Origin of the sequence: Companilactobacillus sp. HBUAS59699 (assembly GCF_036913575.1) — a bacterium.
GTDB lineage: Bacteria > Bacillota > Bacilli > Lactobacillales > Lactobacillaceae > Companilactobacillus.
Genome location: NZ_JAYKTV010000003.1, coordinates 178,992 through 236,662, shown reverse-complemented (window position 1 = coordinate 236,662; position 57,671 = coordinate 178,992). Strand labels below are relative to the sequence as shown.

The window sequence follows — 57,671 nt, the reverse complement described above, 5'->3', positions numbered from 1 at the left end:
CAGTTGCTTCAGCAAATTGCTTAACTAAGCTATTTGCCAAGTGATCGGCATCATCCCCAACGACACCCTTCAATTCGATATTGGCATTCAACTTATGAATATTTAAGAAGTCGATCAATTGATCTAATGTAGGGATCTTCTCTCCACGGAACTTCTCAGCGAACCAAGAACCAGCATCAGCCTGTCCCACTAATGAGCTCTCCAAAGTTTCAATGGAGCCTTCTTCATTAGTAGTTCTGTCTAATTTGTCATCATGGATCACGAAGACTTTTTCGTCCTTAGTGATACTGAGATCAGTCTCGATCCAATCGATCCCACAATCAATAACTGTGTTAAAACCAGCCATAGTGTTTTCAGGCGCTAAAGTTGGTATTCCTCTATGAGCAAGTACTTTCTTTGACATTATATACAAATCCTCCAAGGGAAATTATACTACTCTGGTTTTGTTTAATTAAAACATGGTAACAAAAATCCTTCAATAGCTAAATTGAAGGATTCTGATTTTCATAAAATTAAGCTTGGTAACGTGATTCACCATCAAGGTATGTTTCTTCTAGACTCATGTCATCATTTAGGACGATAAAGTCAGCATCACGTCCTGGTAAAATAGCACCACATGCATCATCGATGTGTGTACTCTTGGCAGGTACGTAACTACCCATTGTGATAGCTTCTTCTTCAGTAGCAACTTCCCAATCAACAACGTTCTTAATAGCATCCTTCAATAGTAAGATACTACCAGCTAAACTATGTGGTTCTTGTTGTAGTCTAACTTGTCCGTCACCAACAGTAACAGGGAATTCACCCAATACGTAGTCACCATCTGGCATTAAGCCGGCACTCATACAGTCAGTGATAAGTGCAACGTGTTCTGGAGTCTTCTTGTCAACAAGGATTCTTGCTGCATATGGGCTAACGTGATGACCATCACAGATCAACTCATCATCAACAAGGTTCATTGACATTGCGGCACCAACCATACCAGGAGCACGGTGACTTAGACCACTCATACCGTTATATGTGTGTGTAAATCCTGTTGCACCAGCTTCAACACAAGCTTTAGCTTGTTCGAAGGTAGCGTCACTGTGGCCTAGAGCAACGGTAACACCAGTTGCCGCAACAGCCTTAGTGAATTCAACTGAACCCTTACGTTCTGGGGCGATAGAAATCTTCTTGATCATACCCTTAGCTGATTCTTGCCATTCTGTGAATTCTTCAACACTAGGATCTCTGAAGTACTTAGGATTTTGAGCACCCTTGTGCTTCTCTGTGTAGAAAGGTCCTTCAAAGTGGATACCTTGGATCTTAGCACCAGTACCTTCACCCTTGTGTTCACCAATTGTCTTACAGATCTCATTCAATTGGTCGTGTGAAGCCGTAAGTGTTGTTGGTAGCCATGAAGTAACACCGGCCTTTAGTAGGCCTTCTGACATTTCGTTGAATTCTTTCCAGCTGTTGTTCATAACATCATCGCCCACTAGACCGTGAATATGTGTATCAACTAGTCCAGGTGCGATGTACTTGTCAGAATAATCAACGATCTTGCCTTCTGGCTTCTCGTCTTCTGTAAAGAAGTCTCCAAACTTACCATCAGTAACTTCTAGATAACCACCGTTTTCAGTAGTGTTTTGTAAAAAGAATTTCTTAGCATGAATATAATATGTCATTTTCAATCCTCCAAAAGTATATCAAAACAAGTTCTGTTTGCATGATTTATTATAACAGTTATTAGTGGTCTATACCACAATTAATTACGATTCTTTTGTTCCTACAAAAAACATCTTCTCTCAATTAAAGAGAAGATGCAATGTTGACAATGCAATTATTCATAATCGTGAATAGTTACACCCTTTACGACACGGTTAACAGTACCGCTGGCTGAAGGTGTATCTGGTGTATTGCCAACCTTGATAGAACTTAGTAATGCAAAGGTTTGAGCAAACATAACGTCAGGTAGAGCTTGGTATAATTCAGGCAAGTCAGGGAGTCCGGCTTGAATTAAGAAGTTGTCACCCGAGAAGTTATTGTCTGCTGAAGTACCAACACCAACAACCTTCTTGCAAATTTGATCTCCTTTGATCTCTTCAAGAATATCAACGTCATATTGACGACTGTACTTATCATTACTTAAGAAATCAAAGACAAGTGTCTTGCCATTTACGTATGACTTAGGACCATGACGGAATCCCATTGAAGAATCAAAGATCGTTGTCAATTGTCCGGCAGTCAATTCGAGAACCTTCAATTGAGCTTCACGAGTCAAGCCAGATAATGAACCTGTTCCAAGATAGGCAATGCGATCGTAGTCAAGATCAGCGATAGCTTGAATCTCATCCTCGCGGTTAACGACTTCTTGTCCCATCTTGATAATGGCATCGATCCAAGGCTTCTTGTCAGTCTTGCTTTGGTCGAAGATCAAGGCAGCTGTCAAAGTCATACATGAGAAGCTACCTGTCATAGCGAATCCCTTATCATTTGAACCAGCTGGTTGCAGTAGCAACAAGTTGCCGTCTTCGTTCTCGGCCTTCTTAGCCAAGTGACCATCTGGTGCACAAGTGATAGTGATTTGGTATAGATTCTTAACAATCTTCTCAGCTAATTCAACGGTCGCAACACTCTCTGGAGAGTTACCACTTCTAGCGAATGAAACCAAGATCGTTGGATCATCAGCTCTAAGGTTGTCTAATGGTGCTGAAACAATATCAGTTGTTGGAATACTTTCAAAGTTATAGTGAGAAGTATCACCGGCCTTATTTAGATATGGTCTTAATGTATCTCCCACATAAGCTGATGTACCTGCACCTGTGAAGATCACACGGATTTTCTTGTCAGGGAAGTTTGAAATTATTTCATCCAAAAAGTTATTAACTTTGTCTTGATCAGCTGCGAAGTTATCGTAAGCCTCTTTCCACAAATCAGGTTGTTGTTGAATTTCACGGGTTGTAATTTGTGCACCCATTTCTTCTAGTTCTTTATCAGTTTTTCTAAACAATGGTATAAGTTCCCTTCTCTATCTATTTTCATTCCAAGCATTCAACATGCACCACGGCTAACCCTGGAACTGGGAAATTAGCGTGATAAATATCATCATGTTTTGTAACATCGACTATCTGATTCTTAACCTCACTACCTTCACGATAAGTGATCGATAGTTGTTTAATATCTCGGTCGAGTTTGAAATCAATTTTGTTTACGTCATCTAGTGACCAATTACTGATGATGATCTTTTGACCATCAAAGACAGCTTTGCAATTATACATATCAACTAAGTGAGCTACGTTGAGATATTTCTTCAAGTCACGTTCACGATAGTCGATATATTCAGCTTCCCAACCATACTTGGCATGTTCTGTCAGCGGCATGATATAGAAGTTATCATTGGCAACGGTAGCTGGACCAACTTTTTCGCCGTAGCGATTATAAGCGTTAGATTCAACATTCATCTCTGATAAGTAATGGATCTTCACGTAGGCACCAATATGTGTCTGCATGCTTATTCTGGACTTTGTCACACCAGCTAGCGTAGCATTATCGAATTGTTCATATACTTGATGACCAGTTCTCGGTTGAATGACCTCGATTTCGTCAGCGTTGATCAAATTCAATAATTTCCGTGAATCTAGTACGATCACAGCATCACCATCTAATAGGACGTAATTGTTCTGGATCAGGTCAGTGATCTGATCGTTATCCAAGGTATTCAAGAAGTTACCTGTCAAAGCAACAGTCTCATTTTGGATCACTTGACCAGTATAATTAACTGGCTTCGTTGCGAATCCAAAGACTGATAACAACTCCAACCATTGTGTCTGCGAGGCCATCAAACTATGCAAGGTCCCGTCAGCTACTTTGTACTTAGCAACTTCTTGTGTCATTGGCACAAGAATTCCGTCTCGGTCTTCAAGTGAAATACCATTCTCGTACAAGTAATCAGCGAACTTCTTGCTCTGATCTAGCATCTCATCGTATTGATAAGTCTTATCGATGCCGATTCCCATCATGCTGAACAAGTTCATCAACAATCCATCAGCGTGGATCAAACTCGTTGTCTCCAACTGAAATTGTGAGAAGCGATTTGACTTAGCGTATTGAGAATACAAGAAGTTCTCTAACTCTGGATAAGTCTTGTGCTTATCCCCAACCAAAGTCCTTACTGCAACCGTATATTTTTCAAAGTCACGTGCATACTTGAGTGGACTGACCTCGTTATAGGCAGGTAAATGTGGTCTCGAAACAGCAGGGGTAGTTTCGCCACTCAAAGTATTCAGTAACTTGTGCCAATCACGATTCTCCATCGCATGAATCTCAGGCCAGGAACTCATTAAGCCTAAGGTCGTATCTGGAGATACTTGATGGACTTTGGTTTCGATCATATGTGCAGCTTGTAAAATTTCTTTTCGTGCTACTTCTAAGTAAGCATCACGATATTTATTCTCGCCACCGTTTAACATTTGTCCCACGAACTCTTCACGTGATAAGTCAGTACCAGCAATGGCATTATACTTCTTCATGTGATCATCGCAGAAACATCCTAGTTCAAACGGCGCATTCTTATAGTGTCTGAAGTCATCTTCGATCCACAATTCATGCGGTTTGATGCTTGCATAAACGGCGTAGATGTCTGAGACATATTCCATCCAACCGTGATAACCAGGGCAGGCCATCGAAGTGCTCTTCACGCCTTGATAGCTGACCATTGGCTTAATATCTAATTCGGGACGAATCCCTAATCCACGGTCGGAATGGTTCATTGTTGTCCAAGGATTAAGACTGATCGTCACACCCATTTCTTTGAGTGGTTGTGAGATCTCGTCTATTTCTGTAACTAATTCTTTGGCTTTTCCTAGAGTAATGTGTGAATCTGACAATTCTTCCTGATTGATGAAAAAAGCAACGTCGCTGATATGGGCCTTTCTAATGAAATCGACCATATCTTTCTTTTTATCATCGTCATAAATACTCTTATCAATGGCTAATCGTAATGTATAGCGATAACTATTCATCTTCTTCATCGTCATCATCCGAAGTTTGGTTTAAGAAAGCATTAACGTCAACGATTCCGTCCTTACCTTCCTTCATCAAAGCACTGATATCGAGTTCTTTTGAAACAAACATTTGATTAGCGTAATTAATTACCATCGGTAGGTTCAAACCTGAAACAACATGCATATCTGGATATTTCTGTGTTAAATTGACTACAACATTTCCTGGAGTTCCGCCTAATAGATCAACGATCACATAGACAGGTTCCTTACCGTAATATTTTTTAATTTCTGTTTCTACTTTTTCCTTCAGAGTATCTGGGCCATCTGACTTTTGTAAGCCCAATGCTGCTGAATTAGGTAATTCCCCAATAATCAACTCTGCTGATTTCTTTGTTTCAATAGCCATATTTCCATGACTGATCAAGATTAATGCCATAATTTACATCCTCCTAGATTTTGCCTAGTAAGCCGACTGCTGATAGTAGAACGGCAAAAATAATAACAATGAAGATAACCTTTGTTGATGTCATACCCTTCTTACCAAGTAACCAGTAAACCAAACCTACGACACAGGCTGGTACAAGTTTTGGAAGGATCATATCAATATTAGTTTGAACAACTAGTGGAACCTTACCCATGTGAGCAACTAGTGGAACTTGGATATTAATCATAGTAGCGATCAAAGCACCAACGATGAAGACACCAAGCAATGTAGCGGCATCTGTCAAAGCATTCAATTGACCTTGCATCTCAGAAACAAGTTTTGTACCTGTCTTATAAGCAAAGCGTAATTGTTTCCAACGGAAGACCATGATAGCGATATTAACTGCTAACCATAGGAACAATCCAATAGGGTTACCTTGGGCTGCCATAGTAGCAGCAACGGCACCCATGATAGTAGGAACTAAGGCTGCGAATAATGAATCACCGATAGCAGCGAATGGTCCCATAAGACCTGTCTTAATACCAGCAACAGTATCTAGTGAATCAGCACCTTCCTTACCTTCAATGGCAAGATCGATACCTGTAACAATTGTGTTAAAGAAATTACTTGTGTTGAAGAACTGGTTATGAGTCTTCATAGCTTCTTTTAGTTCTGGAGTACCATCACCATAGATCTTTCTTAGTTGTGGCAAAATCGTATAAAGATAACCTGAAGCCTGCATTCTTTCATAGTTCCAACCCATTTGGAAACCAAACAAACTACGTTTGTTGATCTGGTTGAAATCTTTTTTCGTTAATTCGTATTCTTTATTCTTCTTCATCGCCGTCTACCTCCCCGTTAGCATCTTCGATTTCGTCTTCTTCATCTTCGTCTTCATCGCCTGCGCCAGATGTTGGACCGGCAACAGTAGCAGTGTTCATCTTAGCGATTGACTTCTTGTATTCAAGAATAGCTAGAGCACCACCGATCAAAGCGATAGCTAACATTGGAAGAGAATTGAATGTTGCTGTAAAGGCCTTGCTTGCACCAGCTAAACCAGTACCAAGTGTTTGGACACTTGTGAATAGTGTTGATAGCAAAGCAGTAATTGTGAAACCAAGGATCAAGTAAGCAATGTGTTTCTTAACTGGTAAGTAGCGTAGCAAGATAGCGAAACCAACGGCTGGAAGTGTAGCACCGGCTGTTTGTAGACCTGTGTTCAACCATTGTAGGTCACCGTTTAGATATGTAACCATTGTCTTAACAACACCTTGACCTAGAGCCAAAGCTAGGAATACAGGGATACCACGTGATAGACACCATGGAATTGCACCCATGATCGTATGTCTTTCGATACCTTTGTAGTTGAAGTTTTCGATATCTTTATCAACTTTGTGTTGGAAATAAGTATTTGTAAATCTAGCTAGAATATCAAATGATGTTAATAGTGCGGCAACTGGAACACCGATAGCAGCAATAGCAGTAGCAGCTTTCATACCTGTACCGATTGAAAAGGCTGTTGCCAAAACAGTACCTGAGTTAGCATCGATCTTAGAAGCACCACCGAAAGTACCAACACCAAGAACCGTTAGTTGAAGAGCAGCACCGATAATAAGTCCGGTCTTCATGTCACCCATGATCAAGCCAGAAACCATTCCGGCCCAAACTGGTTGACTCAATGATGAGTTCATTTGTAGTTCATCATAGATGTTATACATAGAATATGCCGTTAAAAGCAATATTTGAACAATTGTAAAGCTCATAGCTCATTCCCCCAAATTACTTATTATTTTTTGTAGTCTTTCAAGATACCTGCGAAGTCCTTGACAGGGTCACCAGGAACCATCTGTGCTGTAACTTTAACTCCAGCATCCATTAACTTGTGGAATGCATCATAATCTTCGTCAGTAACGTTGATCGATTGTGTCAAATGTTGTGTGTTGTCCTTTTGAGACATGTTACCAACATTGATAGTGTCAAACTTAACTCCCTCTTCAGTCATACTTACAAGTGTTGAAGGATTCTTAACAACAAGAAATACTTTTTGAGAATCGTATTTTCCGGCTAAGATGTTAGCTGAAGATTTCTTCGTTCCTAAAATACTTAGGTTTACCCCGGCTGGTTTGGCTAATTTAAGGGCAGTTTTTTGAATATCACTTTTTATAATTTCGTTATCAACAACCATAATTCTTGTAGCTTGTAATTTAGTTGTCCATAAATTAGCCACTTGACCATGAATTAATCTTTCATCTATTCTTACTGCAACAATTGACATAATTATTCCTCCAAATTCGGTGATAAAAATCACTCTTTAAGATTTTTTACTAATATCGTGACGAATGTGATAAGCAAATTGATCACTTCTCGCAACGCTCAGCGTATATTCGATTACCTGATTGTGAAGATTGTAGGTCGACCGCTTCAGATTCAAGCACGGTGTTCCTTCCTTAATATCCAGATAATGACTATCCCTCTTACTGGTAATTCCCGCTAGGAAATATTCGTCAGCGTAGTACACTTGCTCGTTAAATTCCGTCGCAAAGATCTCATACAATGATCTGCCTTCAAGCATATCTTCAGTCAGAAGATTGAAATGACTTGCTGGTAGATACGTTCTTTCTAACATCACTGGCAATCCATCGGCGAATCTCAGGCGCTTGATCTTTATGACCTGATCTCCGATTTCAACATCCAGTTTCCGTGAAAAGTATGAATTTGCCTCCTTCCTCTCAAAGCTAAGAATTTTTGTCTGTGGTTTCTTGCCAATGGACATCATTTGCTTATTAAAACTATAACTACTATTTAGATCACTATTCAGATCCACCCGATTCACAAAAGTTCCTTTTCCATGAACTCGACGGATAAGACCAGTTATCTCTAATTCATTCAAAGCCGCACGAACCGTCGTCCGGGATAATTGATATTTGTCCGATATCTGTCTCTCTGACGGCAACTTTGCGTTCGCCGGCATCGACTGAATGTAGTTGGTTAATAAGTTGATTAGCTGTTCTTGAAGAGTGATTTTCATATTACTCGGTCCCTTTCTGGTATCAACCACAAGTCCATTGTATACGCTTGCAGTATTTGTTTCAACAAATTGGTCATACCAATTTTTCGTTGGTATATCACAATTATAGCGGTATATAAGTATTAGTTTAAGGTATAAAAAAAGTGGTACTTTTTTATGAAAAAGATACCACTATCAAAATATTTAAAATAAATCTCTGAAATATGTCACTGGTTGATACCAGTTAGCTTATCGATACAAATGTTTGACTCGATAATTGAATTCATCTGCTCGAGCCCAACTGATCGTGTATTCAATTGCCCGTCCGATGTTGTCAGTTGTAACTCGTTCCAATCTCAGACAAGGTGCACCGGGCTTCTCAGACAGAAGATTCGAGATCTTGTCGTTCAAGATCGATGCCCGACAAGATTCATCAGCTTCTTTGATGTGAACATTGTAGAGTTTTTCAAACGTTCCATACATAGAGTTATCTTCTAATTGTTGACGAGTCAAGCCATCGAAAACACTAGCTGGCAAGAAACTCTTACCGAACATCATCGGCTTACTGTTGGCCATACGGATTCGATCGACTTCAAAGACATTCAGATCCCCCTTTAAATGCAAACGGTGGATCAGTTCTTCATCGGCAGAGATTTTTTTGAACTTGATGATTCGATCACTGGGAGTCCTGCCTTGGATCTCCATCGTCTTGGAAAAACTAAATAAGTCGGCCAAATTGGTTAAGCTCTCAGAACGGGCTGTCACAAAGGTCCCCTTACCGTGCATCCGTGTGATCAATCCCGATAATTCCAACTTATCCAAAGCATTCCTGACGGTCGTTCGACTGACATTGAATTGTAACATCAAATCACGTTCCGACGGTAAACGATCGTTAGGTCGCATTTCGGTAAGAATTTGATTAGATAAAAAATCGATTAGATGCTGTGAAAGAGATTCTTTTTTATCCATAATACCTTCTCCTATAAACTGGTTAGTACCACTTTATTTAGTTTACATTGAAAACGTTTACTAAGCAAACGAATTGATGGCTTTTCTGCACAAAAAAAACATCATGCCGAAGCATGATGCTTTAATATTGGAAATTCTCGTGGCATAAACAAGCTGCGAATCATTGGCACAAATCGTACTAGCCACGTCATGCCGATCGCAAAAACAATTCTATACAGAATCCCTACTAAAACAGGGATTCCGTGCGGTACCTTACCTGATAATCCAGAAATGATATTACTATAAAATCTCAGGCAATCTAAGTCTAATAAATGAAAACATAATACTGTCAATGACTGGGCACCAATGAACAGTAACCATCTTCTAATATTAATCAGATTGTGAGATCGTAAGTACCGATTGATTATTTTTGAGATCTTGATGATTTTTCTTTGTCATTCAAATCACCACTAATACTGAATATTTCCAGTCTTTTCAGTCTTCAATGCCAAACCGCCACGAATAAAGTCACTTACACGTTGTAGTTCGCTTTGACTAACAACTTCGAATGTTTGTCCGTCAATAACCTTAGTTGTTCCGGAAATATGAGTATCATCGATTTTTTCAGTGAAATGCTTGTAGTTCTTGATAATTGTAGTCAAATTATCAAAGGTCATATCAGTTTGAACTTGGCTACACAATGTCTTGATAAACTTCTGATTCATCAAAGCCTTGATAGATGTACACTTGTGCATAATGGCAGCCAACATAGCTCCTTGACGAGATTCATGTGCTAAATAACCTGAAGAACTAGAACTTGTTTCTTGAGAATATGCTAGAGCTTTAGCTCCATCCATATGTGTCTTGACACCTTGTTCGAAGGTGAATCCATCTTTACTGAAGGTGCTTGTTGGTGTGATGTCAACACCGCCTAATTCATTGATGACTTTTTCCATACCACTGATATTGATCAAGGCATAATAGTCAACTGGCACGTTCAAAAGTTTTTGAACGGTAGTAATGCTGGACTTTGCTTGGCCGTGTTCATAGGCTTCGCTGATCTCAGCTGGTGACTTGTCATAACCTGGAATCTTAACGGCCAAGTCATGAGGGATACTTGTGATCGTAGTCTTCTCAGACTTAGGATCGATAGTAACGACCATCATAGTATCAGTCTTACCTTCGTATGAACGATTAAAATCAGAAGCGTCCGTACCCATTAGCAAGATCGATATGGGCTTTTTAGCCTTCAACAATGCATTCGTATCACGGCTGCCGGCTACTTGAACAGGATCGAAGGAACTGTTGACCGCACTTTTGACATCACGGTAACGTGACAATCCCAATCCTAAGCCGCCGATTAACACGAAGGCTATCAACGATAATAGGATATTTCTCAAAATATGCTTCTTGTTATAACGTTTCATATCCATCTACTTCTTTCTATTGCGAATCAACGACTTTGCTTCATCGATGATCTTCGTTCTAAATAGGATCAACAATACTGTATAAAAAACCATCCCTACGAATACTTCAAATATCAGCATCTTCCAAGAGATCGGTAGAATGCGGTCGAGTTCAAAGACTACTTCAAACATCAAGACACCTGCAATCAAGTACTTGGACCAGTCCGAGAATAACTCGCGATAGTTCACCTGATGTCTGATCGAGAATAACTGATACAGAGTAATCGATAGTTCGGATAAGACAGTCGCAATCGTTGCCCCAATTGCTCCCCATTTGATTATCAGTGGGATATTAAAGATGATATTAACGATCGCACCGATAACAACAGAGATCGTGTAAGACTTCATCTGCTTAGTCGGGATCAAATACTGGATTCCGAGGACGTTGCTCCAGGCAATCAGGACAATTACGACTGACTCGATTATCATGATGGGAATGACCGCTAAGAAGCGCTTGGTGAAGAACAAAGTAACAAACTTAGCAGTCACCGCCATCAGTCCAAAGGCAATCGGAATTGCTATTGCACTTACGAATCTAAAACTTTGATACAAATAATGCCGCGTCTTCTTCACTTCTCCTTTGGCGAAGGCATTAGCGACGTGCGGCAACATGACCGTTCCTGTGGCCGTTACGATTGCCAGTGCCATCTTGACCATCTTGTCAGACTGATCGAAGTAACCAGTTGCTTTGACTGAAACCATTATTCCTAACATCGTCTTATTCAGAACACCGTAGATCTGCATGGCGACTTGCGGCAAGAACAAGACTAGTGACGGTTTCAAATGGCGCCAGATCGACAAGTGATGGAAGTCAGCTTTTACCAAATACTTTCGAAGACTCGGGAATAAGGTTAAATTGCCTAGTAACAGTGACATCGACAAGATGAAGATGTAGATTCCTAAGTCAGAGTATGACTTGACGAAGGTGAAGATACTGATCAAGGTCAAGATCTTGATGACGAAGTTTCTGATCACAGTTACGTAGAAGTTCTCCATCCCCATAAAGAACCAGGAGATGTCAAACGCTGCGGCGATCAAGGAGACTGACTGCGCTAAGTAGTAGATTCGATATTGACCACTTAACATTAGAAAGATTCCAAAGGCCGCATAGGCTAAGACGATCGTAATGATCCTCATGAAAAATATTTCATAGAAGGTTTGCGTCAACTGGCGCTTGTCACTTCTGACAAAGGCTATTTGACGATTACCGTACAGGTCGACACCGATACTGCCAAAGACGATAAAATACTGGATCACTGAATTGGTATAGGAATTGATCCCGACACCAGTTGGACCCAAGACTCTGGCAAGATACGGAGTTGTGACCAGGGGGACTAATAAGATAAAAACTTGGTAGAAGGCATTGTACAAGTAATTCTTAACGACTTTCATCGGCCGAATTCATGTGCAACCAACTCAAGTGCAGCCATTATCGTCTGATCCATATCGTAATAACGATACAATCCCAAACGGCCGCCAAACAAAACATCGGGACATGTCTTCCTAGCCAAATTTAAATAGCGTGCATACAACTGCTTGTTCACTGAATCGTTGATTGGATAGTAAGGCTCAGCGCCACGTTGCCAAGTCTTCGGATACTCACGAGTGATGACCGTCTTGTGTTTATTACCCGCTCCAAACTCAAAGTGCTTATGTTCGATGATCCGAGTATACGGCGTCTCTGCATCCGTGTAATTAACGACCGCATTACCTTGAAAGTTGTCGATCTTCTTGATCTCAGTTTCAAAGCGCAAACTGCGGTAGGACAATTCACCTAGTTCATAGTTGAAGAATTGATCGATCATACCAGTGAAGACGACGCGCGGATATTCTTTGAGATACAGCTTCTGATCATCGAAGAAGTCAGTCTCAGTCTTGACGTCGATCAGTTTGTTATCCAGCAATTGCTCAACTATCTGGGTATAACCACCAATTGGTATACCTTGGTAAGGATCGTTGAAATAATTATTGTCGTAGGTGAAACGAACCGGGATTCGGCGAATGATGAAGGCGGGCAATTCTGTTGCCTTAGCTCCCCACTGCTTCTCGGTGTATCCTTTGATGAGCTTCTTATAGACGTCCGTTCCCACCAGCGATTCAGCCTGTTCCTCCAAGTTCTTGGGAGGTTTTAAGAGATTTAGCTCTGAACGTTGTTTTTCGATTTTTGCTTGGGCTTGCGCCGGAGTTATCACCCCCCAAAGTTTGTTGAAAGTATTCATATTGAAGGGCAGATTGTAGATCTCGCCATGATAATTTGCAATCGGTGAATTAATGTAATTATTAAATTGCGCAAATTGATTGACGTAATCCCAGATCTTCTTGACCCGCGTATGAAAAATATGTGCGCCATACTCGTGTACTTGGATCCCTTCAATTGGCTTGGTGTAAATATTGCCACTGACGTGATCTCTCTTCTCAATGACCGTGACATGATTGCCACGTTTAGCTGCTTCACTGGCGAAGACAGCTCCGAATAACCCTGAACCAACAACTAAATATTCCATCAACTTCACCTTCATTATTCGTATAAATAGCTATAAAAAGTCCTAGATTTGTCAGCTGTTCGGCTACGATACTTAGTCTTGTTCGAAAGCTTGAAGATACTAGTATTTCTCGTGATCTTGTCGAGCAGTTGCTGATCAAACTTAGCGTTCATCAATGGTGCCAGTTCCTCGCAATTAACATTATTTGCGGGGACTTTTTTTAATTTGTCACGGAAATGGCCGATGTTGTTCTTATATGCAATATCGAACAGATAGTCGGTCAAGAAATAATCCGGAGTTGGGATGTCGTTTTCGATGTAATAATCTAAACAATCACTGACAAACTTAAATAACATCTGACCGGAACGACCACCCAAGCAATAGATGACCCAGCGACCCTTGGGAATGAACTTGCTGCCAAAGTCCGGAATGCCCTTGACGGTAATTAATGCATGCTGGGAGAAATCCAGCTGATTCAAGAAATTATCGTGTTCACCCACGTAGACCGTGCTGTCCAACCAAACGCCGCCGTATTCAAAGAGGATCTTCATACGCACATAGTCGGAAAAAGTTTGATAACTGATCTGATCGTCATTTAAGCGCTCTATGACGTCTTCTGGAATCTGCACGAAGTCACCGATATTCTCCTGATTCAAGACGATCACCCGCTTATTCAAACGTTCACGCATCAAAGTCAGATTACGTTGAACAAATCTCGGAACGTTGGTCACCTGCCACCACATGACCCAGACAATCTTGTTAGTTAAAACCGGATCGACTTTAACCAGTTCGTCGTGCCAAAAAGTCGTTGGAACATCTTGGATCGTCTGTTGAATTTTTTTCTCGATCAAATAATGATACGGATCGTACACGAAGCTCGGTAGGATCGACTTCTTGCCCTTAGTGACTTTTTTTAATGCTGATTCTGATTTGTAGATACTAGTTAAATATAAATTTAAAAATGAACGTGCCATTTGAATCATCCCTTAATTCCTGTGTATATATGTGATCTTTGGATTGAAGAAGCGACCAGAAACCATCCCGCGTGTGATGATCTTGATTTTTTTAGCACGCTTATGAACTCCAGGTCCACACGCCACTCGCAATAATTCCCAACTCATGCCGGCATACGACTTCAAGCGGAACTTGATGTGGCGCTTGCGAGCTAGAAACATGCGGTTTCTGAAAGAATAAAAATACCGATCCAGGCGATCACTGTTGTCACTGACAATGTCGACGCCAGTGTTTTGCTTCATCTTGTGAATAACGATGCTGTTAGGAACGAAGTAGGAAGTGTGCTCCTTACTGATTCGAGCAGTGTATTCCGCGTCATCACCCCAGATGAAGAACTCCTTGTACGGCAACCCTACTTGCTGGATCACTTCTCTAGGGATCATCAACGATACGAACGAAGCTGACTTAATGACTGGGTAGAAGCCCTTGCCATTAGCCGTCTGATTCCAATCCAACGGATCGACCACCGGGATATTCATTAAGGCTGGACTACCATCAGTCCAGCGAACGTTGCTTGCTAAAAAGCCAAATTCATAAATATTCTGACCAGCCTCTAATAGTTTTTGGAGAGTGTCTGTTTCAGGGATCGTGTCGTCGTCCATCAACCACAAGAGTTCATCCGAATTACTGTTGATGAATTCTTGCATCCCGCGGTAGAATCCCGCTGAACCGCCACGGTTCTGTGCCATATGGATCACCTTAAAATTAGGATTAGTGATCTGATCGAGAAACTCCTTCGTTCCATCAGTACTGTGATTATCGATCACAATAACGTGATCCACTGGTGTCGTTTGAAAATCGATCGCCGCTAAACATTCTTCTAATAGTTTCAATCGATTGAACGTAACTACTAATGCTGTTGTTTTCATGAACCCTCGCCTTCTTATTAATAGTGCACAAGCTGCATCTTGAGTATTGCTAAATAATGAATTACTGGAAATAAATTAAAACGTGATTTGATCAACCAACGCATCGGCAGATTGATATCCTTGGGTTCAAAGTAATACTTGTCTTTGACCTTCCGATAAAAACTACTCAACTCGTGCTTAGTTGCCATTTGGATCGGTGCTAAGTCGATTATCTTCAACTGTGTAGCGATCATCCGACTGAGACGGTTGACCATCAATTCTTGCTGATTAGGATTCAAGCCGTCAGCGTGTTCCTTGATATAGCTGTTGACGTGATCAACGACTAAACTGTGCTGCTGTTGATTCTTACGCATGTTTGTCATGCTGATCGACTGGTTGTCTTGATTGACGCGGTAGTTGTATAAGGGAATATTGACGAATTCGAACGTCTTCACATACGGGATCGGATAGAGGATGTATTCGATATCGACGTAGTAAGCATGTTCATCAAGTTGAATCTCATTCTCTTGCAGCAACTTAGTGCGCAAAGTGTAAGTGTGCATGCTCGGTACTGGGCAAATACCTTGTTCTTTCAGGTAGTACTTCTGACCCCAACTGATATCATCCGGCTTGATTTCAGGGATGTGTTTGTGATGATTCTTGTCATTGAAGGCCCAAAACGGTGTCAAGATCAAATCAGTCTCGGTACGCTTCAGTAAGCCCACGAATCGATCGAGATTTTTCGAATCGAGCCAGTCGTCAGCGTCAACGACTTTGAAATACCGACCGTTGGCCTGAGCAATACCAGTGTTGATCGTTGATCCGTAACCGCCATTTTCTTTCGAGATCAGGCGAACTGAACCTGGATAAGAATCCTGGTACTTCTGACCGATCTCAGCTGTCTGGTCAGTTGAACCGTCGTTGATGACCATAATATCTAAGCGATTCAAATTGTGACACTTAACTAACTCACCCAACACATTGTCCAAGAACTTCTCAGCATTGTAGCTGGGGATAACAATCGATAATAATTTATCCATCGGCTTACCCCTTTTCTAAGATCTTGCTTAAATTAGCAAAATAATTATTGGTATAAAACTTCTTGATCGAATCTTGAATCGCCATCGCATTGTAGTGGCTGCGGTTCTCGCTGATCTCAATACAGTCATTCTTAAACTCATTGATTCGGCCACTCTCGTACAACAAACCATTGGCATCATTGATCTCATCCTTTGGTCCAGTCGAAACATTGGCGGCTACGACTGGTACTCCATGAGACATTGCTTCAAGGATCGACATCGGCAATCCTTCATAAGTCGAGGTCAAGACAAAGGCAGTGGCTGAATCGATCAATTTCCAAGGTTCTCGTTGCCAGCCTTTGAAACTGACACAGTCATTCAACTGTAAGCCGTTGACCAGACGCTTGAGGCTGTCGACATCAGGACCATCGCCCCACAACTCCAACTTAGCTTGCGGTAACTCACGCTGGACCATCTCGAAGCCACGGATCATCTCTTGTAAGTTCTTCTGGTGCTGATACTCTAAGCGTCCGACATAGATGTACTTAGGATACTTAGCCACTGGGATTTGGCGCTTACTCGGTTCAATCGGATTGAAGACCGAGAAGACCTTCTCCGCAGGTATCTGCATCTTGAGCAATTGTTGCTTGATACCGGTAGAAATCGCCAAATGATAATCGGCTCGTTTGAAATACTTCCGGTCACTGACGAACATCTTCGCTAGTGAGAAATGAACCCAATCAACGATCTGATAGTGCTTGTGAAGGACTGTTCTGACCTTGTGGCTTAAATTGATATACCTCGGAGAAAGAACGATCACATCGTCTGCCTTTGTAAAGATCAAGTAGACCAAAAAATTCACAACACCGAACAATCGCATCGACTTGTTGCTACAAATTCTTAAACCATAATGACAGTTGCCTTGACGATCGAAGACATCCCCGTTGTGATAGGCAAACGGTAAGACGAATCTGACTTGCAAAGAGTCGCTGTGATGGCTTGAAAAATAACTATTCCATTTTCTAAGTACCGTCTCCGTACCGCCAATATAGGGCGGGTAAAAATACGGTACGATCACATCAATACGTTTCATGCGGCCACTCCGGAAAGATATATGTGTTCGATCGCATTGACCATGTTCATAACGTCATACTTCTTTGTAAATAATTGATAGCTGGCCTTGGCGTCTTCACCCTTGTGATCGATCACTTCTTTGAAGGCTGCGACTAGTTTTTGGTCGTCATTCAAGATCTCATCCGTTAACAAAATACCGTTATGATGGACTAACTCCTTGTGCCCGATCACATCAGTAATGATCAGAGGCATCTTCTCCGAAATTGCTTCTAGAACAGAGAACGGTTGACCTTCGTAACGAGAAGTGGAGATGAAAATATCGGATTTTTCTAAGTAGGTATAGGGATTGGCGTGGAAGCCGACGAACTTGATCTTATCGGCTAGACCTAAGCGGATAACTTCTGCTCGGCATTCGTTGAGCATCGGCCCGTCACCGACCCAGAAGAAGCGACTGTCGGGAATTGCTGCCGTGATCTTTTGGGCTATCTTGATGAACAATTGCGGATCTTTTTGAAAACCACAGCGAGCAACATTGATGAAGTCGATGTTGGGATGGGAGATCTTCTCATATTCATGGAACGGTACACCGTTATTGATCACGACTGACTGGGACTGCTTGACTAATTTGTTGTCCAATGCGTACTTCTCTTCACCGGAAGAAACATGGATCACCTTCGTAAAGAAGTGGCTCATGAATCTCTCAGCTGACTTCAAGATGTGATTCTTCAACCAGCCTCGGTCCACTTCGGAGAAGTAAGCGTGCGGTGTGAAGACAACCGGAATGTGGTCGTGATAGATCATCTTATAGAGCACCATGGTGATACCAGCGATCGTACTGTGTGCATGAACTAATTGAATCCTCTTAGTGACGATCAACTCATGCAACTTCTTCATCAGTGACAAATAGCGTATCGGATGCTTGGGAAAATCTGAGAGGCGGTCGTCAGTCAGATACTTAGCAGGCACTTCCGCTCCACGCTTAGAACTGACCATCGTCGTCATCTCAATATTCTTGTTATTAGCGAAACGGTTTAAATAATCGATCTGGCGCTTAACTCCACCACCATACGATTCACAAATCTCTAAGACTTTCATATCATCACCTCATTAGTCGTGCGTTCAGTACGCTCCATTGGGTTTAAAAAATAAAATTACGGTCCGAAATAAAATCTCTAGATCGAACCAAGCGTTACGTTCGTTGATATAATCCACATCCAGTTGGACCATCTTATCGAAGCTAACATTACTTCTGCCACTGACTTGCCATAGTCCGGTACATCCCGGCTTGACATCCAGTCTTTGAAAATCAAACTTAGTGTATTTTTTGACCTCATCAGGAAGCGGCGGACGTGGTCCGACCAAACTCATCTGACCCAGGACTACATTCAACAATTGCGGTAATTCATCCAGGCTGTACTTGCGAATAAACTTGCCAATGTGCGTTACCCGCGGATCATTCTTCATCTTGAACATGGCTCCAGCTATCTCATTCTTAGACGCTAGTTTTTGGCGTTGCTGGTCCGCATTGACACACATTGAACGAAATTTGAACATTTCAAACGGCTTGCGTTCTTTGCCGACTCTGATCTGTTCATAGAAGACTGGACCGTGGGGGTCGTCAAACTTGATAGCTAAGGCAATGACCAAAAAAACTGGCGATAAAATGATCAAACCTAACAAACAAGCTATGAGATCAAAGCACCTCTTGAAAGTTCGATATACATAACGGTGCTGTTGATAGGCAACATCAACTGCTTTTTTAAAATATTCCATATAAAACGCCCCTTTGAATTTCCCACTATTCAAACGAGCTGATACCCTTAACTCTTCTTGGTCCCATAATATTCGCCACCGTAGTAAACGGACTTTTGGACCGTGACTCGATTCATGATGGCACCAATAATATGGGCGTGAACTAATTCCAGTGATTCCTTAGCATGTCTGACACCGGCCTTGATGGCGATGCCTTGCGGTACGACCATCACTACTCCGTCAACGACTGACGCTAGAACTTGTGTATCGGTGACCGTATTGACTGGCGGTGCATCTAGGATCAGAATGTCGAATCTCTCTTCTAGTTCCTTGAGTAATTGCTTCAAACGATTACTGCCGAGTAATTCAGACGGATTGGGCGGGATCGGTCCGCTGGGGATGATAGAGAGATTTCTGACCAAAGCTGGTTGCAGGATCTCGTCCACCTTGGCCGTTCCCAATAAGTAATTTGAGAGCCCGATGCGATTGTCGATACCAAAGGTCTTGTGGATCGTTGGTCGACGCAAGTCAGAGTCGATCAGGACTACCTTTGAACCTTGATCTGCACAGGTCACGGCGAAGTTATTGCTGACGGTGGACTTGCCCTCAGAAGGTGCTGACGAGGTGAAGACGATCGACTTGATCTGTTTGTCCACTGCGGTGAATTGAATATTGGTCCTAACGGTACGAAATTGTTCTGCCACCGCGTCTTGGGGATGGTTGTAAGTGATCAGATTCACACCGTGCTTTTGGCTAGTGGAATCCAACTTATTCTTCTTTATTCCAAACATCGCTAGACCCTCCGATCTTTCAGATTAGTCACACGTACTGTGCGAACCGGCTTTGATTCTGAGACTTCTTCATAAGACTTCTTGCTGATCTCACTGATCTGTCCCAGATTGACCCAGCCCATGTCGTCAGTTAAGAAGCTCTCGTTGATGACTGTCTTGTCAGTCGCTTCACGGATCAATGCCAAGCCACAACCTAGGATCAAACCTACTAACAAACCAGCCGCTAAACTAAGCGCCTTTCTCGGACTGTACGGAGTGCTACTTGGTGATGCCGTTGAAACGATCGAAACATTATCAACACTCATGATCTTGCCGACCTTTTGCTTGAAGACCTTAGCTGTCAAGTTAGCGATTGCTGCGGCTGTATTCGCATCAGTCGACTTGGCAGTCACGGAAAAGACCTGCGAGTTCTGTTGATTACTGATTGAGATCGACTTCTGCAAGCCAGTCTCTGAACCCGGATAACCAGGATACTTCTCTACTTCTTGATTGACTTCATCCAGCACCGTGGGACTAGTAATAATGTCCTTGTAAGTACTGATCATCTGAACATCTGCTTGAACTTGCTGATACTGAGCCGCCTGCAATTGATCGGACATCTTCCGATTGACCAAGATCTCAGTGGTCGACTCATATTTCGGACTCAGGACAAAGAACGTAACGAATCCAGTCGCAAAGACAGTGATCAAAGTCGTATAAATAATCATTTTGATATGCTTACGAAGTATGCCGAAGATCTCGATCATACTAGTCGTATTAGCCATTTGTTCTGATTTCACAGTCTTCCTCCCATGGACGTTTTCACTACAAATCAAAAATTATATTTCTCCTGTAGCTACGACAAATGATAAAACATGTTTAAACATATGAGATAGTATTTAGAATCAATCTTACGATTTGTCTAGTTTGTGAAATCAGCCAAAAAAAATAGCACTTAGACCAAAGTCTAAATGCTGTTGAGGCTGTAAGGGATGATGTCTCCCAAGTTGTTGATCAGCTTGTAATAAAAGATTGCCAAACCGACCACGACCACTACTGTGACCAGTGTTAAATCGACTAACTTTCGATTCTTGAATCTTCGTGAAATAGCCAGGACCATCTGCGGGATCGAGATGATCGAATAGATGGCGAAGTAGTCGGCCATGCGAATGATCAATTGTGATTTCATCCCCACAATGTAGAGGATCGCCCCGATTGCTGTCATGAAAACCGTAAATCCTGCTGCCTGATCGTCTAAAATATCAGTAATAAAAATCGCTATAAGAACTAATGCTAGTAAGAATATCCCCAAAAGCAACGTGCCACCGCCAGAGACCAAGACCGCATCCGTGTACATCTGATAGTGATCGAAGAGCTGTGAAAAATTGTTGAGTAAATTAGCTAAGAACAAGTTGGACAATGCCGCCAGAACCGCCATCACACCAAAAGTAAACTTGGACTTCTTAATAAACCACACGATGTACCCGACAATGGCGAAGATCGCCGTACTGTGGATTCCAATCGCTAAGACAAACATGATGACTGATCCCAGCAAGTGGTGACGTGATAACAGTGCCATCGCCAACATGACCATCGAGACAGCTAACATCTGACGTTGAATGTTAAAACTCTCAAAGTAAAAGTAAAAAGTCAGATAGACATAAATACTCAAAAACATTAAGTCTTCATCACCAGAGAATAGCTCGACTGACTTCAAGATACAAAAGACCGTCGCTAATGACAGTATAAATAGGAAGACATGATAATTACCGTTAGTCAGATGATCGACTACACTACTCAATGCCGAATAGACCAGCGTCCCATTACCATTGAAGCCCGAGTTCTGCGCCAAGTAAAAACTGACATACTGGGGCGTATCAGTCCCAACAATGCTAGAACGCAAGCCCAACAGTAACGTCAAGTGCGTTAAGATCAACCAAAAGTAGGCACGTCGATCCTGATAATAAGTATTAGTAAATAAACTATAAATAATAAAAATCACTAAGTTGATCGAGTAAAAAATCATTGTTCTTACCCCACAAATATCTTTGTAAGTAAGAATATATCATTTGTTTAAACAATTCTATCTTTTAGTACTAAAAAAGTTCCGCAAAATTAATTGCCGAACTAATTTAAGGTACGACTTCTAAATAACCACCGCGTACCATCAGCTAGTTTGACCGCTAGCCAATTCATCAACTTCGCCAAGAATAGCTGCCGTACTAAGTCGATCACTGTACAGGTCAGATAGACTACTGTGGCAACCACGAAGCCCATACCAACAGAGCTCAACAAAGTCTTGTATTGCGCATTATTGACAAAAGTCCACAGTGCTACCCGGATCACCACATTATCGTGAATCAAGTACACTCCCAGCGTTGCCGATGAGATCGTATTGATAAAACGATTGCTGCCAAGACGCCAATCTTTGGCTAATAAGAACAGTGAAAATGAAGTCAAAACTATTGGTAACTTGTTCTGAAAAATAAAGAAAATAGCATAGTCCATAAAGAATTGATTAGACTTACCCAAGATATTCAGATCCGCTACCAAGAGCAAAGTTATCAACACCGACCCGTAAAAGATCCAGCGCAACGACACTTTACTGATATGCAGTTCGTGATTTCTCATGAAGCCAGCTACTAAATATAGGTAGACAAACCAGGCATAGTCACTGTAACCAGCCAATTTCAGATTCGATACCGTTGGGATAATGACCCAGATAAAAGTTAAAAATGATAATAAGAACAGATACGACCGCCTATTCAAGTGATGGATCATCACGTTCAAAAACGGTGACAAGCAGAGCATGAATAGGAAAGCATTGACGAACCAGTATTCTAAAGGAATCGGGAATATCAGATGAATGATATTGGTCTTATTCAGATACGGACTGTTGCGGTCGAAAAACCAATATATCCCTAACACCAGATACGAATAAAATAATGTCTCCAGTAATGTGCGATAGATCCGTTCCAGTTTGAAAGTCTTATTTACCAAGAAATAAGCACTGATCAAAACGAAGATGTTGACACCAACCTTGCCAAAGGAAGTTACTAGGTTAAGACCGACCTTCTGCCATGAAAAAGTCCCCTCATAGAAAGTTCCGTGGATACCGTAATGATGCAATACGATTAAAAACATACTGATGATCCTCAGTAGTTCAAAGTTTGATTGTCGTTGTTTCATGATTTCCCCCATGGAATCAATTATAAAACAAAAAGACGACTTCGCAATTACCCGAAGTCGCCAATAATAGTTATCTGTAAAGTTTAGCTTAGTACACTATTTTGATCATCACGCAAATCAGATAGTTCATCGATGATCTTCTGAAACCTATCTTCAGGGATGCGTCTGTCGCCTGATTCATACTTCACGAACCGATCCAAAGGTATATTCAATGCTGCCGCAGCTTGCTTTTGTGACAAGTTCATTTCACGTTCCAATTTGATTATTTCCAGTGACAAATCAAATTGCTTAGATCCCATTGCCCTCTTCAAATATTCATTGTCAGCAAATATTGAGGAAGTTGAAAAATCATTTGTTCTCAATTGAAACATCCTTTCAAGTCGCATATTCAAATCAATGGCTCCGCATTTAATGGTAACATTTTGGATTGTAAAGTTCATTTACAAAGGGCAGACAAATTGGAAATGTTGGCGAATTATCACTCAGCTAATTCAGCGACAAAATCGTTGCGCTTAGTATAAGGAATCGTTTCAATGTCTTCACTATCAAATAAAGAAATAATATTTGCATCAATGCTTTTTTCATTGTCATTAATAAACGTATAAAACTTAGTTTTTCGCTTTAAAACATCTTTAGTCAATCTGACATCAGTCGCTAACGCCTTAGCGTAATATTCATTTCTAGGAGAATTCATAGTCTTAATAAGCTTATCTGGTATATTCTTGATTCCCGCAATCGTAAAATCATATTTGTGTGTCATACCCGAGTTACTAACGAACGTTGGATCTTGTAATACACGGATATTATTATCTTCAAAGAACCTGGCAATTTCATTTTTAAATATGTCATTAACGTTTGAATCAGATAGCATAAACATATCATTGATAAATAACATTGCCTGAATCAAAAAGTTTTGTGCTCTGGGAAATCCTGCTGTACTTTTTGTTTCTATATATAATTCATTGTTTTTTTTATCTAAGTTAACCGCATATGATTTCAATTGCGTCTCTAAAATCTGTCTGCGTTTTTTTGAACGCATTATCTTGATTCCCTCAGATTCTAAATCATCCAAAACATAACCGCCGTCAGTTAATCTTATACCATCATCACTTTTTACCGCATACAAGATCAAGGAATCATTATGCCTATCTAAAAAAGGAGTATCTATTCTGATATAAGAAGTGTTAAGTCTATTAAATGAGAAATTCCTATTGTAAAGCTCTTTTACTTCCCTTTCCAAACTTAAGGTATCTAAACTACTCTTCAAAATAAACACTTCCTTTCAATTAATGCAGCAAATATTATTGTTCATTGTATAATGATACTTTATCTTCCTTTGAATTCGAACCTTTTTCAGGATAATAAACTGAAGCAGACAAAACCTTCTGATCAGGCTTTTTGCATCTCTTACAGTTCTTACGGAACTTATGATAATGTACCTCATACTTAACGTGTAAGTTATCATCCAAAAATAACATTATAATATATCTGTTTATTATCCATTTGGGCATATACCATCTATAACGATTATTCTTACCTCTGTCTTCGAACTCTAATCTTAAAATTCGACGTTTATAATGACCTTCATTTATTATCTTTTTACGCTCCTCATTGGCTTTTCTAGCCTCTTCAGTACCTTTTGAAGGATCATTCTTCAACGGAATAAATTCTTCAGCTCCTGATAAAAAATCCAAGAGATGTGATTGAAATACCCACAACTTTTGAGTTTCATGTTGTTTGACGATTTTCTTATTTATAAATTTCCCAGCATTCAAGGATTCAGAAACATCTGCCGAATTCTTACAAAAATCCTTGAATTCCTTTTCGCTAGGATCAAAGTGATTCTCTAAAATCAAATGATCATCACTGTTATTACATACTAACACCTCGTAACCATGTTCCTTGTAATCATCATCCATCGCATCACTCAAAGAAATTCCCAAATTAGAGTTCTTGGCTTCTCTGAATGAGAAAACAGCTCCCGCAAATCCTAAGGCAGTTACTACAACATTCGCCCAGTCAGCAATATTTCCAAAATCCATATACATCTCCCCCAAACATATAAATATATTTTTATTATATAGCAATGATATAGATATTCGTTGTTGTTAGGGATCTTATGTGGGTAAAAAAATAACACCCCACAAACATGGAGTGTTAAGTCTAATTCAAATATTAATATAATGAACTAGTTGTTGTAGTAGTGCTTGGTACATATTGAATGTTACCAGTCTTTGCACTGTTCAAGTCCAAACTCTTACGTAAAGCATCTGTTTCACGTTGTAGTTCGCTCTTAGTTACAACTTGCAAGTTTTGACCATTAACCTTCTTAGCTGTACCTTGTAGGTGATCTTCGCTGACATCTTTAGTAGCGTCACGGTAGTCAGTACCGATTGTCTTCAAGTTGTCAAATGTTAGATCAGTTAGAACTTGGTCAGTTAATGAGTTGATGAAGTCTTGGTTCAACAGTGTTGAAATTGAACCTGATTGTTTAGCAATAGCAGTCAAGACGTCACGTTGACGGTTTTGACGACCATAGTCACCATCAAGATTGTTACTGTTCATACCAGCATATGCCAATGCCTTAGCACCGTTCATATGTGTCTTAACACCCTTAGTGAAGCTGTATCCACCAAAGCTGAATGTTAATGTTGGTGTAACATCGATTCCACCAACTTCATTGATAACCTTCTTCAAGCCACCAACGTTAAGTAATACGTAGAAGTCGATAGGAACATTAAACAAGCTTTGAACAGTCTTAACACTTGCTCCAGCTTGTCCTAATTCGTAAGCCTTGTTGATTGGAGCTGGTGATTCCTTCTTGTATCCAGGGATGTTAACAGCAGTCTCACCAGAGATACTGTTTACAGTTGTCTTATTAGTTTTAGGATTAATAGTGATAACCATCATACTATTAGTATGACCCTTGTAATTTCTATCTAGTTTAGCAGAACCAGAATTAGTACCCATAACCAAGATCGAGATAGGTCTCTTTGAGCTTAGCTTGTTACCAACATCATGTGCACTTACACCAGATGATTGGAACGAACTGTTGACTGATTCTTTAACACTACGGTATTTTGACATACCCATAGCAGCTCCACCAAAAACAAACAAAAGAAGAAATGCGATCAGCAAAGTTCTTAAGTTGCGGTTCTTGTGGTTCTTATGTCTATTTTGCATATGTTCTCCCCCTATATGATTCAAAAAATATATTTCCTCATTTATGTAAATATACTTTTTGATTATGAATAATTAAGTTCATATCTCCATTATACTTTTTTTTTACGGCTTTAATACCGTTTATGAAGAATTAATATATTTTTTTATCCGCCTCCTTTGGTTAACAGCTGTTTAAATTCAGATATAAATTTAACCCTCATTACAAAAATCATAAAAATATATATACCAACTCCAACAAGAACTTCAAATAGCATCATTGCCCACGATTTAGAAAAATTAATATCCATCAAAAAAACTATAACAAACATAACAAATCCCGATATGAAATATTTGTTAGTATCAGTAAATAGTCTTCGATAACTAATATCATTTTTTAAGATATACAGTTGGTACATTGTTACAGATAACTCAGATATTACAGTTGCAATACTAGTGCCAACAGTTCCGAACATAATTATAAGTGGAATGTTTATAATAAGATTAACAAATAAACCCAATAAAATAGATATTGTATACTCTTTTACACGCTTTACAGGCAATAAATACTGAATCCCAAGAGTATTACTCCATGCAATTAACAATATTACTATTGACTCAATCATCAATACAGGTATAACGGGTATAAATTTATCAGTAAAAAAGAGTGGAACAAATTTTGGAGATATTGCCATAATTCCAAACATCATAGGAACGGATAATAAAGTTACAAAATTAAAGCTTTTATAAAGATATTCTCTAGTTTTACCATACTCACCGTTTACAAACGCATTTGCAACATGGGGCAACATAACAGTACCCATAGATGTGACAATGGCCAAAACAAGTTTTACCATTTTATCAGATTGATCAAAAAAACCTGCTGCTTGAACCGAGACCATCGATCCTAACATTGTTTTATTAACTATTAAATAAAATTGCATAGCACTTTGTGGAACAAAGAGGACTAAAGATGGAAATAAATGTTTCCTTAAATTTAATTTACTAATTTTAGAATTACCAATATATCTTGGTAAACTTGGAAATAAGGTTAAATTACCAATAAGTACAGATAACGAGATTATCAATATATATATCGTTAAATCTGAGTACGTTTTAACAAAGATAAAAATACTGAACAAAGTGATAATTTTAATAATGCTGTTTCTGAATACTGTAATGGCAAAGTTCTCTACTCCCATAAAAAACCAAGAAATATCAAATAGCGATGCAACAATAGATACTGATTGTGCAAGATAATATATCCTATACTGATTTGTTTTTAAAAAGAACAAAATAAAAACAACAATTGAAATAACAATCATGATGGATCTTAATAAAAAAATCTCATAAAATGTTTGTTTTAGCCGTACCTTATCGTCTCTAACAAAAGCTATTTCTCGATTACCATATAAATTAATGCCTAATCCGCTGAATAGAATAAAATACTGTATTATTGAGTTAGTATACGAGTTAATGCCAACTCCCGTAGGACCAAGAACTTTGGATAAATAGGGTATCGTTAATAACGGAACCAATAATATAAAAACATGGTATGAGGCATTATAGATAAAATTTTTTATAACTTTCATTACTGCTCCTACAAACGAATAAAATTACGTTTTACTTTTCAAACTTAGACTTAAAATTAAACTTATTCTCCAAAGTATCTCTAATTTGTTGTATCTCTTTATCAAAGTTATATGATTCCGCATCATTAATACATATTAGTGGATGAATTGGATTTGATAATTCCGATATTATATTATCAATATTTTTTAGCGAATAATATTTACTTACCTTCATACTTCTAGGAATAAATTCCCCATCAACCATTCTTTTGTACCTTATAAAGGAATGACTTATATCGTCATTAGTTCTAAATTTATTAGCTGATGTTTTTTTGAATTCCTCAGGAGCCAATTCTCTCGCTTTTCTAAACTGAGTTTTCGTATATGGTATTGCAATATGTAAATCTAAGAATCCAGGGAAATTATTCCACGGACTCATTAATAGCGTTCTTATAACATTTGTACCATATTTAAAATTAAAAAACTTAGAATAATGATTTTTTATAACATTCTTCTTATCATAATACTTATTTATGAGTTGAATATTATTATTATTTATATTGCTAATACCGCCATAAATTGGAATAATTGGAGTAATTATTGCAGAGTCTTTTGGAATTCCATTTTCAAAAAAAATATTCTTTTTGATATTATCATTAACAAAGAAATCATCATTAAAAAGAACAAAATTTTCAGACAGTCCCTTGATTTTGTCCAAATTTAATTCAATTGCATTTGAATTAAACACAGGTAAATTTCTTTCATCTAAAAAATCTTTATGATCAACAACGGAAACCTTTGAATAATCTGAATTTAACCAACTAGGGCATTGATTATCAGTTACTAGAAAAATATGATTAACCCAATTAGCGTACTTCTCAATAGATCTAAACCAATATTTTAAAGTATCGTAATCCCTATACCTCTCATTTGAATTCAAAGCTGAACTAAGTATCTCTCCCGTATACTTGCTTTTTTTGATTGACCACTTTTTATCACTACCGTCAACCCAAAGTAATACAAAATCTATCTTCATAAATTCCATCCTTTCGTATTTTAAATATGAATTTCTTATACGTCACAATATTCTAAAGCAAAAAAGCAATAAACACCTGATGATAAGATTAAAGATAACTTAGCCCATAAAAATATAGGGAATGACATTTCCTAAGTTATTGGATAACTTATAAATAAGAATTACCAAACCTACGGACATAAATAGAGCCACAATTAATATATAAATTATACTTTTATTTTTAAATCTAAAAGAAAGGTATTTAGCCATTGATGGTAGTAAAACCATCGAATAAACCCCAAAATATACTGCCATTCTGATTATCAACTGCGAACTGCTACCTAATATATATAGAATTCCACCTACTTGGGTCATAAATAAGGCAAACGACACTTTTTCATCCTTTAAAATATCAGTAAAAGTAATTGATGAGACTATCATTATTATCAAAAAAAGGCCCAGTATTGCTGTACCTCCGTTAGTAGAATACTTAGTACCAAAAACGGTATTTTCATACATAGAATAATGTGAAAAATATCCAATAAAGATCATCAAAATTTTATCCATAAAAAATGATAGAATTGCTATGAACGCACTCATAATGAATAACATACTTTTACTTTTTTTTATTTTCCAAATAATTAAGCCGAGAATGGCTATAATAGCTGTACTATGTATGCCGATTGCAATAAATAATAATATTAAAGATTTGATGATTCTATTATTACTTGTTTCATTATATAAGGTCATCATCGCAAACATTGATATAGCAACAGCTAACATTTGTCTTTGCATGTTAAAACTTTCAAAATAATAATAAAAACTAATATAAATATAAAAGTTTAGAAAAAAATAATCCAAACCATGATTATAAATCATAAATGATTTAGAAAATAAATAGATGGTTAAAAATGAAAGTACAAATATGAAAACGTGGTAATTTCCATTTGTAATATTCCAAATAAACTTACTTAGTAAATTATATATACTTGCACCATTACTATTAAAAGTAAAATTTTGAGATTCATAAAACGATACATATTGTGGGGTATCTGTACCCACGGTGTATGATCTTAAACCCATTAGTGACGAGAAGTGAATAACAACAACCCAAAAATATACTTTAGAACGATTTAAGTATGGTATTTTAAAGAAAGCACTATATAAAATAAATACGATAATATTTGATATATAGAAAATCAAAATGACCTCCTGGAGAAATTAAAATTGTTTTACTTTTGATGCTTATAAAATAGATATAATAATTTATAGTTTTTTCTACCTAGAAGGCTAAGATACGTTCCAATCAAGACTTTTTTATTAGTGATTTTCTTTAATAAAATCAGATTTCTACAATCAATAATTTCTTTCCATAATATATCTGAACTTTCTTTAAAATTATCATCACCAATCTGTAGCCAAACATTAGAATAAGCTGCAAAAAGTCTACTTTTAACTAAAACACTTAAATCAGGAAATGTGTTACAAACAATGCGTTCAACCTCATGACCAACTTTTATAATATCCATTTTTTTTAAATCAAAGGATCTATTTATAGTATTGTCATTCCTTTGAATATAAAAATAGTCTGGAGCATCAATATATGAAACCGTATCAGATAAACATATGGCATTTATGCAAACTAAAAAATCCTCATATATCAGTCCTTCGGGAAATTTTATATTACTAAATAGTGATTTTAAAAACATCTTTCCACAAACTTCTACATCAGGTCTTTGATTTAAAACCTTTTTTAATGCTACTTTATTATTATCAATTTCTAGCTTTCTATTTCTCCTGCGATCACCTTTAATACATTCACCATGACTATCCATTAATGTAAGTCCAACCATAGACACATCCTCACCATGGGATAATCCTCTCAATAAATCTAATAAGTAGTTACTAGACACAAAATCATCACTATCAATAAATGTAACATACTTTCCCTTTGACTCATTTAAACCAACATTTCTTGCAGAACTTCTTCCCTTATTAGATTGACTAATAACATGTATTCTAGAGTCTAAATGTTCCCAATGTTCTAACTTCTGCAAACTATTATCGCTAGAACCATCATTTATAATCAATACCTCGAAATTCTTATATTTTTGACTAATAATCGATTTTATACATCTATCAATATATCGTTCAGAATTATAACAAGGTACAATGATACTTACTAAATCATTCACTCTTTACTTACCGACCTCTTTTAAATTGTTAAATCTATGCACTCATTAAATTATATATATATCCATTAAACGATTATATAATTTCTCATAATTGTATTTATTATCAAATAATTTGCGACCATTTATGCCCATCAACTTTATTCTATCTTTGCTCATTTCATGAAACTTTGAAATAACATCATTAAGCATTTCTATAGATTCTGACTTAAAAACTAGCCCATTAAATCCATTACGAACAATTTCCGGTAAGCCCCCCACATCAGAAGCAATTACCATTTTACTATTCTTACATGCTTCCAATGCTACTAGTCCAAATCCCTCCCATCTGGATGGAACAATAACCGCATCACAAAATTTAATGTAGGAATCAATAAGGTTATTTTCAACCCATCCCACTGATTTTACATTTCTAGGAAGCGCAACAGGCTCATTACTTTCCAAAACCGATCCACCTATCATAACCAGCTCTATATTATATTCTTCAAAATCAATATTTTTTAACAGGAAATCTAAGCCCTTTTGTTTATCAAATCTTCCAATAAATAGAATTTTCTTGCATTCTTTATCATTTTCATAAGGATTAACAATTTCATGATATTCAATTTTTGACGGAATAGAATTGTAAATCAAATACATCTTATCAATCGGCAAACCTAATTGAATCGATTTTTCTTGTTCGTCTTTCGAAATGTTAATAATAGTACTGGTTTTAATAGATAAAATCATTTCAATAACTTTGAAAATCCACTTTTTAATTTTAGAAATATCTTCTTTATTAAAACTCCAACCATGAGCACAATAAATGACCTTATACTTTGCTGATTTAACAAAATAAGTAAATCTAACAAGACCTGCAAAACTGCTATGATAATGAACAACATCAGGATCATACGAATCAATAATTTTTCTAATTGAAAGTAATTTAAAAATTCCAATGATACTTCTTTTATAATCAAACTCTGCATTTATAAATTTACTAGAATGAAAATCAAAAGATTCTGAATTATAATTTGAATTAATTAAAATCACCTTTTCAACTCTCTCATCATTGAGTTGCTCACTGATTAGATTTCTAAGGTAAGTGGCGACACCACCAGATGCATATTCTGCTACATGTACAATTATCATAACTAATACGCGCCTTTACCAAAAAATATACTCTTAAAATTTCCATACACTATTTTACAATCCATACCAAAACTTATGTGACTCACATAATACTCTTCAATATTTGCTCGCTCAGGATAGCCAACATTACTTCTACCTGAAGCTTGCCAAAGTCCCATGGCCCCCGGCTTAACTGATAATAATTTATACTCATCATATTCTATTAACTCTGGTTCAATAACTGGTCTGGGACCAACCAAGCTCATGTCCCCCAATAAAATATTTATAAACTGAGGAATCTCATCAATGGAACTTTTTCGCAAAATTCTACCAAATCTTGTAATTCTAGGATCATCTTCAGGAGCCAATTTATAGTTGTTATCAACATATTTTTGATACAATTCTTTATTCTTATAAAGCTTCTTATCAGCATCCATAATCATTGATCGAAACTTATACATTCCGAATTTTTTACCATGATATCCTACACGCTCTTGCTTATAGAACACTGGTCCCCTATTTGAATTACTAAATGTGTCGATAGCCCATATGGCAAAAAAAACAGGACTCAGACAAATAAGTGCAAGTAAAGAAATAACTATATCTGCACATCGTTTGATTGTCCTATATATATATTGATTGGAATGTGAATTATTACTTACTAAATGAGTCTCTTTTCCTTCCATCTCCATAAATATTTCCCCCTCAGAAAACACAAAATATTATAAAATCACTATCAAAATAACTGGCATTATTTTTAAAACACAATAAGTGATTTCGATTACACAAATAAATTAAAACAATCCAAAGAATCTCTTCTTCTTAACATCTGAAACTAGCTTAATATCACTAATTTCAACGTCATCCCCATTCAAGATGTTCTTAGCATTTTGATTGAATCGTTGTGCTGTTTCTATACCTTCTTGTTCTTGCAGCCTATCGAATGCTTCTCGCATCATAAACCTGCGACCTTTGAAGTTATGTGCATCAGATGCAAAGGCAAATCCCAAATTTGCCTTTATTATTTTTTCAGTGAGTGCCTGGACGTTCTTGCCAAACACTCCTAAGTAGCTACTACTGGTTAACTGCGTTAGACATCCCATTTCAACGAATGAATACAATCTATCAGGATCCTTCTGGAAACCCTGATTTCTCTCCGGATGTGCCAATACTGGTGTGATACCACGTGAGGTCAACTCAAAGATCATATTCTCGGCATATTCTGGGACTTCGCTATGTGGAAACTCCAATAACAAGTATCGATTGCCGGAATCCATGAACAAGATATCATCATCAAAGATTGCCTTTAACAAATCGCCGGTCAGATGTACTTCTTGACCTGGGAATACTTTCAACGGAATATTATTATCGACCAAGTCTTGCTGGAAGGCTCCGGTCTCTTTTATTACGTCGATCTTGTGATTAGTATAATGACTATCCATATGATGAGGTGTCAACAATATATGACTGATACCTTGATCGACAGCCGCTTGAGCCATCTTCAGAGCCATCTCACGATCCTTAGCACCATCATCTACTCCTGGCAAAATATGACAATGCAGATCAATTAGTTTCATTTTTTCTTTTTCTTACCTTCAGATCCATAATAACCGCCATAGTAGCCGCCGTAATAACTGCCACCATAGTAACTTCCTCCGTAGTAACCGCCAGACTTCTGTTCAGTTACTCGGTTCATAATGGCTCCTAGAATATTGGCATTAACAGTTTCCAATGCTTCTTTAGCATGCATCACACCGGCCTTATCAGCGATTCCTTGCGGAACGACCAAAATGGTACCGTCGACTTGAGCTGCCAGGACTTGGGCATCGGTAACTGTATTGACTGGTGGAGCATCCAAGACCAATAGATCAAACTTATCAACCAATCTGACTAAGAGATCCTTCGTCCGCATACTTCCCAACAATTCAGCCGGATTAGGTGGAACTGGACCACTAGTAATAACGTATAGGCCATCGACAACGGTTGGTTGAATGATTTCATCCAACGTTGCATTACCTAACAAGTAATTGGATAATCCCTTACGATTGCTTACGCCAAAGGTCTTGTGAACTGTTGGACGACGCAAGTCTGAGTCTACTAAGATAACCTTAGATCCTTGATCTGCCCAAGTAACAGCCACGTTATTACTGATAGTTGACTTTCCTTCGGATGGATCAGATGATGTGAACAATAGTGACTTCAACTTCTTATCGACTGATGAGAATTGAATATTAGTTCTGATCGTCTTGAATTGTTCTGAGATCATCCCTTTAGGATCGGTGTAAGTTACTAGACCAATACCGTACTTCAAACTGGTATTGTCAATCTTATGTTTCTTACGATTAAACAAATGAATAGCCATGACCTACACCCTCCTTTGACTAGTCTGTGGAGCAAACTCAGGATTATTCGATCCATGTAATTCTTGCTTACGATGGATTCGTTTCTTAACCTCATCTTGATCGATCTCATTAACGATCCCTAGGTTAGTGATACCGAGATCATCGGTAATGAACTTCTCTGAAGTAACAGTCGTATCCGTCACTTCACGAATGAAGGCGAAGCCAATACCTAGCAATAACCCGACAATGACACCAGCTAGTAAGTTCAGCGTCTTCCTAGGACTGACTGGATTCTTATTGATGGCGGCTGGTGAAACAATTGAAACATTATCTATCCTCATAATCTTGCCGACTTTTTTCTTAAATGTCTTCGCTGTCAGGTTGGCTACTTCTGAAGCTGTATAAGGATCAGTTGATTTAACCGTCACTGAGAAGACTTGTGAATTCTGTTGGCTGCTTACTGAGATCTCATCCTTTAGTGCACCCATTGATCCAGGATAGCCGGGATAATTATTAACTTGCTTATCAACCGTCTTCAAGACCGTTGGACTAGTAATAATATCCTTATAAGTATTGATCATCTGCACATCGGCTTGTGTCTGTTGCAATTGTGCTGCCTGCATGTCAGACGACAACTTCCGATTGACTAGCAGCTGTGTTGTAGCTTGATATTTTGGTGCCATTACAAAAAAAGTGACGAATGCCACAGCTAGTGTAACGACGAATGTTGTCCCCAAAATCATTCTTATATGTTTACGAAGTATGGCAAAAATTTGCATCATACTTATCGTTTGTTCTGACCCCACTGAAATCCTCCGATATAACTAACAAATCTTCCATTTCATTTAAAGATAGTAGCATCATATTAAGATTGACACAATGCCAATTTTGATATAAGTAAAACATTATCGAATCTATATTATAAATAAAATAACTGATTTTTAGCTTATTTGACTATCAGACAAGTATTATTATACATGTTTGATGATTTAATTTGTACCCTAAAAAATATTTTGCATAAATTAAAAATTATAAGTATCAATTAAATCTTATCACAATATATTACCTGAATAATATTTGTTATAGAATTGTAATTTTATTTTTTCAATATTTTTCGAGTTTTATGTGCATAGTGCTTGTACAAGCCTGAATAACGTCCTCGATATTCCGACTTCCAGGGTTTATCACGACCACAGAAGTGCAACACTACGGTATGTTCAATTACCCAATCGAGATTCCAGACGCCAGCACCTAATGCTTGGTACAAGGTACTCATTCTAGCGTCGTAATTATAGATTTCATCAGGTATCTGCTTGAATTGATGTCCATACAGACCATTCAAAATATCCTGATCCGGTAATAACAGTGCCATCTTGTTCTCTTCGATATAATCAAAGATGTCCTTAGCGTGGACTTGTTCCCGGATCAATGGCAAGTTCATCAACAAGACACCGGAGTTGTAATAACTCTCAGCCTCATAATTGCCCAGGCGTAACTTGTTGATCGAATCGGTCACGTCATTGGCTAGTGCTGAATGACTAGCTGCGGCGTAGAGATTATTGTCAAAGTCCAGCTTATATAATGGAAGTAAACTGTTGATAACTAGAATATCCACATCTAGGTAAAGAATTCGATCCAAATCCTCTGGTAAATACTTATGTGCCAACAATCTGTAGTAGATAGTTGCTGGATAACGATCAGTAGTTGGAGCATCTTTGAACAATTCGTTTCCTATTATAATGGGATAATAGACAACATGTGTCGTTTTGCAGAACTCAATGATCTTATCTGTTTGTTTGAGTTTGGATTTTTGAATAACATAGACTGACAATGGTACGTCTGGTGTATTCTCTTCAATTGAATACAGTGTCGTCAATAATTGATCGACCACGTTGTCGTCGATTGCGAATAGTAAGTTCATGGTAGTCCCCCTCGTTATGTCATTAGTGTTATTGTATCATTGCTATATATTAATTTATGAGGTGAAATTATGATTAAACCGATCAATCGTGATACAACACTGTTATCACAAAAATCTCTGCCCGCAACGCAACAAGATACTGCGACTATCACTGACCTAATGGACACGCTCGAACACCACAAGGACCACTGTGTCGGTATGGCTGCTAATATGATTGGTGTGAATAAGCGTATCTTAGTCTTCCAGCTTGGTATGATGCCTGTTCCTATGGTCAATCCAGTCATCGTTAAGAAGTCGGGTAAGTACACTGCCCAAGAAGGTTGTTTATCATTAGACGGCGAACGTTCGGCTACTCGTTATCAGAATATTGAGGTTAAGTATCTTGATAGGAATTTTGTAGCGCAAACTCAAAAGTTCAATGGTTTTGTGGCTGAGATCATTCAGCATGAGATGGATCATTTTGAGGGTATTTTGATTTAACACTTCCGCTGGCGGTGGTCAACAATTCCATCTGCCGTGGACCGGTCTCAAACTACGTTTTCGACCTCGCTTTGAAGCCTGTAGTCTTCAAAGTCGTCCAGTTTACTAAGCGATAAATCGCTAAGTAAACTTTTACGGCGGATTCCATTGTTGTCCACCGTCAGCTAAATTTATATTACTGCTATTTCTGGAATATCTATTTAGACTTTTTTATATCTTACAAATTAAAACAGCAATCATGACAATATGGGGATAGTTTTTTATCCACTTATTGTGATTGCTGCTTTTTTTGCTAAATTTAGCTGGAAGTCAGAAGTAATGGAATCAGTAACGACAGTGGTGTTTATGTGGACGTTTTTTCCACATTTACAGCACGGATGACTTAGCTGATTTGTGGTTTATGCAAAGCAGCTAAGCAAGGTATGAGACCGCCTTTTGGCTCATACCGGTCCAGTTACAGATGGAATTACTTCTGAATGGAAGCGGAATTACTCAAACTTATTATTCTTCAAAACTTCACTATAAAAACAAATTTCACGGAACTTATCATCCAGTCTATCAACAAAGTGTCCCGTGTTTTCATCCGCTTCATTAAGTGAGCCATCTTCATTGAAATTATTATCCGCAAACCACAACAATGCCGGATCAGGCAAGACGATCATCTTCAACATTTGCAAGATAGGAACAATTGCATTGGCTGCCACGATTCCTCCATCGCTGAAGTGTGAATATGCAATAACTTGAACCGGCTTGCGTTCTACTTCTGAACCAACTAGATCCAGGGCATTCTTCAATCCACCCGGAATAGCACGGTCATATTCTGGAGTCAAAATCACATAGCCATCTTGATTTTGTAACGCATCTAACCATTTACCCTCAACAGTATTCAAGTCATGAATCTGTTCTTCAAGTGGTGTCTCCTCGTGGTCATACAATGGCAACTCATAATCACGCAAATCTAACCACGTGTACTCCACGTTATCGGTATTGTTAACGACTGATTGTAGATACTTAAATATCTTCCCACCTAGTGATTTAGTTCTCGTACTACCCAATATCACACCTATTTTCGTTGTCATTTGAGTCCTCCATTCCTAATTTATATATATTTAATAATTATTTTATATATTAAGGCTAGAAGATATTTTTTTGTTAGTCAAATGATTGGATTAAAAAAGACCTGATAGTTACTCAGGCCTCTTTGAAATTCAATTCTTCCAGCATTTGATAAATGGTAATCACTTTAACATCAAAATATTCAGCTACGGTTGTTATCTTTGGTTCTTTGCTACTCGGTCTGACAATACTCATCATTGGTTTCTTTCTTTCATGAGAAACAACAACATAATTATTAGCTTTTGCCATAGCGATTAGCCAAGGATCAGCTTTCTCGTTATCTGACCAAAGATTATAACCAGCTTGTGTCCAAAACTTTGACTTAACAAGCCAATTTTGTATGTCAGCATATCGCATCACAGTATTCTCATCAACTTCAACTATTCGATCTTCAAAATTATTTTTAACAAAATCACTGACAAAATCATTGCTACCAGTCAATTCATCATAAACTTGCTTGATCATATACACATTACTATTCTTAGCAATTTCATCCCAAACTTTTGAAAAACATAGAGGTCGATAATAGTTATGACTGGATTCAATTAAAGCATTAGAATCAATCAAATATTTTGTCATAATCCATTATCCTCCCTGAATGATTTCATCAAAGCATTGTAAGTCTCTACTTTTTTCACACCTACTAAAGAGGATGCTTCTGAAGCAGAAATACTGCCGCTATTTCTAGAATCCATGACGGCATACATAAAATTACCATCGATTCTTGATTTCTGAGTTGAGTAGTAATTACCACCACTAACTTTAACTTTATTATTTATCAATGATGTTTGTTCCTGCTTAATATTGTCAATATCATTTCCACTGCAAAGTTTCATTTTGTTCATTCTGATAGCAACAACAATGGGACTCACATGCATTTTCTGAGCAATTCGTTTTATAACATAATCATTACCTTTGGTCGACGAATATTTTTCAACATAACTTCTTATTACTTGTTTTGGCACTAATATTCCCGCAGTAACTTCATTTATCCATTGTTCTTCTGACTTGTTAATTTCAGTAAATTCATCTACATTCAAAATTTCATCCTTAGCGATAATTACGTGTACAAATTCGTGAACTAATGAAAAGATATTTGCTGTTCTGCTGTCCGCCCTGTTAATGAAGATCAACGGTACTACATCATCTATTAAAACAAAGGCTCTAAATTCTGAAACTTTTAGACTTCTCTTATTTTGATTTCCAACAACTCCGTTTTGCATCACAAGAATACCCTGAGATTCAATCGAATTTCTTAATTTTTTATAAAATTCTTCAATTTTGTTTTCTTTGATATTTGTAATATCTAACTTTTTGGTTGCATATTCTATAACATCATTGATTCTGCTATCTACACTAAAAGAGCCAACTATTTCAATTGGATTATCCTGACCGTTCTCACTCAAGTAATCTTTCATCCAAGATTGCCTATACTCCATCTCATTTAACGTTTCAATCAACGCACGACTTGCTTTGGCATTTTTATTACCGACTGTCCTGAACTTGAGTGCAGGAATTTCCTCCTTTGGAGGATCATTCAAAAAGAAATATCCAAAAGGCACCGATGTAAATTTACTAAAATCCTGAATTTGTTTCACAGTCGGTTCAACTTCACCAGATAGCCATTTTTGAAATTGATCAAATTTATCATTGATTGCTTCAACATTCTTATCGCCATTCTCAATCACCCAATTAAAAATAGACTTTTTAACTGGAAAACGTACATACGCTGTCATTTAGATATCCTCCTCTCAAATAGTTATATTCTAATTCTCTATCATTATACTTTAAAAAAATTATTTAAGCTCACATTTAAAAAGTCACATTTTCACCACACAATAATAAATTACGTCAAAAAAAATCGATCATTCTTCACCAGAATCAGTAATTCCAGCAACCACGGTTTCGATCGCATTAACCAAGGGGCTGTCGGCACTGATACCAGTTTCGGAAAAGCGAGCTTCCCACCAGTCGATCCTGATATGTTGAATTTTATCGACTACTTTGTGTCCTGTCTCTGTCAGCAATAAGTTCTTGGTCTTACCGGCGCCATCAACTTTGCTCAAATAATCGAGTTTTTGCATTTTATTGATTTCTCTGGTGGCTAATCCTTTATCAACTACTAGTAATCTCGCCACTTGATTCTGGCTTATCTCGGGATAATCACCGATCGACAACAGAATACAAGCTGCGGTGGGATTGAGTTTTAGCTGGTCAAACTGTTCTTTGGTATCTTTATAATACTGTCTATGCAGGATCGAAATATCCTGCGCTAGGTATCCAATATTCTTCATAAAATTATCTCCAAGTGTTACGTGTTGACAAATCAACACAAACGATTTATGTTATTAACAATAACATCACACTAAACGAATCTCAAGGAGGACATCTTAATGTCAACGAAGAAAAACGGTTCTGAAGCTCTATTTAATTCAATGATCAACCAAGGAGTCAAATATGTATTTGGACTTCCTGGAGCAAAGGTAGATAAGTTATTCGACTTAATGGAACACAGTGATGATCCTAAGGCTCCTAAGCTGATCATAACTCACCACGAACAAAACGCTGCCTTCATTGCTGCTGGTATCGGCCGTTTAACTGGTAAACCTGGTGTAGTCGCTACTACATCTGGACCTGGTGTCTCTAACTTAGCCACTGGTCTGATCACAGCTACATCTGAAGGTGACCCAGTCGTTGCATTAGGTGGACAAGTTCCCCGTAATGATGTCGCTAGATTGACTCACCAAAGTATCCCTAGTAAGGAATTAATGATTTCCGCTACTAAGGACAGTGTGGAAGTCCAAGACCCTAACAACTTATCTGAAACTTTCGCCAATGCTTATCAAACTGCCATGGATCCTAAAGCTGGAGCAACTTTTATCTCCTTACCTAAGGACGTCTTAGACGATGAAGTAACTGTGCCCGAGATCAAGAAATTATCACCGATCGAACAAGGTAGTGCCAACAGCGAGATCGTCAGCGAGATCATCGACAAGATCAAGAACGCTAAGTTGCCAGTTATTCTGGCTGGTATGCGTTCATCTAGCGAGGAAGTAACTGAAGCCATCCATCACTTGCTTCACAAATTCTCAATTCCCGTTGTTGAGACTTTCCAAGGTGCCGGTGTAATCTCACGTGACCTAGAGAAGAACTACTACGGCCGTGTAGGTCTATTCAGAAACCAAATCGGTGATGCCATTCTTAAAGAAAGTGACCTCGTTATTGCGGTCGGTTATGATCCCGTTGAATACGAAGCCAGAATTTGGAACGTTGACCGTCAAGGTGAAGTGATCAACCTTGATAGTACTGCTCCTGAGATCTCTAACGAATACCAACCTGACTTAGTCGTTCAAGCCGACATTGCTAAGACGATGCGTGACATCGCCCACAACTTGCCTGACAATATTTCACTTAGTGACGACATGAAGGAACACTTACATCAAATGCAAGTTGACTTCCTATCTCAAGATGAAGTTCCAGCCGAGAACCCTGAAAAGGGCGTTCATCCCCTAGCTATCATCAAAGAACTTCAAGATCAAGTTGACGATGACACAACCGTTACTGTTGATGTCGGTAGTCTGTACATTTGGATGGCACGTCACTTCAGAAGTTACAAACCACGTCACTTACTATTTAGTAATGGTATGCAAACACTCGGTGTCGCCTTACCTTGGGCAATCGCCGCTGCTTTGGAACGTCCTGAAAAACCAGTAGTCTCAGTTGCTGGTGATGGTGGCTTCCTCTTCTCTGGTCAAGAACTGGAAACAGCTGTCCGTCTCAACTTAAACATCGTGCAATTGATCTGGAACGATGGTTACTACGACATGGTTAAGTTCCAAGAAGAAGCTAAGTATGGCCGTAACGCCGGTGTCAATATTGGTAAAGTCGACTTCGCTAAATATGCCGAAAGTTTCGGAGCTACTGGTATGCACGCAACTACTAACGCTGAACTAAAAGACGCCTTGAAGAAGGCCTTCGCTACACCTGGTCCAGTTGTGATCGACATTCCGGTTGATTACAGCGACAACTCCAAGTTTGTTTCCGCATTGCTCGAAGAATACTAATCTAGAAAGGATATTTTCAATTTATGTCAAATTCAAACGTACTATATCAACACGGAACCTTAGCCCTGCTAGTTCCCGGACTTCTCGATGGCACTCTAACAATGAAAGAATTGTTGAGCCACGGTGACACTGGAATCGGTACTGGTGAAGGTCTTGATGGTGAGCTGATCATCCTTGATGGCACACCTTATCAAGTTGACAGTAAAGGAAATGTGAACCTAGTTGACAGTGAATTCACTCTTCCCTTCGCCAACAGTCACTTCGCTGACTATGCAGAAATGCTAGAAGTTGAAGATATCAAGCGAGACGAACTGCAAAAGCAAATCTCTGAAGCTGCTGCTAGTGACAATACTTTCTATTCAGTTAAGATCACTGGTACTTTTAAGAATATGAAGACTCGTGCTGTACAAAAATCTGCCCAACCTTACAAGTCATTGGCTGAAACTGCTGAGAAGCAAAGTATCTTTACGAGGGATTCTGTTGAAGGGACTCTCTTGAGTTACTATTCACCACAGATCTTCGACGGCGCTGCTGTTGGTGGTTTTCACAGTCATTTCATGTCAGATGAACATGATTTTGGCGGTCACATTCTTGATTTTGATTCAGTAACTGGTACGGTTAGTTTCCAACAATTCGACAGCTTGGAACAACACTTGCCTACTGGTAACAAGGCTTATATGGAGCATGATTTCTCTGGGGATAATATTCTTGAGGCTATTCATAGGGCTGAAAGCTAATTGATATTCTTTTCTATTCCGCAGATGGCGGGCAACAATTCCATCTGCCTTGGGACCGTCTTAAGTCTTCGTATTAAGACTCGCTTGGAAGCCTGTAGTCTTCCAAGTCGTCCATTTTACTAAGCGATAAATCGCTAAGTAAACTCTCACGGCGGATTCCATTGTTGCCCGCCATCTGCTAGATTGGGTATTACTTCTTTATTATTTATGATTTTAAAAAGGAAGTATCACGACTATTTTGTCGTAATGCTTCCTTTTTTTTGTGACTAAAAAATTCGGCTGTAGATTAAATGCGAAATAATATCAAACCTATGGCAAATGAATATGATGTATTTCAAGATCGTAACGGTGTCATCATGTTTTACCCCAAAAGAAAGAATCCTTTTTACGATGATAACTTTATTCAATCTCATAATTTAAGGCAGTCTGAAGAATTCGGAGGCCCTCTGATCGGAAAAGAAAAACTCGACGACTAATAGTTTCATTGTTGAATATATTAAAGAACGTCGTAAAAGGAATTCAAAATTTGCGGCTACAGTCGGAAAACAAAAATAAACCAAGCCCGAAGTGATAGTGGTGTAAGAACGGAGGATCTTCCCGTTCTTATACCACTGGACGTATTTTGAAATTCGCGTACTTTGCGAAGTTCAAAATCGAGATTGGAGACCGCTTTTTGGCTCCAATCGTTCCCACATAGGCTTGGTTTATTTTTGTTTGGAGACGAAATACTTCTACTTATTCGCCAAAGCTGAAACAATATCAGGTTCAACCTTTTCAGGCTTAGTTGTTGGAGCATAACGGTCGATCAATTGACCATCGCGACCGATCAAAAACTTGGTGAAGTTCCACTTGATCCGACCATGACCGGCTGTTTCCTTCAGATAAGTGAACAGTGGATCCTCATCATCCCCGTTGACCTTAACTTGCTTAGTCATTGGGAATGTCACACCGTAGTGCATCTGACAGTACTCACTAGTTTCTTCATCAGAACCGAGTTCTTGATGGAACTGATTAGAAGGCAGACCTAGTACTTCGAATCCTTGATCATGATATTTCTTATACAATGTTTCGATACTCTCAAGTTGTGGAGCTAAGCCACACTTACTAGCAGTGTTGACGATCAAAACGACCTTACCTTGATAATCATTAAAGTCGATCTTCTCACCGCTCATCTCTACTTCTGAAAAATCATAAATATTTGCCATCTGCATCATTCCTTCCATATTAATCTCATTATACGTTTAATATAGAAAAGTTATAACTATTTTGTTTATTCAGTGATAGTCTCGACCCAATTATTCATCAGATAGATACTTACCGCTGCTTCCACTACGGCAATAACTAGGAACATTAGAATATTCAAGGCAAAGCTGGCGGAGTAATTAGCATTAAATAACATATTCACAGAATTGTTCATCTGATCCACCGCAAAATTGACAACTTTGAGAACTAGCCAGATAACTACTACGTAAATGACAACGTTCATTACCTTACGACCGGTCGATGGTAAGAAGTTACTTGCGGAACGTGATGCTAGATGGATCAAAGTGATCGTTGTCCAGCTTAGGATCATGATTGCCAACATAAGGCCATTCAGTGCTAGAACACCAGTGATAAAATTAGGAGCATCGAATGATGCACGTCCATTGATCATTGCCATATCGTTCAAAACTTGTGTGTATGAAGACCAATTAGGAATGGCAGATACCAGATAGAAGACAGCTTGGGCAACGAATACATAAAGATATGAAACAAAAGTTGCCAATAAATTAGCCGTGTAGAACTTCGTATCACTGATTGGAATCAGACGATAACTGTCACGAGTGTAAGTCCGTTCTTGAATCACGCTCAAGCGAACGAAGGCGATCAAAAATGCCAGCGTCGACCATCCAATTGTTATAGCTAATGACGAACTCTTATCGAGATTACCGCTAAATGCCTGAACGGCAATACTAACGAATATCGCAATTATATTGATCATCAAGAAAAAGTTCATATCACGAAATCTTTCTTTGAGAAATGTTTTAAATAAATTTCCAAAACTAGTCATCTTGGTTGCCTCCTTCATATAGACTCTCATAGAACTCTTCGATACCCATGTCAGAATCCTCGCGAATCTCGTCAGCCTGCTTGTGGCAGTTGATAGTGTTGTCCTTGATAACAATGATTTCATCAAGAATTGATGCAATTTCAGTCACATAGTGGTCACTGATGATCATCGTTGATTCCTCAGGCTTCCACTTCAAAATACTATTGATGATCTTCTTACGGCTCATACTGTCAATGCCGCCAAAAGGTTCATCCAGCAAATACAAATCCGCTTGACGAGAAAGTGTTAAGGCGATGATGAGTTTTTCCTTCATCCCTTTGGACAAAGCTGACAACTTAAGATTCTGGTCGATCTGTAAGAAGTCGATCAAGGCATTGGAGCGAGCAATATTAAAATCAGGATAGACCGACTTATAAAATTCAAAGATCTTGCCGACTTTCATACTGCCACTCAAGCCACCAAGATGTTCTGTGAAACTGACGTGACCCTTTCTTTCAGCAGTCTTACTTGTGCCTGACACAGTGATCGTTCCCTTACCGTGCGCACTACCGGTGATCAAACGCATCAAAGTAGTCTTACCAGCACCATTCTCACCCAATAGTCCGATGATTTTGCCGCTATCGACAGTTAAATTAACATCGTGCAAAATGTTCTTCAAACTATGACTATAGTTCAAATTTTCAATTTTTAATATCTCACTCATGTGCTTCATCTCTACTTTCCATATAACTCTTCATTTCGGATAATATTTCTTCATCAGTTAAGTTCAACGCATGCAATTCCTTGTACATCAAGGATAATTGCTCCTCGACTAACTGGTTGCGGAGTTGTTGAATACTATCAACATCAGTCGTGACGAAGTTTCCCTTGCCACGTTGAGATACGATTATTTCTTCTGAAAGCATCTCTGTTAGTGCCCGCTGGACCGTATTCACATTTGCCGTCACATCGATTGCTAATTGGCGGACTGAGGGCATCTTCTCACCTGGTTGTAGAATACCAGTGACTATTTGATGATAAAGATAATTCTTGATTTGAAAATAGATCGGAACTTTGTCGTCAAATTTCAATTTGCTTCTCCTCCATAGTGTATTAGTTTACTAGTACACTATAACTTAACTTATTTGAGAATGCAATAAATTTGAAATCATACTAAAAAACTACTTCTAAATTCAGAAGTAGTTTTTTAGTATATATAATTGCTTGTCTAATCAAACAATTTATCAATTTGTTGATACTCGTCCTTACTCAACTGAACCTTCATTGAACCAGCGTTAGCAATCACTTGTTTTTCAACTCTGGCACCGGGAATAACTGAACTAATATCAGGATCAGCGATGTACCAAGCTAAGATGACTTGTGCAATTGTAGCCTCGTGCTTCTCAGCAATCACTTTGACTTCTGCCAAAGCATCGATGATGTGCTTGAATTCATCACTGCTGAACTGCTTGAACTTAGCTCCATCAGCGGCTGAATACTTGCCCGTCAACAAGCCAGAAGCTAATGGGAAATATGGCACGAAGGCGATATTCTGTTCATTCAAATACGGCAATAGTGTCTTCTCAGCATCACGGTGAACCAAGCTGTAATTATCCTCAACGATATCAACTAATCCATCACGGTTAGCTTCCTTGATCTGGTCGAGTGAAAAATTCGATACACCGATGGCTCTGATCTTGCCAGCTTGCTTCAACTCATTCAATGCGGCAACCGATTCATACTTTGGTGTCGTGTCATCTGGAAAATGAATATAGAAAATATCGATGTAATCAGTCTTCAAACGTTTCAAGGCATCATCGACTGCTTTCTTCAAAAATTCAGGATCATTATTGGGTTTGAAATCATTTTGAGGATCTTGCGCTGCCTTTGTGGCAATAATGACCTTAGAACGATCATAGTCTTGCAAGACATCCCCAATTATCTCTTCAGAACGGCCCTTACCGTACATGTAAGCTGTATCAAGTAATTCAATACCAGAATCCAATGCCTTGCGAACGACTGCATAGCCATCCTCATCTTTTAAATTCTCGAATAAATTGTGTCCACCAACTTTGTTAGTTCCTAATCCTAAAGCTGGAATTTCAAGTTTCTTGTTTGCCATACTGCATTCCTCCTGAAATATTCTATCTATTTTGACAATATCACAAACCCAGTTTAGACTATTATAATTTTTATGACAAAAATAAGAGACCATCAAAATTGATTCATCCATAGTAAAACAAAAAAATCGAAGTACATGAGATATGCCTTCGATAATCAATTATTTTTTAAGAATTTTGCAAGTTTTTCCTCAGAATCAATTTTTTTATACTGACCAGCGTCAATTTTTTTCTGAATTTCACGTTCTAACTGTTCTGACGGGGATAACCTTGTAAGTTTGAATGGAATACCATCTGTGGCAACGACTTTTTTGTAAAAAGCTGTCAGTGCAGAAGTGGTATTTAGTCCAACATCATTAAACACTTGTTCTGCTTGATCTACCAAATCTTTATCTAAATTGGCTTGAACACGCTTCTTCTCATGTGATTTCATATCCATAATAATGTCCCCTTTCATAGTGCTATTATACATACAACAGCAGTATATTTCACTCAAATAGAATCAAAATAAGAGACCATCAAAATTGATGATCTCTTATTTAATTTAATCCACTGTAATTTGCATCCGTCCATGACGCTTTGAATAATACAAATTCTTATCGACACGGTTATAAAAATCCATTGGTGATTTATCATCGTCAGTTATTTCGGAAACTCCGACTGAGATCGATATGCTGATCTCATCAGTATCATAATTGACTTTCATATGATTAATAGCTGAAAAAATTTGTCTGACTACTGTTTCAGTCTCCCTCAAACTATAACCTGGGAAGAGGATATTGAACTCCTCACCACCAGTCCGATAAAAACTGATAGTCGTATCATTCTCGTCCAATACTGTCTGTGTAACCATCGAAACGTGCTGCAAAACTCGATCACCAGCTAAATGTCCATACGTATCATTAACATGCTTAAAGTGATCAATATCAAACATCATCATCGTCAGCGGCTTGCCATCTTCATGACTCTGATCAAACATCTGGCGAACATCGTCCGTGTAGGCCGAGAAGTTCTCAGTATTAGTAAGCGTATCGTGACTAGCTAACCTAGCGAGTCTAACTTTGATAGCACTATCTTGTGAAAGCATCGAAATGTACATATATAGCAGGATTTCAAAGATGATCAAGTAGATCCATTCCTGAGCAAACGTCAACCATGTGATATGAAATTTCAGTCGCATCCAGAACCACAGTATGCCACCGAAGCTGATGCCTACCAGCATATAGCGCACAAACTCATTGTGCTTATCGCGATATCTAACTCGAATAAAATTCAAAATCCAAAAGAAAAACATTAAAGTAATTGCATGACCCCAAGATTGCCAATACCCAATTGAGTGGTTGAACACCATATAAACCAGTACGATCGGTACAAATGAATACAACGGAACGTGAATATTCAAAAAGTACGCACAGAACGTGACCGCAATCAGTTGAAAATTCATGAATTCCCACGAGACGCTCGTGCCAACAACTGAAGATTGAATGCTGAAGACAAACACCAGCATGTACAAGACTCCGTACCAGGAGTTCAAAGTATCGTCTTCGATATTAATATTCCACGAATGAGTCCCAGAAGTTATCCAATTGAAAGTAACACTATAGAGTGTAAATACACCTAGGACAAAGAAAACACTAGTTATGAATGGAGCTACCAGCCAGGTCGACCAAGTCATTAACAACCCTTCTTTTATTAGTTATTTTATAAAACTGTTAACACAATAAAACCTATATTAGTCTAATTATTGATAGATTAAAAGAGGCAATATATTATCGATTATATGAAATATTATCATTTTGCATAAAAAAATAAGACTATTGAATGAATCAATAGTCTTACCTGAGGGTTTAATTTAAATCAAAAGCATATTCATATGAAATAAACTTTTTAGACTTGGTTTCCTTATACGCACTTTCTTTATGAGAATACTCAGTAATCTTATTCGCATTAAATCCGTCAAATTTCTTAGATATTTTTTTTAATACATATAACTCATCATTGTTGAAGATAGAACTGTTGATACTTTTGTTAGTACGCAATTCTTCACCATGACCATTGTTGAAAGGAACAAAATCTATAATTCCATCATCCTTTAAAACTGAATAGAGTAATTCAAAATCATTAGGAACCGGGCCATAATGATCATGAATATATGTTGCTCCACTTATCGATGTAGTACTCTGTTGAAAAAATGTAAAATCACTATAGAACAATAGCTTATTAAGTCTTGTCTTTGATAGTCCTTTAGTTGTATTTGTAAAGTAAATAACCATATTCTTGAACTTATTAAAATCAAACTTTGTAAAGCCATCGTTAATATTAGGATGATTATTTTCATTGCTCAATAAATACGCTTTTAAAATCAAATCCTCTTTTAATTCATTTTTCATCCCTAACAAGACATTTTTCACTTTTTCTTGTTCATCATCAGATAAATTAGCCTTATTTATTTCAAAAAAAGATGTGAACGAACTTTCATCATTGATAAATTGCTGCAACAAATTACTTATACTTTCAGTTGGTAAAGAGCCTTTTTCATATCTAGCAACAGTTGCTGAACCAATGCCCAGTAACTTTGCCAGTGCACGTTGTGATAGCTTATATTTATTTCTAAATTCAACAATCTCTTCTGGAGTTACAATGTGATGATTCCTCCTATATTCATTAAACGCCATATTGATTGCCTGATTATCCAAATTATAATCAAAGACGATTTCGTTACTTTGATCATCTACAAGTGCATCTGCAACTACTGTGATATCAATATTTCGTACTTTAAAAACTTGTTTTCTTTTTTCAATATGATTACTCATCAACATCCCTCCTATGTTCGTACGACTTATTATATGGAAGCACAAAAGGTTTACGCGTCCTATGAAATGATAGAACTTTACAACTATCATTTTGAAATTTCAGTTTAATGTAAATTGTACATTTAATATCATCATCCAAAAAATAGATGAATTCCCAAATATCAGTTCCATCACCGTTGAAATCAGGACTGGGCCCACGATAATAATTGATTGGCGTAAGATCATTTAAAATATCGCAAGCATTATCCAAATTCATTCCAAGCTCTAAAAGTCCATCATATATTCTTGGAATCCATTCAATATGTTTAATAGAAATAGAATTCTTAACTTTGAACAAAAATAATACAATATTAGCTTTTTGGGTTATTACCATACTATTAATCCTTATGTTATTTTAACTACTTAATAGCTCTTTTGCAATCAATTGATAGCAAAATTATAACAAAGGTAAATTACCGCAGCAATATAAAAAAAATATAGATTATTATGAATAAAATTATTTCTTATGATTAACAAAAAATAATACCTAACGATAACTGTCGTTAAGTATTATTGAATTTGAAATTATTTAACTATTAGTCTGGCGGCATCAACAAAAAAGCCTAAGACTGCTTGATCCCAGCCTGCTTCAAGATCTTACTCTCAATACCATGTTCCAATTCCTTATCATTATGGATCGGTACCGGCAGTGTTACATTGGTGGTCGGATTGTACATTTTTAAGTGTGAACCATTTTGGGATTTTTCTACAAATCCATTTTGCTTTAATAATTTAACTATCTTGTGAGATTTTAGTGCCATAATATTTATTTTAGCTCCTTTTGAATAAACCCTATCACTACTAGTATCTCACAGTCAGGTTGATTAGTATGCTAAGTCGTCTTGTGCAAAAAAATAAGACCGCACATTTTGTGCGATCTTACAATTTTATTACCATTCATAATCTGTTGGATCTTGTAGGCCACGTCCTGTTGCCTTGTCCAACATAATTCTTTGTTCGAAGTGAGCAACGTTACGTTTTGTTTCTTTGACCATATCTGGGTTAACAGATACATAATCGATGCCACTTTGAATCAAGAAGTTAGTGAATTCTGGATACTCTGAAGGAGCTTGTCCACAAATTGAAACTGTCTTGCCATCTTTGTGTGCTGCCTTGATCAAGTGACGAATTGCACGTTTAACTGCTAGGTTACGCTCGTCAAACAATGGTGCGACTGTATCATTGTTACGATCACAACCAAGAATCAACATTGACAAGTCATTTGATCCGATTGAGTAACCATCGATGAATTGATTGAACTTATCAGCCAAGATGATGTTTGAAGGAATTTCAGCCATCATGTAAACCTTGAAGTTTTCGTTTCTGACTAATCCTTGTTCTCTCATGATCTCAGTGATCTTTTGAGCCTCGTCAACTGTACGAACGAATGGAATCATAACATTCAAGTTTGTTAGACCAAATTCGTTACGAACTTTCTTAACAGCTGCCAATTCTAGTTTGAAGGCCTCGATATACTTAGGATCGTAATAACGTGAAGCACCACGCCAGCCTAATAGATCTGATGGTTCGTGTGGTTCGAACTTGTCTCCACCTTTGAGGTTACGATACTCGCTTGACTTGAAGTCTGAAAGACGTAATACAACTGGTCTTGGTGACATTGCACGAGCAACCTTAGAAACACCGTCAGCAAGCATATTAACAACCTTGTCTGAACGTCCTTGCTCGATCAAGTATAGTGGATGTTCGTGAATGAATGATGTCCAGATGAACTCTTCACGCATGAGTCCGATTCCGTCAGCTGGAAGTGTTGAATACTTGTCAGCCAAGTCTGGGTCACCTAAGTTCATCATGACACCTGTTGCTGTTGGAGCAAATGTTTCAGCGGCAACTACTTGTCCAGCTGCTTGATTGTCTGAACTTGGTTTCTTCAGAAGTGAAGCAACTTTACCTTGATATACAACACCGTTCTTAGCATCAACTGTTACTACATCGCCATCTTTCAATACGTCTGTAGCAGCAACTTGTCTACTCTTAGTACCAACGATACATGGGATCTGCATTTCACGAGATACGATTGCGGCGTGGCAAGTCATACCACCATTATTAGTGATAATTGCGGCAGCCTTCTTCATAGCTGGAACCCAATCAGGTGATGTCATCAAAGTAACCAGGATCTCACCCTTCTTGAATTGGTCAATATCCTTAGGATCATCGATTACGTGAACGACACCGCTAGCCATACCTGGACTTGCTGGCAATCCACGAACAATAACTTTAGCATCTGATTCTGCAACCACATTATCATCTCCACTATCAGTATCTTGATCCTTATTCTTATTCTTCTGTGACCAGAATGTTTCTGGACGAGCTTGCACGATCCATAGACGATTTGTGTTTACATCCAGAGCGTATTCCATATCCATGTAGCAACCGTAGTGCTCTTCGATCTTCTTGGCATATCCGGCTAATTCGATAACTTGTTCGTCAGTTAGAACTTGTTTGTCTTGTAATTCTTCGGGAACTGCTTCTTCTTTAGTTCCTCCATCAGCTACACGTGACAATTGAATTGTTTGTTTAACAATATTTCTTTCAACGATCTTTTGTGAGGCTTTGTCAATTACGAAGTGGTTAGGTGTTACTTTACCTAGAACAATGTATTCACCTAATCCACGAATGGCATCGATGACGATCTTGGAATCATCACCGTTAGAAACATTAACAGAGAACATAATACCTGATGCCTTTGAGAAGACCATCATTTGAACAGCTGCTGATAATGCTACTTTCTCATATGGGAATTGTTGCTTGTGACGATAGTATGTAGCACGATCTGTGAAGAGTGAGGAGTAACATTCTTGAACACGATTTACTACATCATCGGCACCTTTGATGTTAAGATATGATTCTTGCTGACCAGCGAATGAAGCATCTGGTAAGTCTTCAGCTGTAGCAGATGAACGAATAGCAACGAATGGATCTTTTTGGCCAACCTTATCTGAAAGGTCAGCGTATGCTTTTTTGATTTCAGCTGCTAAATCGTCAGGCATCTTTGCGCCCACAATTAAATCACGAATCTTCTTGCAAGTAGCGTGTAATTCATCTGAATCTTCATAGTCTTTCATACTATTCAACAGTTCATTTACCTTGTCATTCAGTCCCGTCTCCTGCATGAAGTATCTATATGCACTAGCAGTAGTAGCGAAACCGTATGGTACTGGTAAGTCCATTGATGAAGTCATTTCTCCCAATGATGAAGATTTGCCCCCAACCAAGTTAACATCATCCCGATGTAATTCGTTGAACCATAAAACGTTTGCTGTATTGCGATCTGACATGAAATTACCTCCCTTTTATGCTTAAAGAATCAATAAAATATATTATGAAAACGTTTCCAATTACAACTTTATTGTAAGACACCTATGTGCAAAGTGCAATGAGGTATTTTAAAAAATTAAAATTTCACTTGTGTCTCAAGTCAAGTAGCACAAGCAATTGCGTGATATTTTTGAAATGTATAAAAAAAGGCCATACACAATTGTGCATAGTCTTCAAAATAAATTATTCAGTATGTGAATATTTTTGATTTTGTTTAATAATTTCTTTTCATGATAAATATGTTTGTATAGATTGAACTCAAGCAGAAAAATGCCTCTTAATATAAATCGTCTGTTGCAAACTAATATCGTACATAAAAGTTCTGCTTTGATTCAGTGTTATCTGTCCATCGAGGTAAATATTTCTTATGTAATCCATCTCTTGGGCAAATAGCTTCAAAACATAATATCTTTCAACGTTTGTCATTTCTTCAGAGATAGTCTCGTCATGTCTAGTTGAATAGATTCTCTCTAAAGTATTCACTTCCATCTGCTTATGCTGCGAATCCTGCTGATTCAAAAAATCCATAATGGGTTGATAGACGTGATCTTCAATGATCTTGCGTTCTGTCTGACGTTGCTCATCAGTCGATTCGACCCGCCTACTACTACTGATCAGCACTCTGGCCCAGTAAATAATAGCTGTCCATGGTCTAAGCGGCTGATTCAAGACATCCCTAACCACAACATCCAAGTGAAATGTCGCCACTTGTTTAGAAACTTGGCCTTGTTCAACTAATTGGTCAGTCATTCGTTTCTCCAGCTCCATAGTCTGCTGGTAGAGTGAATTCAACTTTTTCTGACTCATCCCCTGCAATCTTCTTTGGGTAACAATTATCGGCACGATGTAATTTTTGATATTCTTATCAAAATCACTATCCCGAACACTGATCAACATATGATCGACCATTTCATTCCAAGTCTTTTCTGACTTTACAGCTGCCTTTTCCTTTGTTGCCGGCAACAATAATGGCGTAACGAATATCGGTACCAACATACTCAAGGCAATGACAATAACCGTGATCAAAATTATCGCCGCCCGCAAACTAGTAGGAATACTCTTCAACGTTGTGGGAATAGAAAGCGCCATCATCAAAGTTACAGTTCCGTGCACCCCATTGACACTTGCCAATAGACTATTCACCAAATGATTATCACTAGCTGATTCATTGATCTTCACCAATCGGAAGTAGAACCAAACAAAGCGTAATAAGCCCAAAGCTAAATACAGACTAACTGCAATCAGGAGCAACGAACCAAAGTGAACACGTACATCAAACGACTGTGCGATAATCTTAGGCAGATTGATTCCTAAAATGACAAAAACCAATCCATTCAAAACCTCACTAATAATATTCTCAATTGAAAAAGTAGCATCTTGGATTCTGGCAGTACTTAACTGCCAATTTTTTTGTTCCCAAGTCCGTAACAATCCCGCGGCAACAACTGCCAAAATACCTGACATCCCTAACTCTTCGGCGATAAAGTAAATAATATATGGAATTGCCAAAATATACGGCACGATTACTGCGTTGATGTTCATTTCATGAGTGATCATCCAGCGACGGCTGGCCATGAAAATCCATCCTAACAAGAATCCTATAACTAATCCGCCAATGAAGACGTACAAAAAGTTACCAATTCCTTGAATAGCTGAGAAATGACCCGTAGCTAGAGTCGATGCCGCTAGGTTAAAGGCAACTAAGCCAGAAGCATCATTTAGTAGTGACTCATTCTCCAGTGCACCATCAACCCCAGACGGTAATTCGACCGCAGCGGTGATTGACTTGTAGGCGACAGCATCAGTCGGCGACAAGATAGCTGCCAGCATGAAGCCGCCAAACCAAGTCAGTTCAGGCGTTATAAAATGTGCTAATGCTCCCACGACTAAGATCGACATGATGACCAGATTTATCGCTAACGACAAAGTTGGCCTTAAAGAATACGAGAATTCTCCTAGATCGATCTTGCGACTATCACTAAACATCAAAGTTGAGATCACCACCAACAAGAACACCTCTGGTGGAAATTCAAAATTTGAATATAGTGGGAAAAATGACAGTAAAAGTCCGATCCCAATTTGATAAAAAGCTAGTGGAACCTTTGGAAACCTTTGAAACAGCATTTGAGCGGGAACCACCGCCAAAAGCATAATCATGATACCAAAAAATAAACTCATTTATTTTCTCCCTGATGGTATGTTTATGTTTTATATCATACCCCTTTTAAGGAACATTTTAGTAAAAAGGAACAAATCCACATTGTTAGATTTGCTCCTTCTTTTCAATTATTACTAAGGTCTTAATATTTGTTAAAACTGCTATCTAGGCAAAACTTGAATAGCCCCATGTGCTGGTTCGTCCGAGATCATTCTTTCTAATGAAGACTCACCAGTGTATTTATTCTTATAGGCGGCAGTAATTTTTTTGATCAGTGTTTCATCTGTTACCGATTTAAATTCCACATCAAAATCATGGCTCTCTATTTCTATCTCCCCAGATTGTTGAGTCACTGCAGCATGATACCACTTGGTTTTTTGACCATTCCATCCACGTGAATAAACCTTACCATCCACAACTACTTCCCAAATAGGTGAAACTTCTTCAAAAATTTTCAAATCTGGATTGAATGGTTTAATTGTTAGCGTCTTTGATTCTTCAAACATTTTTAACTGATCTTCATTCCATTGCATCAAAATGATACCCCCAAAAATAATTATCGAACATTAAATCATTTTAAATTTAGTGTATGGTCCCATCTTAATCTTGATGAATGGTTATGTGAAATACTTATTTTTTATTGTGAGTTATTCGGTTTGAGCATTGTTGGATGAAATATTTCTATCTCCTGGTATCTTCCAGTATTTCCCGAATATTTCACTTACCAATAATTGGATGAACCAACACATATCTCATCGCTGTACCTGCATCAATTTTCTTTAAGATGGAGGACATCCTAATACTATTTTATCAACCTATAATACTGATTAGGAGATGTGGGAGCTGATGCGACCCTCTCAAGTATTCCCATTTTTGTAAGTTTGTTCAAAGCATTTCTAACTGAACTCATACTATAGTTATCAACCACTTCATATAGTTCTCGTGTCCGAACACTACTATGTTCATATGCAAGTCCTACCGCTGCACGTTCAATAAAGTTTAAACTCTGCCAATCTTCTCCAATTCTTGATTCTAAATCGTCATTTTTTCTAAAAGAACGCATAATAATATTATTCTTTAAAATCAGATTAACGCTATTAGTATCGACCTCATAAATAGGATCATCTAAAAAGAATTTATTCATATCTTTATAAATTCTATCCACTCCTTCACCGAATTCACGTACCCAGCCAAAATCAGTTAATGCACGTGCAATGTAAGGATTTCGAGAGTAATGCGTTCGCCGAATATTCTCTGGTGTAACAACCGCCGGCAGACTACCTGGACTATGAATTTCTAGCCTATCATCAAACATAAGAATCCTAATATCATCTCCAGTATAATTATATCCTCGATGTACTACAGCATTAACAATTCCTTCAAGCCAAGCTCCTTTAGGATATTCGGGAACATCGATAAACTTACCTGATTCAATGTTCAAACTAGAAAAAGTTCTTAATTGAGCATTTAAAGTGTCACTTGTCTGTTTTAATATCCTGTCCAATGGACCTTCAATTCTAATTTGCTTAATAATATTCATATCAGAACCCGTTTTTGCTTCTCGTCCCTCATATCTAATAAACCTGATTCGCGCACCAGGAATAAAAGCGGTTGGATATTTTGAAAGTAGTAGTATACCCGCTACAGTTAATCGATAATGAATGTTATCATCCTTATCTCTAATTCTTTTCGCTAATCCTTTAGGAAAAAGCAAATCCCAAAGATTAGAACCTTCAAAATTATATAATTGTTTATATTTTTCAACCATTTCTTCATCCAAATCATCTAAAATAGCCTCGTCAATAATTTGACTCTCAAATGCCCTAATTCCCTTATCAAACTCCAAATTTTTACGTTCCTCAAATGAAGCACGATGGGTCTCATCACCCAATCTAAGATATACTTCATCTCTTTTATTCATATATAATTTGTCATCAGTTGGTTTAACTGTTAACAACCAAATTTCATCTGGAATTCCTTGAATATTAATTATCTTTTTAATATTTTTTTCTATTTTTATTGTTGGTACTATTCTCTGGGAACCGATTTGAATAATATCATTCTTTTTTTGATTTGAAAGTAAGTTTATACCCTCATATTTTTTGTCTTTAATTCCCAATGCAATCGTTCCGCCATCGGCATTTGCGAATGCTATCAAAATATTAGCAAGCTTATTCAAATAATAAGTGGCACTTTTACGATCAAATGTTTTCCCCTCTGGGATATTCAACAAATCTGTTTTCTCGTACTTTGGAATATTCAATAGCGTACCTCATATTTATATATATAATTTATATTTGTAATTTTACAAAATAAATTTGAACTTTGTAAAATTTGTGCAACTATGCAAATATAATCCCTACCTAGTAAAATTACTCTCAGCTCTACAATTATAGCTTCAACTCCGTAAAACTACCCTCAGCTCTACAACTATAACTTCAGCTCCGTAAAACTACCCTCAGCTCTACAACTATAACTTCAGCTCCGTAA

60 protein-coding genes (1 of these 60 only partly in view) are annotated in these 57,671 nt (G+C 38.0%); 4 read left to right on the top strand and 56 right to left on the bottom strand.

Features of this window, described 5'->3' with window-relative positions; genetic code table 11:
- The 38 genes from U8519_RS07690 to U8519_RS07505 all read right to left on the bottom strand — a co-directional run.
- On the bottom strand, positions 1-403 hold the 5' portion of the coding sequence (locus U8519_RS07690) for a glycerophosphodiester phosphodiesterase family protein (protein ID WP_334329736.1). Its footprint begins 347 nt before the window's first position; the window shows 403 of its 750 coding nt (coding positions 1-403); the start codon lies at positions 401-403; its stop codon lies beyond the left edge, outside the window.
- 109 nt (positions 404-512) lie between these two features.
- On the bottom strand, positions 513-1,667 hold the full coding sequence (nagA, locus tag U8519_RS07685) for an N-acetylglucosamine-6-phosphate deacetylase (protein ID WP_334329735.1): 1,155 nt from the start codon (positions 1,665-1,667) through the stop codon (positions 513-515).
- A 155-nt stretch (positions 1,668-1,822) separates the two neighbouring features.
- On the bottom strand, positions 1,823-2,992 hold the full coding sequence (locus U8519_RS07680) for an SIS domain-containing protein (RefSeq protein ID WP_334329734.1): 1,170 nt from the start codon (positions 2,990-2,992) through the stop codon (positions 1,823-1,825).
- A 28-nt stretch (positions 2,993-3,020) separates the two neighbouring features.
- On the bottom strand, positions 3,021-5,012 hold the full coding sequence (locus U8519_RS07675) for a hypothetical protein (RefSeq protein WP_334329733.1): 1,992 nt from the start codon (positions 5,010-5,012) through the stop codon (positions 3,021-3,023).
- Positions 4,996-5,421: a PTS sugar transporter subunit IIA gene (locus tag U8519_RS07670; protein WP_334329732.1), complete on the bottom strand. Its 426-nt coding sequence runs from the start codon at positions 5,419-5,421 to the stop codon at positions 4,996-4,998. Before U8519_RS07670 ends, U8519_RS07675 begins: the two co-directional genes overlap by 17 nt.
- A 13-nt stretch (positions 5,422-5,434) precedes the next feature.
- On the bottom strand, positions 5,435-6,250 hold the full coding sequence (locus U8519_RS07665) for a PTS system mannose/fructose/sorbose family transporter subunit IID (protein WP_334329731.1): 816 nt from the start codon (positions 6,248-6,250) through the stop codon (positions 5,435-5,437).
- Positions 6,237-7,172 carry a PTS mannose/fructose/sorbose/N-acetylgalactosamine transporter subunit IIC gene (locus tag U8519_RS07660; RefSeq protein WP_334329730.1) on the bottom strand — a complete coding sequence of 312 codons (936 nt, stop codon included), beginning with the start codon at positions 7,170-7,172 and terminating at the stop codon, positions 6,237-6,239. The genes U8519_RS07665 and U8519_RS07660 overlap by 14 nt, the downstream gene beginning before the upstream one ends.
- 23 nt (positions 7,173-7,195) lie before the next feature.
- Positions 7,196-7,684: a PTS system mannose/fructose/N-acetylgalactosamine-transporter subunit IIB gene (locus tag U8519_RS07655; RefSeq protein ID WP_334329729.1), complete on the bottom strand. Its 489-nt coding sequence runs from the start codon at positions 7,682-7,684 to the stop codon at positions 7,196-7,198.
- A 36-nt stretch (positions 7,685-7,720) separates the two neighbouring features.
- Positions 7,721-8,437 (bottom strand): GntR family transcriptional regulator, encoded by a 717-nt coding sequence (locus U8519_RS07650; RefSeq protein ID WP_334329728.1) that lies wholly within the window; start codon positions 8,435-8,437, stop codon positions 7,721-7,723.
- A 228-nt stretch (positions 8,438-8,665) separates the two neighbouring features.
- On the bottom strand, positions 8,666-9,385 hold the full coding sequence (locus U8519_RS07645) for a GntR family transcriptional regulator (RefSeq protein ID WP_334329727.1): 720 nt from the start codon (positions 9,383-9,385) through the stop codon (positions 8,666-8,668).
- A gap of 101 nt (positions 9,386-9,486) precedes the next feature.
- Entirely contained in the window at positions 9,487-9,717 is a 231-nt protein-coding gene (locus U8519_RS07640; RefSeq protein ID WP_334329726.1) for a hypothetical protein, read from the bottom strand.
- A gap of 117 nt (positions 9,718-9,834) precedes the next feature.
- Complete coding sequence (locus U8519_RS07635; protein ID WP_334329725.1) at positions 9,835-10,791, bottom strand: LCP family protein; 957 nt, start codon at positions 10,789-10,791, stop codon at positions 9,835-9,837.
- A 6-nt stretch (positions 10,792-10,797) separates the two neighbouring features.
- Positions 10,798-12,222, bottom strand: coding sequence for an oligosaccharide flippase family protein (locus U8519_RS07630; RefSeq protein ID WP_334329724.1), 1,425 nt, complete (start codon positions 12,220-12,222; stop codon positions 10,798-10,800).
- A complete protein-coding gene (glf, locus tag U8519_RS07625) occupies positions 12,219-13,337 on the bottom strand; it encodes a UDP-galactopyranose mutase (RefSeq protein WP_334329723.1) in 1,119 nt (372 codons plus the stop codon). Before glf ends, U8519_RS07630 begins: the two co-directional genes overlap by 4 nt.
- 11 nt (positions 13,338-13,348) lie before the next feature.
- Positions 13,349-14,287: a capsular polysaccharide synthesis protein gene (locus U8519_RS07620; RefSeq protein ID WP_334329722.1), complete on the bottom strand. Its 939-nt coding sequence runs from the start codon at positions 14,285-14,287 to the stop codon at positions 13,349-13,351.
- 12 nt (positions 14,288-14,299) lie between these two features.
- The gene (locus U8519_RS07615) at positions 14,300-15,196 is read right to left on the bottom strand and encodes a glycosyltransferase family 2 protein (RefSeq protein ID WP_334329721.1); all 897 of its coding nucleotides are present in this window, start codon (positions 15,194-15,196) and stop codon (positions 14,300-14,302) included.
- 17 nt (positions 15,197-15,213) lie between these two features.
- Positions 15,214-16,215, bottom strand: coding sequence for a glycosyltransferase family 2 protein (locus U8519_RS07610; protein ID WP_334329720.1), 1,002 nt, complete (start codon positions 16,213-16,215; stop codon positions 15,214-15,216).
- Between the two features lie 4 nt (positions 16,216-16,219).
- Entirely contained in the window at positions 16,220-17,287 is a 1,068-nt protein-coding gene (locus U8519_RS07605; protein WP_334329719.1) for a glycosyltransferase, read from the bottom strand.
- Positions 17,284-18,363 (bottom strand): glycosyltransferase, encoded by a 1,080-nt coding sequence (locus U8519_RS07600; RefSeq protein WP_334329718.1) that lies wholly within the window; start codon positions 18,361-18,363, stop codon positions 17,284-17,286. The genes U8519_RS07605 and U8519_RS07600 overlap by 4 nt, the downstream gene beginning before the upstream one ends.
- 24 nt (positions 18,364-18,387) lie before the next feature.
- Positions 18,388-19,041 carry a sugar transferase gene (locus tag U8519_RS07595; protein ID WP_334329717.1) on the bottom strand — a complete coding sequence of 218 codons (654 nt, stop codon included), beginning with the start codon at positions 19,039-19,041 and terminating at the stop codon, positions 18,388-18,390.
- A gap of 47 nt (positions 19,042-19,088) precedes the next feature.
- On the bottom strand, positions 19,089-19,811 hold the full coding sequence (locus U8519_RS07590; protein WP_334329716.1) for a CpsD/CapB family tyrosine-protein kinase: 723 nt from the start codon (positions 19,809-19,811) through the stop codon (positions 19,089-19,091).
- Positions 19,812-19,813: 2 nt separating this feature from the next.
- Positions 19,814-20,590: a YveK family protein gene (locus U8519_RS07585; protein WP_334329715.1), complete on the bottom strand. Its 777-nt coding sequence runs from the start codon at positions 20,588-20,590 to the stop codon at positions 19,814-19,816.
- A gap of 167 nt (positions 20,591-20,757) precedes the next feature.
- Positions 20,758-21,816 (bottom strand): EpsG family protein, encoded by a 1,059-nt coding sequence (locus U8519_RS07580; RefSeq protein WP_334329714.1) that lies wholly within the window; start codon positions 21,814-21,816, stop codon positions 20,758-20,760.
- Between the two features lie 101 nt (positions 21,817-21,917).
- Positions 21,918-22,979 (bottom strand): acyltransferase, encoded by a 1,062-nt coding sequence (locus tag U8519_RS07575; RefSeq protein ID WP_334329713.1) that lies wholly within the window; start codon positions 22,977-22,979, stop codon positions 21,918-21,920.
- Between the two features lie 83 nt (positions 22,980-23,062).
- Positions 23,063-23,341 carry a helix-turn-helix domain-containing protein gene (locus U8519_RS07570; protein WP_334329712.1) on the bottom strand — a complete coding sequence of 93 codons (279 nt, stop codon included), beginning with the start codon at positions 23,339-23,341 and terminating at the stop codon, positions 23,063-23,065.
- Between the two features lie 116 nt (positions 23,342-23,457).
- Positions 23,458-24,246: a DUF1828 domain-containing protein gene (locus tag U8519_RS07565; RefSeq protein WP_442892136.1), complete on the bottom strand. Its 789-nt coding sequence runs from the start codon at positions 24,244-24,246 to the stop codon at positions 23,458-23,460.
- Positions 24,247-24,280: 34 nt separating this feature from the next.
- Complete coding sequence (locus U8519_RS07560; protein WP_334329710.1) at positions 24,281-25,021, bottom strand: hypothetical protein; 741 nt, start codon at positions 25,019-25,021, stop codon at positions 24,281-24,283.
- Between the two features lie 133 nt (positions 25,022-25,154).
- Positions 25,155-26,162, bottom strand: coding sequence for an LCP family glycopolymer transferase (locus U8519_RS07555; protein ID WP_334329709.1), 1,008 nt, complete (start codon positions 26,160-26,162; stop codon positions 25,155-25,157).
- A gap of 143 nt (positions 26,163-26,305) precedes the next feature.
- A complete protein-coding gene (locus U8519_RS07550; RefSeq protein ID WP_334329708.1) occupies positions 26,306-27,730 on the bottom strand; it encodes an oligosaccharide flippase family protein in 1,425 nt (474 codons plus the stop codon).
- 31 nt (positions 27,731-27,761) lie between these two features.
- Positions 27,762-28,745 carry a Stealth CR1 domain-containing protein gene (locus U8519_RS07545; protein WP_334329707.1) on the bottom strand — a complete coding sequence of 328 codons (984 nt, stop codon included), beginning with the start codon at positions 28,743-28,745 and terminating at the stop codon, positions 27,762-27,764.
- A gap of 99 nt (positions 28,746-28,844) precedes the next feature.
- Positions 28,845-29,927, bottom strand: a complete 1,083-nt coding sequence (locus U8519_RS07540) for an EpsG family protein (protein WP_334329706.1) — start codon at positions 29,925-29,927, stop codon at positions 28,845-28,847.
- Positions 29,928-29,956: 29 nt separating this feature from the next.
- Entirely contained in the window at positions 29,957-30,919 is a 963-nt protein-coding gene (locus tag U8519_RS07535) for a glycosyltransferase family 2 protein (protein WP_334329705.1), read from the bottom strand.
- Positions 30,920-30,964: 45 nt separating this feature from the next.
- Positions 30,965-32,047, bottom strand: coding sequence for a glycosyltransferase (locus tag U8519_RS07530; protein ID WP_334329704.1), 1,083 nt, complete (start codon positions 32,045-32,047; stop codon positions 30,965-30,967).
- A gap of 2 nt (positions 32,048-32,049) precedes the next feature.
- Positions 32,050-32,718 carry a sugar transferase gene (locus tag U8519_RS07525; protein WP_334329703.1) on the bottom strand — a complete coding sequence of 223 codons (669 nt, stop codon included), beginning with the start codon at positions 32,716-32,718 and terminating at the stop codon, positions 32,050-32,052.
- A 102-nt stretch (positions 32,719-32,820) separates the two neighbouring features.
- Positions 32,821-33,603: a tyrosine-protein phosphatase gene (locus U8519_RS07520; RefSeq protein ID WP_334329702.1), complete on the bottom strand. Its 783-nt coding sequence runs from the start codon at positions 33,601-33,603 to the stop codon at positions 32,821-32,823.
- Positions 33,600-34,388 (bottom strand): CpsD/CapB family tyrosine-protein kinase, encoded by a 789-nt coding sequence (locus tag U8519_RS07515; RefSeq protein ID WP_334329701.1) that lies wholly within the window; start codon positions 34,386-34,388, stop codon positions 33,600-33,602. Before U8519_RS07515 ends, U8519_RS07520 begins: the two co-directional genes overlap by 4 nt.
- A 3-nt stretch (positions 34,389-34,391) precedes the next feature.
- A complete protein-coding gene (locus U8519_RS07510; protein WP_334329700.1) occupies positions 34,392-35,174 on the bottom strand; it encodes a YveK family protein in 783 nt (260 codons plus the stop codon).
- 290 nt (positions 35,175-35,464) lie between these two features.
- On the bottom strand, positions 35,465-36,289 hold the full coding sequence (locus U8519_RS07505) for a glycosyltransferase family 8 protein (protein WP_334329699.1): 825 nt from the start codon (positions 36,287-36,289) through the stop codon (positions 35,465-35,467).
- A gap of 69 nt (positions 36,290-36,358) precedes the next feature.
- Between U8519_RS07505 and U8519_RS07500 the strand changes: the two genes are divergently transcribed.
- Complete coding sequence (locus U8519_RS07500; protein ID WP_334329698.1) at positions 36,359-36,769, top strand: peptide deformylase; 411 nt, start codon at positions 36,359-36,361, stop codon at positions 36,767-36,769.
- Between the two features lie 488 nt (positions 36,770-37,257).
- On the opposite strand, the gene U8519_RS07495 is transcribed toward U8519_RS07500, so the two are convergent.
- From U8519_RS07495 to U8519_RS07480, 4 genes are all read right to left on the bottom strand, one after another.
- Positions 37,258-37,848, bottom strand: coding sequence for an NADPH-dependent FMN reductase (locus U8519_RS07495; protein ID WP_334329697.1), 591 nt, complete (start codon positions 37,846-37,848; stop codon positions 37,258-37,260).
- Between the two features lie 112 nt (positions 37,849-37,960).
- Complete coding sequence (locus U8519_RS07490; RefSeq protein WP_334329696.1) at positions 37,961-38,464, bottom strand: DUF4411 family protein; 504 nt, start codon at positions 38,462-38,464, stop codon at positions 37,961-37,963.
- Positions 38,461-39,621 (bottom strand): ImmA/IrrE family metallo-endopeptidase, encoded by a 1,161-nt coding sequence (locus U8519_RS07485; protein WP_334329695.1) that lies wholly within the window; start codon positions 39,619-39,621, stop codon positions 38,461-38,463. The genes U8519_RS07490 and U8519_RS07485 overlap by 4 nt, the downstream gene beginning before the upstream one ends.
- 129 nt (positions 39,622-39,750) lie before the next feature.
- Positions 39,751-40,179 (bottom strand): MarR family winged helix-turn-helix transcriptional regulator, encoded by a 429-nt coding sequence (locus U8519_RS07480; protein WP_334329694.1) that lies wholly within the window; start codon positions 40,177-40,179, stop codon positions 39,751-39,753.
- 99 nt (positions 40,180-40,278) lie between these two features.
- On the opposite strand from U8519_RS07480, the gene alsS reads away from it, so the two are divergent.
- The 3 genes from alsS (at position 40,279) to U8519_RS07465 (ending at position 43,162) form a co-directional block, all read left to right on the top strand.
- Positions 40,279-41,949, top strand: a complete 1,671-nt coding sequence (gene alsS / locus U8519_RS07475; protein WP_334329693.1) for an acetolactate synthase AlsS — start codon at positions 40,279-40,281, stop codon at positions 41,947-41,949.
- A gap of 23 nt (positions 41,950-41,972) precedes the next feature.
- Complete coding sequence (gene budA, locus U8519_RS07470; RefSeq protein ID WP_334329692.1) at positions 41,973-42,686, top strand: acetolactate decarboxylase; 714 nt, start codon at positions 41,973-41,975, stop codon at positions 42,684-42,686.
- 290 nt (positions 42,687-42,976) lie between these two features.
- Positions 42,977-43,162, top strand: a complete 186-nt coding sequence (locus U8519_RS07465) for an antitoxin of toxin-antitoxin stability system (RefSeq protein WP_334329691.1) — start codon at positions 42,977-42,979, stop codon at positions 43,160-43,162.
- A gap of 255 nt (positions 43,163-43,417) precedes the next feature.
- On the opposite strand, the gene U8519_RS07460 is transcribed toward U8519_RS07465, so the two are convergent.
- The 14 genes from U8519_RS07460 to U8519_RS07400 all read right to left on the bottom strand — a co-directional run bounded on the left by U8519_RS07460 (position 43,418) and on the right by U8519_RS07400 (position 57,444).
- Entirely contained in the window at positions 43,418-43,891 is a 474-nt protein-coding gene (locus tag U8519_RS07460) for a glutathione peroxidase (protein ID WP_334329892.1), read from the bottom strand.
- A gap of 65 nt (positions 43,892-43,956) precedes the next feature.
- Positions 43,957-44,736, bottom strand: coding sequence for a hypothetical protein (locus U8519_RS07455; RefSeq protein WP_334329690.1), 780 nt, complete (start codon positions 44,734-44,736; stop codon positions 43,957-43,959).
- Positions 44,729-45,439: an ABC transporter ATP-binding protein gene (locus U8519_RS07450; RefSeq protein WP_334329689.1), complete on the bottom strand. Its 711-nt coding sequence runs from the start codon at positions 45,437-45,439 to the stop codon at positions 44,729-44,731. Before U8519_RS07450 ends, U8519_RS07455 begins: the two co-directional genes overlap by 8 nt.
- Positions 45,432-45,806 carry a GntR family transcriptional regulator gene (locus U8519_RS07445; protein WP_334329688.1) on the bottom strand — a complete coding sequence of 125 codons (375 nt, stop codon included), beginning with the start codon at positions 45,804-45,806 and terminating at the stop codon, positions 45,432-45,434. Before U8519_RS07445 ends, U8519_RS07450 begins: the two co-directional genes overlap by 8 nt.
- Positions 45,807-45,943: 137 nt before the next feature.
- Positions 45,944-46,837: an aldo/keto reductase gene (locus tag U8519_RS07440; RefSeq protein ID WP_334329687.1), complete on the bottom strand. Its 894-nt coding sequence runs from the start codon at positions 46,835-46,837 to the stop codon at positions 45,944-45,946.
- Positions 46,838-46,992: 155 nt separating this feature from the next.
- Positions 46,993-47,274 carry a type II toxin-antitoxin system RelB/DinJ family antitoxin gene (locus U8519_RS07435; protein ID WP_334329686.1) on the bottom strand — a complete coding sequence of 94 codons (282 nt, stop codon included), beginning with the start codon at positions 47,272-47,274 and terminating at the stop codon, positions 46,993-46,995.
- Positions 47,275-47,379: 105 nt separating this feature from the next.
- On the bottom strand, positions 47,380-48,510 hold the full coding sequence (locus U8519_RS07430) for a GGDEF domain-containing protein (protein ID WP_334329685.1): 1,131 nt from the start codon (positions 48,508-48,510) through the stop codon (positions 47,380-47,382).
- A gap of 172 nt (positions 48,511-48,682) precedes the next feature.
- Complete coding sequence (locus U8519_RS07425) at positions 48,683-49,648, bottom strand: type II TA system antitoxin MqsA family protein (RefSeq protein WP_334329684.1); 966 nt, start codon at positions 49,646-49,648, stop codon at positions 48,683-48,685.
- A complete protein-coding gene (locus U8519_RS11935; RefSeq protein ID WP_442892135.1) occupies positions 49,641-50,021 on the bottom strand; it encodes a type II toxin-antitoxin system MqsR family toxin in 381 nt (126 codons plus the stop codon). The genes U8519_RS07425 and U8519_RS11935 overlap by 8 nt, the downstream gene beginning before the upstream one ends.
- A 229-nt stretch (positions 50,022-50,250) precedes the next feature.
- Complete coding sequence (locus U8519_RS07420; RefSeq protein ID WP_334329683.1) at positions 50,251-50,448, bottom strand: type II toxin-antitoxin system HicA family toxin; 198 nt, start codon at positions 50,446-50,448, stop codon at positions 50,251-50,253.
- Positions 50,449-50,577: 129 nt separating this feature from the next.
- Positions 50,578-52,983 carry a phosphoenolpyruvate synthase gene (gene ppsA, locus U8519_RS07415; protein ID WP_334329682.1) on the bottom strand — a complete coding sequence of 802 codons (2,406 nt, stop codon included), beginning with the start codon at positions 52,981-52,983 and terminating at the stop codon, positions 50,578-50,580.
- Positions 52,984-53,281: 298 nt separating this feature from the next.
- The gene (locus tag U8519_RS07410) at positions 53,282-55,201 is read right to left on the bottom strand and encodes a cation:proton antiporter (RefSeq protein ID WP_334329681.1); all 1,920 of its coding nucleotides are present in this window, start codon (positions 55,199-55,201) and stop codon (positions 53,282-53,284) included.
- Positions 55,202-55,342: 141 nt separating this feature from the next.
- Positions 55,343-55,714 carry a DUF2255 family protein gene (locus U8519_RS07405; protein WP_334329891.1) on the bottom strand — a complete coding sequence of 124 codons (372 nt, stop codon included), beginning with the start codon at positions 55,712-55,714 and terminating at the stop codon, positions 55,343-55,345.
- A 269-nt stretch (positions 55,715-55,983) separates the two neighbouring features.
- The gene (locus U8519_RS07400) at positions 55,984-57,444 is read right to left on the bottom strand and encodes an ATP-binding protein (protein WP_334329680.1); all 1,461 of its coding nucleotides are present in this window, start codon (positions 57,442-57,444) and stop codon (positions 55,984-55,986) included.
- Positions 57,445-57,671: the final 227 nt, after the last annotated feature.

Coding starts and splice junctions, on each gene's coding strand:
- nagA (WP_334329735.1), bottom strand. CDS start 1,667: ATGACATATTATATTCATGCTAAGAAATTCTTTTTACAAAACACTACT.
- U8519_RS07675 (WP_334329733.1), bottom strand. CDS start 5,012: ATGAAGAAGATGAATAGTTATCGCTATACATTACGATTAGCCATTGAT.
- U8519_RS07670 (WP_334329732.1), bottom strand. CDS start 5,421: ATGGCATTAATCTTGATCAGTCATGGAAATATGGCTATTGAAACAAAG.
- U8519_RS07665 (WP_334329731.1), bottom strand. CDS start 6,250: ATGAAGAAGAATAAAGAATACGAATTAACGAAAAAAGATTTCAACCAG.
- U8519_RS07660 (WP_334329730.1), bottom strand. CDS start 7,172: ATGAGCTTTACAATTGTTCAAATATTGCTTTTAACGGCATATTCTATG.
- U8519_RS07655 (WP_334329729.1), bottom strand. CDS start 7,684: ATGTCAATTGTTGCAGTAAGAATAGATGAAAGATTAATTCATGGTCAA.
- U8519_RS07650 (WP_334329728.1), bottom strand. CDS start 8,437: ATGAAAATCACTCTTCAAGAACAGCTAATCAACTTATTAACCAACTAC.
- U8519_RS07645 (WP_334329727.1), bottom strand. CDS start 9,385: ATGGATAAAAAAGAATCTCTTTCACAGCATCTAATCGATTTTTTATCT.
- U8519_RS07635 (WP_334329725.1), bottom strand. CDS start 10,791: ATGAAACGTTATAACAAGAAGCATATTTTGAGAAATATCCTATTATCG.
- U8519_RS07630 (WP_334329724.1), bottom strand. CDS start 12,222: ATGAAAGTCGTTAAGAATTACTTGTACAATGCCTTCTACCAAGTTTTT.
- U8519_RS07620 (WP_334329722.1), bottom strand. CDS start 14,287: ATGGCACGTTCATTTTTAAATTTATATTTAACTAGTATCTACAAATCA.
- U8519_RS07615 (WP_334329721.1), bottom strand. CDS start 15,196: ATGAAAACAACAGCATTAGTAGTTACGTTCAATCGATTGAAACTATTA.
- U8519_RS07610 (WP_334329720.1), bottom strand. CDS start 16,215: ATGGATAAATTATTATCGATTGTTATCCCCAGCTACAATGCTGAGAAG.
- U8519_RS07605 (WP_334329719.1), bottom strand. CDS start 17,287: ATGAAACGTATTGATGTGATCGTACCGTATTTTTACCCGCCCTATATT.
- U8519_RS07600 (WP_334329718.1), bottom strand. CDS start 18,363: ATGAAAGTCTTAGAGATTTGTGAATCGTATGGTGGTGGAGTTAAGCGC.
- U8519_RS07595 (WP_334329717.1), bottom strand. CDS start 19,041: ATGGAATATTTTAAAAAAGCAGTTGATGTTGCCTATCAACAGCACCGT.
- U8519_RS07590 (WP_334329716.1), bottom strand. CDS start 19,811: ATGTTTGGAATAAAGAAGAATAAGTTGGATTCCACTAGCCAAAAGCAC.
- U8519_RS07580 (WP_334329714.1), bottom strand. CDS start 21,816: ATGATTTTTTACTCGATCAACTTAGTGATTTTTATTATTTATAGTTTA.
- U8519_RS07575 (WP_334329713.1), bottom strand. CDS start 22,979: ATGAAACAACGACAATCAAACTTTGAACTACTGAGGATCATCAGTATG.
- U8519_RS07560 (WP_334329710.1), bottom strand. CDS start 25,021: ATGGATTTTGGAAATATTGCTGACTGGGCGAATGTTGTAGTAACTGCC.
- U8519_RS07555 (WP_334329709.1), bottom strand. CDS start 26,162: ATGCAAAATAGACATAAGAACCACAAGAACCGCAACTTAAGAACTTTG.
- U8519_RS07550 (WP_334329708.1), bottom strand. CDS start 27,730: ATGAAAGTTATAAAAAATTTTATCTATAATGCCTCATACCATGTTTTT.
- U8519_RS07545 (WP_334329707.1), bottom strand. CDS start 28,745: ATGAAGATAGATTTTGTATTACTTTGGGTTGACGGTAGTGATAAAAAG.
- U8519_RS07530 (WP_334329704.1), bottom strand. CDS start 32,047: ATGATAATTGTACATGTAGCAGAATATGCATCTGGTGGTGTCGCCACT.
- U8519_RS07525 (WP_334329703.1), bottom strand. CDS start 32,718: ATGGAGATGGAAGGAAAAGAGACTCATTTAGTAAGTAATAATTCACAT.
- U8519_RS07520 (WP_334329702.1), bottom strand. CDS start 33,603: ATGAAACTAATTGATCTGCATTGTCATATTTTGCCAGGAGTAGATGAT.
- U8519_RS07515 (WP_334329701.1), bottom strand. CDS start 34,388: ATGGCTATTCATTTGTTTAATCGTAAGAAACATAAGATTGACAATACC.
- U8519_RS07505 (WP_334329699.1), bottom strand. CDS start 36,289: ATGAACTTACTATTCGCAATCGACGACAACGTGGTCGATCAATTATTG.
- U8519_RS07500 (WP_334329698.1), top strand. CDS start 36,359: ATGATTAAACCGATCAATCGTGATACAACACTGTTATCACAAAAATCT.
- U8519_RS07495 (WP_334329697.1), bottom strand. CDS start 37,848: ATGACAACGAAAATAGGTGTGATATTGGGTAGTACGAGAACTAAATCA.
- U8519_RS07490 (WP_334329696.1), bottom strand. CDS start 38,464: ATGACAAAATATTTGATTGATTCTAATGCTTTAATTGAATCCAGTCAT.
- U8519_RS07485 (WP_334329695.1), bottom strand. CDS start 39,621: ATGACAGCGTATGTACGTTTTCCAGTTAAAAAGTCTATTTTTAATTGG.
- U8519_RS07480 (WP_334329694.1), bottom strand. CDS start 40,179: ATGAAGAATATTGGATACCTAGCGCAGGATATTTCGATCCTGCATAGA.
- alsS (WP_334329693.1), top strand. CDS start 40,279: ATGTCAACGAAGAAAAACGGTTCTGAAGCTCTATTTAATTCAATGATC.
- budA (WP_334329692.1), top strand. CDS start 41,973: ATGTCAAATTCAAACGTACTATATCAACACGGAACCTTAGCCCTGCTA.
- U8519_RS07465 (WP_334329691.1), top strand. CDS start 42,977: ATGCGAAATAATATCAAACCTATGGCAAATGAATATGATGTATTTCAA.
- U8519_RS07460 (WP_334329892.1), bottom strand. CDS start 43,891: ATGGCAAATATTTATGATTTTTCAGAAGTAGAGATGAGCGGTGAGAAG.
- U8519_RS07455 (WP_334329690.1), bottom strand. CDS start 44,736: ATGACTAGTTTTGGAAATTTATTTAAAACATTTCTCAAAGAAAGATTT.
- U8519_RS07450 (WP_334329689.1), bottom strand. CDS start 45,439: ATGAGTGAGATATTAAAAATTGAAAATTTGAACTATAGTCATAGTTTG.
- U8519_RS07440 (WP_334329687.1), bottom strand. CDS start 46,837: ATGGCAAACAAGAAACTTGAAATTCCAGCTTTAGGATTAGGAACTAAC.
- U8519_RS07435 (WP_334329686.1), bottom strand. CDS start 47,274: ATGGATATGAAATCACATGAGAAGAAGCGTGTTCAAGCCAATTTAGAT.
- U8519_RS07430 (WP_334329685.1), bottom strand. CDS start 48,510: ATGACTTGGTCGACCTGGCTGGTAGCTCCATTCATAACTAGTGTTTTC.
- U8519_RS07425 (WP_334329684.1), bottom strand. CDS start 49,648: ATGAGTAATCATATTGAAAAAAGAAAACAAGTTTTTAAAGTACGAAAT.
- U8519_RS11935 (WP_442892135.1), bottom strand. CDS start 50,021: ATGGTAATAACCCAAAAAGCTAATATTGTATTATTTTTGTTCAAAGTT.
- U8519_RS07420 (WP_334329683.1), bottom strand. CDS start 50,448: ATGGCACTAAAATCTCACAAGATAGTTAAATTATTAAAGCAAAATGGA.
- ppsA (WP_334329682.1), bottom strand. CDS start 52,983: ATGTCAGATCGCAATACAGCAAACGTTTTATGGTTCAACGAATTACAT.
- U8519_RS07410 (WP_334329681.1), bottom strand. CDS start 55,201: ATGAGTTTATTTTTTGGTATCATGATTATGCTTTTGGCGGTGGTTCCC.
- U8519_RS07405 (WP_334329891.1), bottom strand. CDS start 55,714: ATGCAATGGAATGAAGATCAGTTAAAAATGTTTGAAGAATCAAAGACG.